We start from the raw sequence: 57,671 nt of genomic DNA on the forward strand, positions 1-57,671 counted from the left end.
TTTTGTAAAACTCGCTTAACTGATGGGAATCATTAGACGAGTTTATTTAGCGGTGGTCATTTGTTAGTTTCCAAGTTTGTAGCTGAGTCGATGCATACTGTTTTTCCGAAAGCGGAAAAGTTCAGTAGCGCAATGATATTCTTTTATCTGAAGGTCGCTTTCTCTCATGCAACCTTCAAAGGCTTAGTGTTGGGCATGATGTTGCTTAAACTTGTGACGGTAATTGCTATTCAATTGACATTAAAATTTTTTTCTTGAATTTACTGAAAAGTCCCGGTTTTTAGGGGCTTTTTTGTTTATTGCAGTATTTTGGCATGTGCTTTTAGCACATTAGCAAGGAACGTAAGCGGACCGAGTATGAATGAACAACTCAATGCCACACTGATGTCGTGGGTAAAATTTTTTAATGACCCTTTATGGGACTTTTTGGTTATTTTCTTGCTAGCTGTAGGTATTTTTTATACGGTCTTAACAGGAGCTGTGCAAATTCGCATGTTCTTGCAAAGTATCCGAGTGATGAAAAGTAGTCGTACAGAAGGGGAAGATGAGCATGGTCTTACACCTTTTCAGGCGTTTGTAACTGGCCTTGCGAGCCGTGTTGGGGTAGGTAATATTGCTGGTGTAGCAATTGCTATCGCAATTGGCGGTCCTGGTGCAGTTTTCTGGATGTGGGTAACAGCTGTTCTTGGTATGAGCTCTGCTTTTATTGAGTCTACGCTTGCTCAGCTATTTAAAGTTAGAGATAGTAAGAGTAAACAGTTCCGTGGTGGACCAGCCTACTATATTACTCAAGGTTTGCGCAGTAAAACCTTTGGTGTGGTCTTCGCACTTGCATTGATCTTTACCTACGGTTTCGTATTTAACTCAGTTCAAATCAACGCGATTGCTAATGCATCTTCACATGCTTGGGGTTGGGATAAAGCTAATCTTATTGCTCATTTAGGTGGCGTTGATCTAGAAATTTCATGGGTTGGTATTGCGCTTGTCGTTATGGTTGCATTGGCAATTTTTGGTGGTATTAAGCGTATCGCTAAATTCGCAGAGATGTTTGTACCTTTAAAAGCAGGTCTTTACCTATCTGTTGCTCTCTATATTGCAATCAGTAACTATGCGATTTTGCCTGATATTTTAAAGCTGATTGTGACTGAAGCTTTCAATTTTAATTCTGCAGCAGGTGGTTTCTTTGGTGCGGCAGTGTCAATGGCAATGATGCAAGGGATTAAGCGTGGCTTGTTCTCTAACGAAGCTGGTATGGGTTCTGCACCAAACGCAGCGGCTGCGTCTGATGTAAAACATCCTGTAAACCAAGGTTTGGTACAAATGCTCGGTGTATTTGTAGATACTTTCATTGTATGTACAAGTACTGCAATCATTATTTTGGTTTCTGGTGTTTACCAAGATGCAGGTTTTGTCGGTGTTGAATTAACTCAACGTGCTTTAGAAACTCAAGTTGGACATTGGGGATCTGATTTCCTTGCTGTTCTATTATTCTTATTCTGTTATTCAGCTGTACTAGGTAACTATGCCTATGCAGAAGGTAATGTACAGTTTATTAATAACAACCCGAAAGTCATGTTCATCTTCCGTATTTTTGTATTGGTGATGGTGTACTTCGGTGCAATTGGTAGTGTTCCACTCGTTTGGTCTATGGCTGACTTGTTTATGGGTATCATGGCAACCATTAACTTGATTGCAATTTTACTGTTAACACCGATGGCACGCACATTGTTGAAAGATTACCGTGAACAATTGAAAAAAGGCATTAAAGAGCCTGAGTTTAAAATTGATAAATATCCGGAATTGAAGAAAAAAGTTGATTCAGATATCTGGTAAGTTACAAAAGGCCTCTTATAAATAAGGGGCCTTTTTCATAAGAGGGATAAATAAAATACTTGAGTCTAAATTTTAAACATGACAAATTAAATAAATTCAATACAGCTTTTAACGAGACTAACAACTAAAATTGCAATCCGAACTTAAACCTCATAGTGCGAAGATAGGCCATGAAACAGCTTAAATTGTGGGTTCTCGGACTCTCTATGGTGTTGGCAGGATGCCAGACCACTACACACTTATCTGCTGCGCTAAAATCACCAACAGCAGAGGCTTATGCTCGCTCTGTTGATCAGCCATTTGCACGAATTAAAAAACAGCAAAAACGTCCTGTGGTTGCGCTCGTATTGGGTAGCGGTGGAGCACGAGGTTATGCTCATATAGGTGTCATTGAGGTTTTGGAACAACATGGTATCCGACCAGATTTTATTGTAGGTACCAGTGCGGGTAGTATTGTTGGAGCACTTTATGCCAGTGGTAAAAGTCCTGCTCAATTACGTGATACTGCTTTAAAAATGAAAGCTGGTGATGTGCGTGATATTAGTATCGGACTAAAAGGTTTTTTTGATGGTAAAAAAGTAGAAAACTACGTTAACCAGCAAGTAAACAATATTCCACTCGAAAAAATGAAAATCCCAATGTATGTGGTTGCAACTGAATTAAAGCATGGCACTAAAACCGTATTTAACTATGGTAATACTGGGCAGGCCGTAAGAGCTTCTGCTTCAATTCCAAGTATGTTTGTACCCACTAAAATTGGTAAATCAGAATATGTAGATGGCGGGTTAGTGAGCCCTGTACCAGTTGAAGTTGCACGAGATTTAGGCGCTGATGTCATTATTGCCGTTGATATTTTAGCTCAGCCGATTTACACAGAAACATCGAATGTCTGGGGACTGTTTAACCAGAATATTAATATTATGCAAGGTCGTTTGGCAGCAGAAGAATTACGATATGCGGATGTTGTTATTCAGCCAGATTTAAGAGAAAAAGCGCATATTTTTGATGTGAAAGGCCGTGAAGCTACCATGAAATCTGGTATCGATGCAGCCAATGCCAAACTTTCCGATATTCAGTTTGCTATTGATGAAAAAATAGCTGAACAGAATATGTCTACTGAAGGGTTAAGTGCGCAAACTCAATAATTTGATGTTAATTATTTGAAAATTAATTAAAAAGCCTGAATAGGGCTTTTTTTTATGGAAATTTAAATCCTTAATTTTTGGAATAAAAATTTTTGTATATTAGGTATATGTTGGATATGCTGAAAACTCTGATGATCAATATAAAATATTGATGTCATTTTTAAAAAATAATTGATTTGTAATGTATTGAGGCTGACTAGATAAATGATACAGCAACAGGTTAAAAATGGGTTTCCAACATTAGATGATGTTCATGCTGCCGCAGAGCGTTTAGAAGGTTTAGTCGTAAAAACTCCTTTTGTTTTCTCAGAAACCATTTCTAAAACCTTAGGGGCTGAGATGTGGCTGAAATTTGAAAACTTACAATTTACAGCTTCTTTTAAGGAACGGGGTGCACTGAATAAACTGTTGTGTTTATCTGACCAAGAAAAACAACATGGTGTTATTGCAGCTTCGGCAGGTAATCATGCGCAAGGTGTAGCGTATCATGCTCAGCGCACAGGCGTGACAGCAACTATTGTAATGCCGAAATCCACACCTAATGTAAAAGTACAACGAGTGCGAGAATATGGGGCGCGAGTCATTTTACATGGACAAGACTTTTCAGAAGCTGCTGCTGAAATGCACCGTGTTGCACAAGAAGAATCTTTAACAATTATTCATCCATTTGACGATGCAGAAATTATTGCAGGTCAGGGAACTATTGCGCTCGAAATGCTTGCAGCTGTTCCTGAACTAGACATTTTAGTTGTGCCAATTGGTGGTGGTGGTCTAATTTCTGGTATTGCGATTGCTGCTAAAGCTATCAATCCCAAAATTAAAGTGATTGGGGTGCAATCGGTTGTATATCCAAGTATGGCGAAACTTCTATGCAATTATCAGCATGCCGTTTCAATGGGCTCTACAGTTGCAGAAGGTATTGCGGTAAAAACTCCGGGTGAGCTTACAACTCAAGTTGCTAAACAATATGTTGATGACATTGTTGTTGTTACTGAAGACATGATTGAAGAGGCAATTGCGCTGTTACTCAATATTGAGAAAACAGTATGTGAAGGGGCCGGTGCGACAGGTATTGCTGCGATTATGTCTCGTCCTGATCTATTTTTAGGTCATAAGCTTGGTGTAGTGCTTTCTGGTGGCAATATTGATACACGCGTTATGGTCTCTGTATTGCAACGTCATTTAACGCGTACAGGGCGTATGGTTCGTATTCGTGTTGAATTACCAGATAACCCAGGTGCTTTAGCCCGTTTAACAGCAATCATTGCTGAGCAAGGCGGCAATATTTATGAATTGCGTCATGAACGCTTTGCAGCGACAAGCCGTGCCAAAGAAAGCGCCGTGAGTGTTGATGTTGAGCTTAAAAGCGCTTCAGATCTAGATTTGCTGATTCAGGCAATGCAGTTGGAAGGTTATATTGTTCGTAAAGAAGAGATTTAATCTCTGATATTGCTGTGTTATAAAAGCCGTATATGGCTCTATCAAGAGTCATATACAAGGTAATTTAAATGGATTAAATTGCCAAAAAGGGATTAATTTACAAAAAAACGATCAAATCCTTCAATGAAACGGGAAAAATTGACAATTCTCTAAACTTTGCCCTTCACAATTTTAAGGTTTAGGTTTTAGTATTCCTTTCATTGTAAATTTGAAGAAATATAAGGATATCCACGCTCAATGTTCAAATCATTCTTTCCATCACCACGGTATTTTTTTATATCTGTAGTTATTTGGCTCGCGCTAAATATGGTGCTCTGGTATACGGGGGGAGATCACTGGGGAGAGTATTTAGGCTTTCCTCATGGTTATGCAGATGCTGAATTGCCTATTGGGGTAAGCCGTTTTTGGTCACCTGCATTTTTATGGTTTTATCTCTGGTTTTTAGTCTCTACTGCTCTTTTTGCTGGCTTTTGGAAAGTTATTTCTAATAATCCATGGCAGCGTTGGTCTATATGGGGTTCGGCATTTATTTTATTTAATATCTGGTTTAGCGTTCAGGTCAGTGTTGCGATTAATGCATGGTATGTACCATTTTGGGATTTAATTCAAAAAATGCTTTCGAGTGGCGGGGGAAATGTTTCGGCACTATATAGTGAGACAATGGTCTTTCTTTATATTGCTATGGTTGCTGTGACTCTTGCTGTAATTAATGCTTTTTTCACAAGCCACTATGTATTCCGTTGGCGTACAGCAATGAATGAATACTACACAGAACATTGGGAACAACTGCGTCATGTTGAAGGTGCTTCGCAGCGTGTGCAAGAAGATACCATGCGCTTTGCAACAATTTTGGAAGATTTAGGGGTAGAGTTAGTAAAAGCAGTTATTACATTGATTGCGTTTTTACCTATTTTATTTCAGCTGTCTAAACATGTTTCCGTTTTACCTATTGTTGGTGAGCTAAATCACTCTTTAGTATGGGCCGCAATAGTGTGGTCAATTTTCGGTACTGTTCTATTAATGGTAGTAGGGATTAAGTTGCCAGGTTTGCAATTTAACAATCAGAAAGTAGAGGCGGCTTATCGTAAAGAGTTGGTCTATGGTGAAGACCATGCTGATCGCGCACAACCTGCTACCTTGCGTGAGTTATTTAGTAATGTACGTAAAAATTATTTCAGACTTTACTTCCATTATGCCTATTTTAATATGACAGCTATTTGGTATGGCCAACTTGATGTTTTATATAACTTGGTTGTCCTTTTCCCATCAATTGCTGCTGGTAAGCTCACATTAGGTTTGATTCAACAAATTGCAAATGTATTTGGGCGTGTACGTGAATCCTTCCAATATTTAATTAGTTCATGGAAAACAATTATTGAATTACTTTCGATTTATAAGCGTTTAAAAGCTTTTGAGTCGATACTACATAAATAAATGAAAACCCGCGAAAGCGGGTTTTTTTATAGGTGTAAAAATTTAATGAGTTGAGTTGTAAAAATTAAGAATAGGACCAACCAATGACTGTTGTGATTTATCTAAGGTGACTTGAATTTCTTTATAGTTAAAAGTGTCCTCATCATCATATTTAGCAATGCCATGCGTTTTATTATTCACTTGTGGAATTTGATAGCTAAAAAAAGCAACTTTTTTGGAAGGATGAACAATATTGATTAGTTTTTTAGGGTCTTTATAACCACCGAATTCATTTTCAAGACTTTCTTTTAACAGCTCAGGAAAATAAAGCGTTGCATTTGGTAGTCCACAGCCAACACAGAATGAAGAATCATAGAGTTCTATTGCTTGTTTTTGATCTGCACTCATTATTAGAGCAAAACCAGTCCCGTTAGCACCTGCATTTGCTTGCACATCTTGCCAGTTTTTTGGAACGAGTACTAAACCTGTTTCAGGTAATGCAAGAAGCTTGAGTTGTTTTGCATGTTGAGCATCGAGTTTAAAATTAAAATGACAGCTTTTAGGTGTACAGGTTTCAAAATCTTTGAGTAAACCATTCTCTGTTGGACTTTGTGCTGTAACACCATAAAATGGCACTGTAACGCCGTTTAAAAACTTTGCTTCTCCTAGAGCGTAGAACTGATTATCTGCTTTGCGGGTTGCAGCAGAGCTATAAAACTTTGGGAAATGAGGCGTAAAGCTTTTTACTTCTGCATAAGCAGTTGAAGTTAGACTGACCAATGCTGTGCATAATAAAAAATTTAATTTTTTCATTTTTAGAAAGTAATCAATTTAAATCTTATATAAATCTAACATATTCTTTTAAACTGTAAGGTAATTCAAAATTGAAAACTGTTTTTAACTTCATAATAAAACAGACCAGCAGAGACATGAAAAAATGAAAAAAATCCTTTCAATTTGCTGTTTATCAGTCATCAGTTCTTATGGTTTTGCTCAAATCATAAACGGTATTTCATTTTCACACCAAGAATGGGAAATCTCTTGTAGCAATACGGGTACATGTAAAGCCGCAGGCTATCAAAATGAAGACAATGGTGATAATCCAGCATCGCTTTTATTGGTGCGTAAAGCAGGGCCAAAACAACCTGTACAAGCTGAATTTGCTTTATCAGACTATGAGCAAAGTTTGCCAGCCAATCAGCTTAAAAATATTCATTTTTATGTAAATGGCAAAGATTTAGGCGCTGTGACTATAGATGGTACCGATTTGCCATTGATGGGGAAATTGAATAACTCACAAGTCAACGCTGTACTACAGCAGTCTAAACAGAAAACTGAAATTGTATTTAAAAATGCTCAACATCAATGGAAAATTTCCGATGCAGGAATGACCGCTGTGCTATTAAAAATGGATGATTTTCAGAAGCGTATTGGGACTGTTGGTGCTTTGGTAAAAAAGGGCAGTGCCAATGAAACTAAAGTACTTATGCCTGAGCCAAAACTGGTTGTTAAACATATTAAAACGACAGCTAAACCTTATTTAACGCTACAACCGAAAAGTAAGCAGTATCAAGCAATACACCGTAGCTTGATGGCAGCTAATCAGAATCCTAAAGAAGACTTTTGTGAAGGAATTTATGGCGGTAATAGTGATGGAGCTGAACCACAAGAAATCGAGCTATATAAACTAACCAATAAGAAAGTTTTGGCGACTACATTGTGTTGGAGAGGGGCTTATAACGAAGGGTATGGGGCATGGGTGCTCGATGAGTCTTTGACTGGTAAAGCAACGTTTGTGACAGAAACAGCTTCTGATTTCGATAGCAGTATTATTAGTAGTGCTCAAAAAGGAAGAGGCATCGGCGATTGTTGGGCAAGTGAAGAATGGGTCTGGGACGGCAAGAGTTTTGTACAGACTAAGGATATGTGGACAGGGATGTGCAAAGGCTTGGCAGCAGGTGGAGTGTGGGAGCTTGATCGCATTGAAGCTATTGTAAAATAATGCATTGAATATATAAGAATAGTCTAAGGAAATAAAATTTTGAATTATAAAATTAATTTAAAAATGGTTGCTTTAGTAGCTGTATTAAGTTGTTCGGCTATATCTGTTTTTGCTGCGCCATTACAAATTCTGGAATTTAAGAAATGGCAGCTGAGTTCAACAGAACAAAGTCAATTGTGTGAACAAATAAAAGATTTATGCCAGCAAGGCGCGCAATGGCGTAGTCTAAAAACTCCAGACCAAAATTTATGGATATTATCGAGCCGTAATGATATCGCACAGTTTAAAGCTACATCTACAGGTTTTAAATTAGTCAGCAAATGGAATATTGTGACAACAGGAAGCGAAGATGGCTTTCATAAACAATATATATTTCCTAAGCTTTTTCCACTTACTCAACAGCGTTATGCAATTGCAATAATTGATCAGTTTTCTGAAATGTACTCAGGAGGCGGTGCAAATATTGAGCGTGCTAGTTTTTATGAGTTACAAGAGTCAGGTAATGAACGTTCCTTTATTAAAAATTATCCATTTAGTTTTAATCGGATGATCAGAGCTTGTTTTTCTGAGCAAGATTACGAAAGTTCTAAAGGAAATTGTCATGATGAAGATAGTCTCAGTCTAGATATTCGTCCGATTAAACCTATGTTGTGGCAATTTCGCTATCGTTATAGTTTAAGCGTATCACCTGCCTCAGATTCAGATGAGAAATCTTATCAGGGCAGTAGAAACTTAAATATTGATTTAAATAAAGCACCAGAACAGCCAAATATTCCAGAAGCATGGAATTATGCGGGAATGGGCTAATTATTAAAGTAGTTGTTAAATTCGAAGAAATAGACGGTTTACAGAGTCATAACAGGTAACACCACTAGCTCTGTGATACAAAGAACAGATTGTTTATTGGAGCTAGACCTATGTCACGTCAAGTTTATGCGATTGCTCGCCGTAAGTTTTCACATTTGAGCCGTTCAGTTTGTATGGCAGTTGCTGTACTGGGTACAACACAAATTGCGATGGCAGGTCCAACAGTTGATCAGTTAAGTGACTGTTTAGTTAAGGCTACAACGGCTTCAGACAAGACCACGGTGCTTCAATGGACATTTACGGCTTTAGCTGCCCATCCTGATTTAAAAGCATTTAGTAATGTAACACCTGAGCAAAAGGATCAGTTAGATCAAAAACTGGCGCAGGTTTTACAACGTGTGATTGTGGAGCAATGTTCTACCCAAACTAAAGCTGTGATTCAGGCTGAAGGTGTGAAGGCAGTTGGGGAGGCTTTCCAGCAGTTAGGCCAAAGTGCTGGTGAAGATATTGTTAAAGATCCCGCAGTTAAACAGCAGTTGCAGGGCACATTGCGCTATATCGATTTAAATAAATTAGTGACGACGTTTTTAACGCCAGAGATTTGGAATAAGTTGGGAATCACAAGATAAAAAATCTTTTTTTCTATTTTAGTAATAAAGCCTGCTATTTAATCAGCAGGCTTTATTTTAATTGGTATGAAGAGATCTATTTAGATCGTAATCTTAGCGCCTAAAACTTTCACAAATTGTGCTAACCAAGCAGGATGTGCAGGCCAAGCTGGAGCCGTCACCAAATGTCCATCTGTAACTGCTTCAGTCACAGCAATATCTGCATATTGTCCACCTGCCAATTTTACTTCGGCAGCACATGCTGGATAAGCTGAGCAGAGGCGACCTTGTAATACATCTGCCGCTGCGAGTAACTGAGCGCCATGGCATACGGCTGCTATCGGTTTTTTCACTCGATCAAACTCACGCACAATTTCGTTAACACGTTCATTCATGCGTAAATACTCTGGTGCTCGGCCACCTGGAATAACTAGACCTACATAGTCTTCGGTATTAATGGCATCAAAATCATAGTTAATCGCAAAGTTGTGGCCACGTTTTTCGCTATAAGTTTGCTCGCCTTCAAAATCATGAATAGCCGTCGCAATATGATCGCCGTTCTTTTTATTTGGGCAAACAGCATGTACGGTATAACCTAAACCAGTTAAGAACTGAAAAGGAACCATAGTTTCATAGTCTTCTGCATAGTCACCGACCAACATTAAAATCTTTTTAGACATGATTTATCTCTCTTTTTAAAATATAAGTGATTTCTATTCTTAATTTAAATTAGCACAGTCACTGAGTAATTTTTTAGGAAAAAAGTGCATTCTTTAGTCGAAGGATGATTCTTAAGTGGTATAAAAAGCCCTTTGATCGTAGCTTTGTTATTTTGCTAATAGAATTAACTAATCAATTTTGATCAAAAGTATGATTTAGGCTGAAGGGGATAAGGCAGTTGGAGAGGCTTTCAGTAGTTAGGTTAAAGTCCAGAGTAATATATTGTTAAAAATCTATCACTTAAGTAATAGTTGCAGGACACATTGTGTTATATGGACTTAAATAAATTAATGATGATGTTTTAGTGCCTGATGTTTTTAGTAAGTTGGAATTGGAAAGTAAAATGATGGTTTGAGATTGTTATAGAATTTTATTATGGTGTAATATTCTTAATAGGCAATTTGTAAATTGTCTAAGTAGCTTTTTTGAAATTATTGAAAATAGGTGTGAAATTGTTAAATAATTTATTAAAACTTAAAGCCTTAAAAGTTTCATATAATGATAAAGATTTATATATTTCTAAAGCTTTCGCTAAAGATATTGCTAAAATTGCTAAGGTAACACGCGCTGATCAGGAAGGTGGTTATCAGCGACATTTAGAAAAAAACCGTCTGAAATCAATATCAACCTATATTAACGATGGGAATGTTATTCCGGGTTCAATTATTCTAAGTTATCAAAATTTAGAAACTTTGGAATATAATCCTCAAAGTCTAGAATTGAAATTGAATGGAGATTTATTTATATTGGATGGGCAACATCGATTATTCGGAGCAGCAGAATCTGATATTGATGTGGAATTGAATATTAATATAATATGCAATTTGACTTCAAAAGAGGAAATTCAATATTTTCTTGATATTAATTCTAATCAAAAGGGAGTTTCAAAGACTCTTCAAAAAGAGCTGGCTAAGTATTTGTTAGTAGATGAATATTCGATAGATGCAATTAGATATGAACTATTTGAAAAATTTTTTAATCAGGATGACTCTGCACTATTTGGACGTTTAACAAAAATCACATCTTCAACAGGGAAGTTAAGTCATGTTCCTTTTGAAAAAGCAATAAATCCTTTATTATCAAATCAAGTGGGATATCTAAGTAAATTTTCTACGATTGATGAAAAATATAGATTACTTAATACATATTTAAATATTTTCTCAGATATATTGAATAATAGTGTTGGAAGCGATCGATTATTATCTACGGCTGCCTTTTTTGAAGCAATTTTTAAAATTTTTGATGATGTCTGTGCATTAAGTATTATTTACTTTAGAAATTTAAAAAAAGAAAGTTTGAATTTGATTTTAGAATGTTTGAATAATTTTGATTTTAGTTCTTATACTGGTACTAACCAAGCTACAATTATAAAACTTTCTGCTGATATGATTGATATGATTAAGGCATATAGTAGTAGACTGCATATAGATGTGAATTTGTTGGACTAAAATATGCTTACAAGTGATGTTATTAGTTTGCATGTTCAGAGAGAAATGCGTAAAAATCTAATTAGTGATTTAATTGTTTCTTTTAATGAGAAAAAAGTTAAATTTAAAGACGCTATAATAGAAGAAAATGAAATTAGTATAAAGCATCAAAATTTAAGTAATTTAAATTTTGATGCTTATATTGATATTGAAGAATTTAATAAAATTGTTAGATCAGAAGTTTCTATTGAGTGGGTTCGTATAAAAGAGCAAATTAATAATATAGAGAATTTATTAAAAACTAAATCACAGCCAGCTTGGATAGTGGTTTCTGTATATTATTGCTGTTTTTTTATGGCTAATTTGATTTCTAAGGTATATGGGAAATCATTAGTTAATTTTTCAGGTGGAAATTTGAAAGAGTTATATAAGAGAAGTAATACTGAATCTATTATCTCTTCAGATCTAAGAAAGGCAATAAGTGAAATTTCTGATGGGAATAATAACGTATATAGTATGTCTTTTATACCAGATAAGGATAATGAGATTGTAAAAGTTCAATTTTTGAAATCTGGAGATCAACCTCATAAATTTACATGGACAAATCTTAAATCAATATTAAATCTAGTGGGACAGGGTAAATGTGGTGTAAAAGCTATTCCAAATATTGCTTTTATGAAGAAAATTTGTGACTCATCTGAGTACCGTTGGCCTCTACCAAGCCAAATAAGAAATGACTGGAATTATAGTTCAACAACATCGTTTACAACGAGTGGTACTCAACAAGCAGAAGATTTTATCCGTTTTTTGAAAAACCCATCAAATATTGAAATGTGGGAAACTCGCATGTGTCATAAGACTCAAGGTAATGAAAAGGATAAGATAGTTAGTATTGCTTATATGTATTTAGTATTAAAAGACGTAATTTTCCAATTAATTGTGCAAAATGATATGGAATTCGACATAAAAAAAAGATTAATAAATACATCAATTGAGGTTAAAAAGAATCGAAATAAAAAGAAAGCCCGCCGTTAAGCGGGTTTTCTTTTGAATTGAGATCAGTTTAACCAATCAATTTCTTCATTAATTCATTCACCTGAGCAGGGTTAGCTTTACCCTTAGAAGCTTTCATGACTTGACCAACAAGACCGTTAAAAGCTTTTTCTTTACCAGACTTGTACTCTTCAACCATTTTTTCATTGGCTGCAAGTACTTCTTTAATGATTGCTTCAATTGCACCTGTGTCGGTTTCTTGCTTTAAGCCTTTTTCCGCAATGATGTCATCGGCAGATTTACCTTCCGATTCCCACATAAAGCCAAAGACTTGTTTAGCAATCTTACCGCTAATGGTGTTGTCAACAATACGTGCAATCATGCCACCTAACTGTTCAGCTGAAACAGGAGAGTCCGCTAAGTCTAGGCCTGCTTTGTTTAATGCGCCTGAGAATTCGCCCATTACCCAGTTTGCTGATACTTTACCTTGCTTCGCACCGCCAGCAGCAGCCACAACAGCTTCATAGAAGTCTGCCATTTCGCGTGAGAGCGTAAGTACATGTGCATCGTACTCAGTTACACCAAAGTCTGCGATAAAGCGTGCACGGCGTGCAGCAGGAAGCTCTGGAAGCGCAGCACGAGCAGCTTCGATCTGTTCATCTGCAATAATTACAGGTAACAAGTCTGGATCTGGGAAGTAGCGGTAGTCATTCGCTTCTTCTTTAGAACGCATAGAGCGCGTTTCCATTTTGTTTGGATCGAACAAACGAGTTTCTTGGTCGATGCTTCCACCGTATTCCAAAATTTCCATTTGGCGTTCAATTTCAACATTGATCGCTTGTTCAATGAAACGGAATGAGTTGAGGTTTTTCAGCTCACAGCGCGTACCAAACGGTTGACCCGGACGACGTAAAGACACGTTACAGTCTGCACGGAATGAACCTTCAGCCATGTTACCGTCGGAAATACCTAACCAACGCACAAGGGTGTGAATTGATTTGATATAGGCCACAGCTTCTTCAACTGAACGCATGTCCGGCTCAGAAACGATTTCAAGTAAAGGTGTGCCAGCACGGTTTAAGTCAATGCCAGACATGCCTTCAAATTGGTCATGAATCGATTTACCAGCATCTTCTTCAAGGTGAGCACGAGTTACGCCAATACGTTTTGTTGTGCCATCTTCAAGTTGAATGTCGATATGACCCAAGCCCACAATTGGGTTATCCATTTGGCTAATTTGGTAGCCTTTTGGCGAGTCTGGGTAGAAGTAGTTTTTACGTGCAAACACAGATGCTTGGTCGATGTATGCATCGATACCCAAACCAAAGCGGATAGCAAGATCAACCACTTTTTCATTCAAAACAGGGAGTACACCCGGCATTGCCAAGTCTACAAGGCTCGCTTGCGTATTTGGGTCTTGACCAAATTCAGTCGATGAACCTGAGAAAATTTTAGAATTGGTTGCAAGCTGAGTGTGAATTTCGATACCAATAACGACTTCCCAACCGTCAATCAATTTCAACTTTTGAGCTTCAGCCATTATGCATTCTCCTCAGCAATTGCCGCACGTTGAGTATGGAAATCGGTGTTTTGTTGGTATTGATGAACAATCGACAACAATTGTGATTCTGACCAGTAGTTACCAATTAATTGTAAGCCGACAGGTAAGCTGTCTTTATCAAAACCAACAGGAGCATTAATTGCTGGTAAGCCTGCTAAGTTCACTGCAAGTGTATAAATATCACCTAAATACATTTCAGTTGGACTTAAGTTCGCACCAATTTTATAAGCAGTTGTTGGTGCAGAAGGAGCAGCAATCACGTCTACATTTTCAAATGCTTTTAAGAAGTCTTGTTGAATTAAACGACGTACTTTTTGAGCTTTCACATAGTAAGCATCGTAATAGCCCGCAGAGAGTGCATAGGTACCAATTAAGATACGGCGCTGAACTTCTGGACCAAAACCTTCTGAACGTGAGCGCTTATAAAGATCCATCAAGTCAGCTGGGTTTTCACAGCGATAGCCATAACGAACGCCATCGTAACGAGATAAGTTAGATGATGCTTCTGCTGGCGCGATGAGGTAATACGTTGGTACATAGGCTTCAGTCATGTTGAGGTCAATCTCAACAAGCGTTGCGCCCATTTCTTCAAGCTTTTTCAATGATTCTTCGACACGCGCTTTTACGTCTGCATCTAATCCTGCAACGTTAAAGTACTGTTTAGGAATACCAATACGTAAGCCTTTTACAGATGTGCCATTTAAGTTCGCAACGTAGTCATCAACTTCTTTTTTAACCGAAGTCGAGTCTTTTGCATCATGACCTGCAATTACATTCATTAGGTAAGCACAGTCTTCAGCAGAGCGTGCCATTGGACCTGCTTGGTCTAAAGATGATGCGTAAGCAATGATACCGAAGCGAGATACACGACCATAGGTTGGTTTTAAGCCTGTTAAGCCACAGAAAGAAGCAGGTTGACGAATTGAGCCACCTGTATCAGTACCTGTTGCAAATGGCGCTAAATCAGCCGCTACAGCCGCAGCAGAACCACCTGATGAACCACCAGGAACGTGGTCAAGCGCCCATGGGTTACTTGTTGCGCCAACATATGAGCTTTCTGAAGTTGAACCCATCGCAAACTCATCCATGTTCACTTTACCTAAAGTGACAAGACCAGCTGCTTTAGTTTTTTCAACAACAGTTGCATCGTAAGGAGAGATGAAGTTGTCTAGTATTTTTGAACCAGCAGTTGTTTTAATGCCTTTAGTACAAAAAATATCTTTGTGTGCCAGAGGAATACCCGTTAGAGCAGTTGCATTACCTGCTTTTAAAGCAGCATCGGCAGCGTCAGCTTCTAAAAGCGCTTGCTCAGGTGTAACCGTCACATAGCTTTTTACCAATGGGTCAATTTTAGCAATACGTTGCAAATAATGTTCAGTCAGTTCGCGAGATGAAAACTTCGCTTGGCTTAAGCCCTCAGCAAGTTCACGAATTGATAAGCGATGTAAATCAGTCATGAGTAAAATTTCTTTACATTCAAAATAGGGAAGATGGGTTAATTGAGTAAAAGTTATTCAATCACGCGAGGAACAAGATACAAACCATCTTGAGTTGCAGGTGCAACTGCTTGGTACTCATCTCGATGATTGCTTTCCGTTACCACATCAGCACGTAAAGGTTGAGGATTGTCAAAAGGACTTTTCAAAGGTTCTACGCCTTCCGTATCAATGCCTTTTAAGGTTTCCATCATGCCTAAAATTTTATTTAGACTTTGAGCATATTCAGCAGATTGCGTATCATTGAGCGACAATCGAGCAAGATTGGCGATTGCTGAAACTGTTTGTGCATTTAAATCTGCTGAATGCTGTGCATCCGATGTAGACATAACATCACCTAATCAGTATTAAAAATTTTCAAAATATCGTGCGTTATAATAAGCGATTGACTTGTTCAAATCATCACATTTAGTTTAAAGTTGCCACCTTGCATCCACATGAAAGTTTAACTGAGAACGAACCGTGATTCTAAAACGACTAATTGGCTTGTTTTCGCCGGATCTAGCCATTGATTTAGGTACAGCAAATACACTTATTTATGCACCAGGCCGCGGCATTATATTAAATGAACCAACAGTTGTGGCAATTCGTCACAGTGGTTCACAAAAAATTGTTGCTGCTGTAGGTCTAGATGCTAAGCAAATGCTGGGCCGTACGCCTGCGAATATTTCTGCAATTCGTCCAATGAAAGACGGTGTAATTGCGGATTTTGAAGTGACTGAAACCATGTTGAATCAGTTTATTGGTAAAGTTCACGAAAAACGTTTGTTCCCACCTGCACCTCGTGTAGTTGTATGTGTACCATGTAAATCAACTTTGGTCGAGCGTCGTGCGATTCGTGAAGCAGTATTTAATGCTGGTGCCCGTGATGTTCGTTTGATTGAAGAACCTATGGCTGCTGCAATTGGCGCAGGTATGCCAGTTGAACAAGCATGTGGTTCTATGGTTGTGGATGTTGGTGGTGGTACAACTGAAATTGCAATTATTTCATTGCAAGGTTGTGTCTATGCTGACTCTTTACGCATCGGTGGCGATGTTTTTGATGAGCAAATCATCAATTATGTTCGTAAAGCTCACGGTTGTGTAATTGGTGAAACTACTGCTGAAATTATTAAAAAAGAAGTAGGTATGGCTGTTTCTGATGGCACAACATTAGAAATTGAAGTACGTGGTCGTAACCTTGCAGAAGGTGTGCCTCGCGCAATTACTGTAACTTCTGACGAAATTACTCAAGCAATCTCTGATCCATTACAAAATATTGTAAGCGCAGTAAAATCTGCACTTGAGCAAACGCCTCCAGAACTTTCTTCTGATATTGCCGAGCGCGGTATTGTGTTGACAGGTGGTGGTGCATTACTTCGTAACCTCGATAAATTATTAGCTCAAGAAACTGGTTTACCAGTTGTGGTTGCTGAAGATCCTCTTACTTGCGTGACCCGTGGTGGTGGTAAGGTATTGGAATTCTTCGACAACCCGAACCATGACATGCTTTTTGTTGGTTAAGTTTAAGGATTAGGCGGTGCAACCGAATATTTTTTCAAGACAGCCGCCATCTTTCCGCTCGTTCATTATTGCGGTCATTACATGTTTGGTTGTGCTGTTTTTTGATTGGCGCATGCCGTATGTAATTCAGCCAGCAAGGGATGTCTTGTACGCTGCATATAACCCAATTTATGCATTGGCTAGTTATCCAGTACTGTCGAGAGAATGGCTGAATCAACAAACAAAATCTGAAGCACAACTGCGTCGTGAAAATACTGCGATGCAGGCTGAGCTTTTACAAGCTCAGGTTCGTTTACAGAAGCTTTCTGAACTGTCAGCTGAAAACACCCGTTTGCGAGGTCTTCTTGATACTCCATTAATTATTGATGGACGTATGGAGATCGCCGAAGTAATTGGGACAGATGCAGACCCATTACGTCATATCATCATTGTTAACCGTGGCTCTATGGACCATCTTAAGGTCGGTCAAACGGTTCTGGATGATAAAGGAATTATGGGACAGATCATTAATGTATATCCGCATAGCTCACGTGTAATGTTGTTATCAGATAAAGAACATTCACTTTCAGTACGTCTTGAGCGCACTGGAATGCGGGCGATTGTTTCTGGTACTGGTGATTTGGGTCGTTTGAAAATGGAATATGTCCCGACGAGTGCGAATATTCAAGTGGGTGATAAAGTGTTTAGCTCAGGTTTGGGTGAACATTTCCCAGCAGGGTACGCAGTGGGTACAGTTGCCAAAATAAGACGCCATAATTCGGGCGAATTTGCAGAAATTGATGTTACACCAGCCGCACAATTAGCAACAGGGCATCATGTAGTCGTACTTTTCTCTGATTCTTTAGCGAAGGAGCAACCATATGCCGATCGCTAAATTGAAACGAGAAAAACGAAACGATCCATTATGGGGAATTATCCTCTCTGTAATTGTCGGCTCCGTGCTCATGGTTTACCCGCTATCCTACGATATTTCAGGTTGGCGCCCATTATTCATGTTAATGATTATGCTATTTTGGGTGGTATGTCAGCCAACATGGTGTGGAGTCTGGTTTGCATTTGGAATGGGAATTTTTACAGACCTTTTGCTTGATGCGCCTTTGGGCCTTAATGCTTTAAGTTTTGTAATTGTGACTTTTCTTACCCGTTTTTTAATTCGCGAGCGCCGTATTTTAACCTTTGGTAATTTATGGACAATTGCAACTCTGGTCATTATTGCTCATTTAGCGTTTATGTGGGTAACGCAGACCATGGGTGGAATTCATTTTTCGATTGCTAGACATTGGCAACCATTGATGACAAGTATCATCACTTGGCCAATCGTCTATTATTGTTTGGCAAAATGGCGCATATAGTTTTAGCATCTAGCTCTCCTCGTCGGAAGGAGCTATTGCAACAACTGGGTTTGGATTTTGAAATCTATAGTCCAGATATTGACGAGTCCGTTCATGAAAATGAGCTGGTTCACCATTATGTTGAACGGTTAGCTAGAGAAAAAGCACAAACTGTATTGAAGCTTTTTCCAGACGCAATCGTTATTGCTGCCGATACAAGTCTTGGGCTTGATGGCCAAATTATTGGTAAGCCTGAATCGAAAAATCATGCTTTTGAAATCTGGAAAAAATTATCTGGACGTTGGCATGATGTGTTTTCTGGGTTATGTATTGCTACGCAACAAAAAATGTTAAGTCAGGTGGTGCAAACACAAGTTGAGTTTCAGCCTCTGACTACGCAAGATATGGAAGATTATTGGGCTACAGGTGAGCCTGTGGGGAAGGCCGGTGGATATGCAATTCAAGGGATTGCTTCTCAATATATTCCCCAAATTCAAGGAAGTTATAGTAATGTGGTAGGACTTCCTTTATACGAATTTGCACAGTTATTAAAAAGAGTAAAGACATAAGAGGTTGTTATCATTCTTAATTGAATAGCATTGTCGATGAACACTAGGCAAAGTTAACAGCTTCTCTGACTCTTTAATAAAAATTTTATAATGCTTTGAGTTTATGTATGTCAGAAGAATTACTTATTAATGTCACGCCTATGGAGTGTCGGGTGGCATTAATCGAAAATGGAACTGTTAATGAGCTGTATGTTGAACGTACAGTCAAACGTGGTCTAGTCGGCAATATTTACAAGGGTAAAGTCGTGCGGGTGCTTCCAGGCATGCAAGCTGCTTTTGTTGATATTGGTTTGTCTCGAACAGCCTTTTTACATATCAATGATATGGTTTGGCCTCGTTCACAGCCTACCCCAAATGTTTTTGAACTCTTACATCCCGGACAAACGCTTACTGTCCAAGTAATGAAAGATATGTTGGGAACAAAAGGCGCCCGTCTGAGTACTGACCTTTCAATCCCTTCACGTTATCTGGTTCTCATGCCATATGGTAATCATATTGGTGTATCTCAGCGTATTGAGTCTGAAGAAGAGCGAGAGCGACTACGTAATATTATCGAAGGTATTCAATCTGAACATAATTTGCCGGGTAGCGTGATTGTACGCACAGCTGCTGAAGGTGTCGATGAGGCAGAAATTGCACAGGATATGTGCTATCTGAGTAAATTATGGGAATACATTCAACGAAAACAAATTGATGTTGCTGTCCCTTCCTTAATTTTTGAAGAGCTTCCATTACCTCAACGTATTATTCGAGATTTGGCTAGCGACGAAACTGCAAAGATTTATGTCGATTCGCGAGAGATTCACGCGAAGCTTCTTGAGTTTGTTGAAGAATTTGTCCCGAATATGCAGAGTCGACTTATTCATTATCCGGGTGAGCGACCACTATTTGATCTTTATAATGTCGAAGAGGATATTCAAAAAGCCTTACAAACCCGCGTAGCTTTGAAGTCAGGCGGCTATTTGATGATCGATCAGACTGAAGCCATGACCACGATTGACGTTAATACGGGTTCATATGTCGGTGGTCGTAGTCTTGAGGACACCGTTTTTAAAACCAATATGGAAGCGACTCAAGTTATCGCGCGTCAACTTAGACTGCGTAATTTGGGTGGTATTCTCATTATTGATTTTATTGACATGCAAGAGGCAATTCACCGTGAAGAGGTGATGCGTCAGTTTGAAAAAATGCTTGAGCGTGATCACGCTAAGACCAAAATTACTCAAGTGTCAGAACTTGGGTTGGTTGAAATGACGCGTAAACGCACACGTGAATCGTTAGAACATTTGCTGTGTGAGTCATGTCCAACCTGTCAAGGACGTGGTTTTGTCAAAACAGCAGAGACAGTGTGTTACGAAATATTTCGTGAGATATTACGATATACCCGTGCATTTGAGTCAACGAGTGGCTTTACTGTTGTTGCTCATCCTTCTGTGATTGACCGATTATTAACAGCAGAAGCGCCAGCAGTGGCAGATTTAGAGCATTTCATCAACCGTGTCATTAAATTTCAGGTCGAAAATTTATATACGCAAGAGCAATACGATATCATTTTAAGTTAAAGTTGTAACAAGATATCGCTTAATCCTTGTTACAACTGAAATTTTACTTTCATTCATGAATTTTAAATACTACTTACATACAGTAGCCGTAGACGTTCTCCCTATTTAACGTCTTAGCAAACAATAAGAGGTATAACCCATGAATGTAAGTGAAAACTTAATTAGCAACGGTCTTAAACATGTTTTAGAAAGCACGCCAGTAAATAGCTGCTATATGTTGAATGACCAAGGTAAAGAAGTACCGATCACAACTGCAATGATTCGTTCAGTATGTCATCAGTTGCTTAACCAGTGCCGCACAATCAAAAAATAAGGGGCTAATTTAAAGCCCCTTAGTTTTCTAACTTGCTGAATGATGTTTCAGCTGCTTCTCTGCAATAATTTCTTCAAACCGTTGAATCTCATCTTCTAAGTGAGTCAAAAGGTTTTGCATTTTTGGCAAGGCATTTCGACAAGCTGTTAATCCAACTTCAAGCTTATCTAAATAACTCGTCATAGTAATGTTTAGAGCTTGTCCATCCATGACAATTGAAGCAGGGTAGAGAGCATCTAATTTCGCGCCATTCCAATAAAGAGGCTCACGTGGTCCTGGTACATTGGAAATGACTAAATTGAACGCCTGACGCTTAGGAAGCATTCCTGACATGATGTTTAAACCTGCCGGACCATAAACAACCGCACTATAGTTTAAAATTTCATTCGCAGTCATGCGGCTAAAGCGTTGCTTTGAATTTTGCATGCTGCGACGAATGATTTCTAGACGTTCTAACGGTTGGTCTTTATGAGTTCCTAAATTTGCCAGAATCATGGTAATTCGGTTACTCATATCAGAATCATCGGTGCGTAATGAAGCTGGCACCATGGCAATAAGCGGTTTTTTAGGTAAGCTATTTTGACTAATCAAATATTCACGTAAAGCACCAGAACATACTGCGAGTACAACATCATTAATTGTTACGCCTAACACTTTTGAAATCTTTCTAAGACGACTCAGTTCAAATGATTGGGCTGCAAAACGACGTGAAGCACTCACTCTTTGGTTCAAAATCGACACTGGTGCCTGAAAAGTAGAAACATAATCAGGATTTTTGCCCATTTCTTTAAATATAGTCTGAGATAGCTCTTGCATGACTTTAGGAGCGATATCGAGTTGAGACTTAATGCCGCCTAAAATACTCTTAATTTTACTTGTGCTTGGAGTTGGTACTTTTAGTCGTTTAGTTCTTTTGCTCTCAACACACCATAAAGGAACAACATGTTTTTCTTCTGGTGTCTTTGAAAGTGATTTCTCAATCAAACGCATCCCTGCAACACCGTCGACCATTGCATGATGGATTTTAAAATACATGGCAAAGCGATTGCCTTCGATTCCTTCAATAATGTCACAAGTCCAAAGAGGTTTTGCACGATCAATTAATGAACTATGTTGCTGTGAAATATAAACCAGAAGTTCACGAATACGGCCAGGATGAGGCAGAGCAATGTGGCGAAAGTGATGATCGATATCGAACTCTTCATCTTCATCCCAAAATAAGCCATTTAAACGGTTATTGAACGGAGGAATAGGAATACTTTTTGAGCGTTTAATATCTTCAACTAAATCATGTACAAAAGTTTCAGGTGCATTTTCAGGAATTTCAAATAAAAATAATCCACCGACATGCATGGGTTGCTGTCTTTTTTCAAGTGACAGAAAAATGAAATCAATTGGGTGTAATGGACGCATAAATCATTGTGCCTCATGCATTTTTCTAAGAAGCCCTTATCTGAGCTCTTATTAGAATTATAGAACCGTAAAATTAAGTATATAGCGTTTAGAGTAGATAAAATATGACTTTGTGTACGGAACATGACATAAAAAAAACCACTGATTTAGCAGTGGTTTTTTGATAACAAATTACTTTTTCATATTACCTGCGTGTAATCCACACTCTTTTTGAGTCGCTTCTTCCCACCACCAGCGTCCTTCACGCTCATGTTGGTTAGGTAATACAGCACGTGTACATGGTTCACAGCCAATAGAAACAAAACCACGTTCGTGAAGAGGGTTATATGGAATTTCCATCATACGGATGTAGCTCCATACTTCAGCACTTGTCCAGTTTGCTAAAGGATTATATTTAATGAGTTGCTTACCTGGACCAGAGAAACCTGCATCAGCTTGTACTACTGGAATTTCTGTACGTGTACCAGGGCTTTGATCTTTACGTTGGCCCGTAATCCAGCCATCTAAAGTCGCAAGTTTTTTACGCAAAGGCTGAACTTTTCGGATACCACAACATTCTTGGTGCCCATCTGTAAAAAAGCTGAATAAACCTTTTTCGTTTACCATGTTTTGAACAGCTTCAGATTCAGGGAAACAAATTTCGATATTGATATTGTAGTGTTTACGGACAGTTTCAATAAATTGATAAGTTTCGGCATGCAGTCGACCAGTGTCAAGACTAAAGACACGGAATGGCTTACCCAAACGTGAAGCAATATCAATTAAGACAACATCTTCTGCTCCCGAAAAAGAAATTGCGATTTCACCTTGCTGGCTTAAGGCAAGCTCTAAAATTTCTCGCGGGCTTTTGGTCGCATATTCGGCTGCAAGAGCATCTACGATATCAATAGTCGGAATAACGGTCATGTGTGTTCCTGGCAAAAGGCTTGGGCGCATTGAGTTATGAAAAATATTCTAATGGATAGTGAATAAAGTGCTTAGCACTTTAATTTCGATCCTTATGAATAAAATTGATTTGATCAATAACAACGCAAAACTGAAAATCTTAGTGGTATGATACAGCAATTTTTAACCAACGTTGGAAGCATTCATGGAAATCGTATGCCTAGATCTTGAAGGGGTTTTAGTTCCTGAAATCTGGATCAATTTCGCAAAAAAAACAGGGATCAAAGAACTCGAGGCAACAACTCGTGATATTCCGGATTATGATGTTTTAATGACTCAGCGTCTTAATATTTTAAAACAACACGGATTAGGCTTAAATGACATTCAAGAAGTTATTGCCGAGATGGGGCCATTACCAGGTGCAAAAGAATTTGTTGAATGGGTGAGCACACATTTCCAACTCGTGATCTTATCAGATACCTTCTATGAATTTGCGCATCCTTTAATGAAGCAATTAGGATGGCCAACAATTTTCTGTCATAAATTAGAGACAGATGAAGAAGGAATGATTACAGCTTATAAATTACGCCAACCTGATCAAAAACGTGAGTCGGTTAAAGCACTACATGGCTTAAATTTCCGTGTAATTGCAGCGGGTGATTCATATAACGATACAACCATGTTGGGTGAAGCTGACCATGGTTTCTTATTTGATGCACCTGCAAACGTGATTGCTGAGTTCCCGCAGTTTCCAGCTATCCACGGATATGATGCCTTGAAAGAAGCAATCCGTTCAGTTTCAAAGCGTAGCATTCCAGCATAATAGATAAATAATAAAAAAGGCGCTTTAAGCGCCTTTTTATATGAATGAGTTTTGAAACTTAGAATTTATAGCCAAGTTTTAAACCATAAGCGATTGCGTTGTTGTCAGAGAACTCCGCAACATATTCATCACCACCAGCTTGTGCGCCAGTTTGAGCCTTAGCATCGCCTAACCAGAAGTATTTTACGCCGCCAGCAATAAACGTTTGTGGGGTAGGACTATATTGAAGACCTAAACCTACGTTCCAGTAACCTTCTGTTGGACCTAGAGTTGTGATTGGGTCACCTGCACCAGAGTCCCAACCTACAGAAACGTTACCAGCCCATTTGTCATTAAGTTTGCGGCCAACACCTGTAGTCACTGTCCATTGGTCATCTGAATAGCTAACTAAATCAAAACCATTTGGACGGTTGACAATCGGGCCTACAACTTTTGATAGTTGTCCAAATTTGTATGGTTGAACAGAGAAATCTTTCCAGTTCACCCAACGTATGTTAGCAAAGGCAACAGTGTCAGCCATGATTCCCGTTTGGAAATCAAAGTTAACTGATTGAGGTGTAGTAATTGTGGTATCTGCTGAGCTATTTTTAATTGCTTCACCAGCTGCAGCTTGTCCTAATAATGAAAGAGCAGGAAGTGTAGGCAAGTTTTCACGAATATTGACATCGTGGTCAATTTCTGAGCGATACGTTAAAGATGCTTTCAATGCAATTTCAGGGATTTGATAAGCGAAACCTGCTAACCAACCTGCACCACCTGTTTCTTTAATATCTGCGTCATAGCCATTGTAGATACTGTAAGCTTGACCACGGAGGTTGATGTTTCCTTTAATTGTTTGATATACACCACCCGCATAGAAGTTCCAATTTTGATTTGGTTGAAAACCAAAAACCATTGCTAGGTTCTGTGTATCAACTTTAACCTTAGTGGCACCTTTACCAAGCAAACCATTCACTTGTGCTAAACCAGCGTCAACCTTTGCAGCAACACCTTGTTTAACACCCGCATCGATAACAGCTTTAGTAGTTGCATCATTATTATAAGCATTTAAAGTGGCAGCAAATTGTGCTTGTCCAGCAGGAGAGGATAAGTCAACACCTTGAGCTTGCAGCGCGGCACCTACACGTTGATTAGCAGTTAATCCATTAAATGTTGTATCAATAGTGCTTGTACGAATAGCATCTAATCTTTCAGGAGCTAAAATTGTATTGGTGCTATCTGATACAAATACATTTTTTCCAGAATATTCAGCATCTGCGCCAAATGGTTGATCGTATAGTATACCAAATGAGAATTTATCATTAAGTTGCAGTTTTAATGCAGCATTTGGGAAATAATAATCATTACCCATGTCGCCAATATCACGGCGCGTTGCACTTGTTCCAGCTTCTTTACCCGCTACATCTGGGTCTAAAACAGAAATACCAGCTTCAAAGTAATTATTAGGCTGCAAAAATGCAGACATTGATTGTCCAGAGCGATCCAATGCTGCTGCAAAAACCCCAGTTGCAGGCAGCGTTGCTAAAATCATTGCAGTGCTCAGATGTTTTAATTTCATTTTAATCTTTCCTTGAACTTCAAGACATTTTTTTAAAAGTAACAGAGTTAAACCGTTTAAACTGTGTTGCCTTCAAAGCTTCTAATTACAACTTATAAAAGCTTTGATAACTCCATGTAACAAAAATAGCATAATTACAATAAGAGTAAATCTGTTATATGAACTGAGGAGTACTCACTTTTTATACAAATAGTGCCAATAATAAATGAAATATGAAGGAATATTTTCGTTGATAAATTATTTTAATTGATTGATATTTATATTTTTAATCTATTAGTAAAGAGGTTTGTTTTAGTGACATTTTTGTCACAAATCCAAGAAAAATGGTCAAAGATTTTTTTGTAAAAATATGAATTAATCGATTATGAAATGAGTAGTAGTTGTCATTTTTAGTTGATAAGTCTAGTTTCTCTACATCTGTATATTATTGATTAACTTTTATATTCTTAATTTTATAAAAAAGTTTACCTTGATTTTTTTACCGTTTGATCTATTTTTTGAACGAATTTAGATTTCTATTTGAAAGTTATGAGCAAGAAAATAACCGAAAATAATAAGCTAAATTCGGCTATTTAATTTTTAGAGCTCAAACACAGCATTAGAGTGGATATAGTTTTTCATCAAATTGCTCAAGCTTAGGAAATTTTAATGGTTCAAGCTGGTCCAAGTGAGAGAGATAAATCTCATAGTCTTTGAGAAGGGTTTCTCGTGCTTCTTGGCTAATATAAGGTACGTGATAAGCAATGAATGGTGGTAAAACTTCAAAACCGGCATATGCCAAAGTACCACGTTGAATCGGTGATAGATAATGCTCTATTGGTCCGTGAATAGAGTTCTCGCCAAACATATGTGTTCTACCACCGAGTGTTAAGCACAACATTGCTTTTTTACCTGCCATGCCGCCGTGGTTATAAAACCGCTTACCCCCATAAAACAAGCCAGAGACGAACACACGATCAATCCAGCCCTTTAAAATTGCTGGAACGGATGTCCAATAAAGTGGGAAATTAAAAATAACTAAATCAGCTTTTTTTACTTTTTCAATTTCTACTTGAATATCTGGAGCTAGAAGTTGATTTTTGCTGGCATTTCTTTGTTCGAGGGCATAGTTAAAATAATCAGGTTGGTTGAGCTCTAGAAAATCCTCTTTGGACGCAACAGGGTTAAATTGCATCGCATATAAATCTGAAACCTCTACTGTGTGCCCCAATTTTTCTAAGGTTTGCTTGGCTGTACTTTTTAGAGCAGCAGTAAAAGACTGTGGTTCTGGATGAGCATGGACAATCAGAATGTTCATAAGGCGACCTGTATTCTTTTCAGAAATTGTGCTGTCTCGTGCAATTCAGCGGATTTTGTTTTGAATAACTATGCATCAATTTAAAAGCATGGCATAGTTCATGAACTGACAGTTTTTACCATTTCGCGCCATTTTATTTTGATCAATGGGTTGCTCATGAATCCAGAATTACCCGGAACTTATATTAATTTAATCGTCGAGACTGTTAAGCGATGGGGTGTCTCTGGCGAGCAACTTTTAGGTGGAAGTGGAATAACCTTAGACCAATTAAAAAAGCCCTACTGGTATGTTGAGTTCAACATCTTAAATGAGCTTATTGAACGTGCCATCGAGTTATGCAAAGAGCCAGCATTAGCTGGGCATTTAGCTTTAAGTATGACGGCTTCATGTTATGGTTCAGTCGGAATGGCCGCCATAGTTTCTCCAAATTTAGGGGAAGCGCTGAAAATTCTTGAACAGTTCATTGGCTCACGTTGTAAGGTTTTTAAACCAGAATTAAAACAAGAAAATAATGATGCATGTTGGTCAATTCATCAGCCTGTCAATGCATTTCAGTTGAGTCCAAATGCCAACATTTTTTTGTTAGTTGGTTTTGTTCAAATTGCAAAAAAATTAACAGGACTTTCTCATTTAGGAAAAGTTGAATTACAAATGCAAGAACCGATAGGTTTTTCCCAAATAAGTCATCAACTGGCTGTCACTTGTTTATTTAATCAAAAGTGTAATCGTTGGATATTTCCAAAAGACTATTTAGCACAGCCTGTATTAACGGCGGACCCAATGCTAGCACCGTTGTTAAATGCACAATGCAAGCGGGATATAGATAAATTAAAATTAAAAAGTGGCTGGAAAGGGCGAGTCAAACAAGTTGCTGAAAAATTGCTTTTGAATGGGGAGATTGAGGCATTGAAAGTTGGGCAAGTGGCTCAAATCATGAATATGTCAGAGCGAACTCTGCAACGCTATTTAGCTCTTGATCAAACTAGTTTTACAGTGTTGGTGGAGTCACTGAAAAAAGAGCATGCCCAGAAACTTTTAACTCAAAATAACATGTCGATTGAAAAAGTGGCTTTAATGCTGGGTTATGCCGAGACTTCTCACTTTACCCGTGCATTTAAGCGGTGGATGGGTGTTACGCCTAAATATTTCCAAACCCAGCATAAAATGGCGGATTCAAATTAAAGGGCCACAAATTTAAATTTATGGCCTTTGATTTATCATTTGAGTTAATTAAGTAGATTGTTCTGGCTTAGATGAGAGTGATTCAATTACTTCAAAATAGCTAGGTGGTGCTGGAACATGGCCTCGGTCTCTCAATAGACGATGCATGTGCGGCAATTTGAAGTAGGGCACCGAAGCCATTAAATGGTGTTCCATGTGGTAATTGACATGAATAGGGGCCACAAAGCTTCTAGCAATCCAACCTGCACGTGTTGTTCGTGTATTGGTTAAAGCGGTACTGCTCGTTTGCATCCCTGCATGTTCGGCCATGGAGCGAATTCTTAAAAATAATGGGAAGGGTGTTAAATAAGCTAGAGGCCATAACCAATAAAACCGTTGTTGACCAAAAGCTTTTAAAACCCCATAGAGTGCTACATTGGTTGCAATGGCTCCACTACTGTTTTTTATAAGACTTTTAGCATAGTCAACGAAGTCTTTATTACTTCGGTCTAGCCAGACTTGATCATTGGCAACCGTCCATTTCATTAAATCAAGATCCATTAACACTCGACCAAAGCTAAACTTTAATCCGGTCATACCTGTTAAGTCGCGTAAGAATTTACGAGTAAGAGATTTTTTGCTTACAGGAAAGCCAGAAACTAAAGAAAGGTCTGGGTCATCTGGAGTAGAGGTTTTTGCATGATGACGAACATGGTGTACGCGATATTTTTGTAGATCATTCCAGATGGGACGGGCGCATAGCCATTCACCGACAAAGTCATTTATTTTTTTATTTTTGAACAAGCTTTTATGCGATGCATCATGCATCAAAATTGCTAGGCATAACTGGCGACCAGCTAATATTGCTAAGGCAAGCATACAAGCAAGTAATTTACCCCAGCTCGGTAAGTAATTCCACATCATAATTAAACTGGCAAATGTTCCGCCAATAACAGCCCATGTACTTGCAACAGCCCAAGCACCATACGCATCTGAGGGTTGTGTGAGTTCCTGTATTTCTTCTCTGCTAAAGAGATCGGTCACACTGACTTGTGCGTTCATTTTTATTCTCCCAAATCAGATTTTAGTATCTATATTTTATATTACTAATATAATCATAAAACTTTAAAAAGTGTAATATTTGTTTGTAAAAAAATAAATCGCCCTTTAATGGGCTAATTCTTTTTCATAAAGTTTCTGCCAAAGTTTTTGTCCAATCGAATCGAGCTGCTGTACATTCTGAGCAAACTGATTACGGGCATGTTCGTTAACAAATGGAGGTGGCAGCAGAGGATCATTCATGAGTAAGGTAATCGTTTCACGTCCTAATAACAAAGCTTGAGTGGCGGCCTCGTTTAAGGATAAATTTTTATAATTCAAAAGCCATTCTTGGATATCTTGACTATACATCTCATAATTTTCTTCAAGTTGCTTTGTATCCCATAAAGAAGGAATAAACGAAACTGTTTTTGAGTCAAATCTTTGAATAATAGAAATTTTGGCTTCATTTTCAAGCCCTGCTAAAACGAGTTCTTCACATGTTTTTTCAAAACTATAAGCTAAATTGTCTGGACGTATATAAATTCCAGTTTCGAGCTCTCTAAAGCCAAATTGATGTAAAGCGTGTTCTCTCTTTTTTAAAGCGGTCCGATCTATACGCCCTAATGTCCCCGTAAATACTGCCAGATAATTCTGTTGCCATTCTTTGGTCTGTTTAATGCCATTTTTACGATTCAAAATGACTTTTGCCCAGTCTTTGGTAGATGGCGAAAGTTGATAGATACCGCGCTCGACACTTTCTATCATACCTTCATTTAATAGCCGAGTCGTAGCAACACGAATACCGTTGTCACTCATATTAAAGAGTTTAGCGGCAATCAATATTTGTTTAATGGTGAGCTGAGGATAAGCTGAGGAAAGAAATAAATCGATAATAAGATGACGTGCATTAATTTTGGTATTTTTCATTCAGATAGAATTTTTGATATGAGTTGCATGTAATAAAAATAATATCATGTTTTTGTAATGTCTTTTTAAGATCATTCCTCGGGTAAATAAGCGTAAAAATCTTTAGCTATAGAATGAGAAATTTTGTAGTTCTTAACCAAGTTCATCTTTTTACGATAGTTAACCTAAGATTGTCATGATGATGTGATACATTATTCCCCTTTAAATAAACCGCCTTTTGCTAAGGGCAATAACCACAAATGCTAGAAATGATCTGATATTGGGCATGAACTAGGCCAAAATTATGGTTTGTACATGATATAAAACAAATTTTTAGACTTTTCTGGTGATTAACTTTTTGAGCAAGTGATGGAAAATTTTGAAGTTATAAAAGCACTGTTTTTAGGCTTTGTCGAAGGCTTAACTGAATTTTTACCAATCTCGAGTACAGGCCATTTAATTTTATTTGGTCATATTATCGATTTCCATTCAGACGGCGGTCGTGTATTTGAGGTCGTAATCCAGTTAGGTGCTATTTTGGCAGTGTGCTGGTTATACCGACAAAAAATTGTTAACTTGATTAAGGGCTTCTTTAGTGGTGATGTGGAATCACGTCATTTTGCTATCAGTGTGCTTATCGCATTCTTCCCAGCAGTTATTATTGGGGTTTTGGCAGTAGACTTTATTAAAAGTGTTTTATTCAGCCCAATTGTGGTGGCGATTGCCTTAATTGTCGGGGCGCTTATTATTTTCTGGGTTGAATCTAGACAATTTGAACATAAGACACTCGATGCAACCAAAATTACTTTTAAACAAGCACTTTTAGTCGGACTTGCTCAATGTGTTGCCATGATTCCAGGAACTTCACGTTCAGGTGCAACAATTGTGGGCGGAATGTTTGCAGGCTTGTCACGTAAAGCAGCTACAGAATTCTCTTTCTTCCTTGCTATGCCAACCATGTTGGGTGCCGCAACTTTTGACTTGGTTAAAAATGCTGATGTACTGACCGCCGATAATATGATTAATATTGGGGTAGGTTTCGTTGCTGCTTTTATTGCCGCATTGTTTGTTGTAAAAGCATTGGTTCTATTTGTAGAGCGTCATACGTTACGTGTATTTGCTTGGTATCGAATTGCACTCGGTGTAATCATTTTGATTGCAGCAATGTTCTTTAATTTATCGGCTTAAATAATCTGATGAAGCGAAAAACCTAGAATGTTCTAGGTTTTTTTATGCCTAAAAATTGATTTGAATTGCCTATTTATACAAAGTAAACGTAAGACTGATGTTTTCATTTTAGGTTCATTGTTATATTGATTATTAGATTACTTCTCACAATAAAACTATGCCGCAAAATCATCTTACAGAACATTTGGTCGATGCATTTTTGCACTTGGCTCCAGCAGAAGGTCTCTATCCTACTTTTATCTCTAACATCACTTTGATGCGTGTAGATCATTCCACACCACCTGTTGCTGTGCTGCAAGAACCCTCAATTGTTTTAGTGATACAGGGATTAAAGCGAGGGTATATTGGTAAAGAAATCTTTCAATTTCAACAAGGGCAGTGCTTATTCATCTCAATTGCAATACCTTTTGATTGCGATACTGTTGTTGAAAATAATGAACCCATGTTGGCGATTGCAATAAAATTTGAACCACAAATGATGGCTGATCTCATTACTAAAATGGATAAACAACAAGTGGTTACTAAAGATGCTCATTCAGAAGATTTAAAATTAAGCTGCGGGCTTAGAGTGATTGACATGAATGCCACCATTTCAGAGGTTGCTCTCAGATTGCTCAATTTACTTCGCTCTAAACAAGATACTTTTATATTAGGTGAGCAAGTTAAAAGAGAATTGGTTTATCGTGTGGTGCAGGCTTCAGGTGGTAATCTAGTCGAGAGTTTATCGGCTATAGCAAGTCGAAATGGCGTGATTTACACCATTTGTGAAATTATTCAGCGTGATTATTATCATAATTTAACGGTTCAAGAGCTAGCGAAACAAGCAGGCATGAGCATCTCGCTTTTTCATCAAACTTTTAAAAAGGTGACGAATTATTCGCCCTTACAGTACATCAAAATTACTCGGCTACATAAGGCTCGTGAGTTGATCATGAACAATAAAATGGGTGTAGCAGAAGCAGCCTATGAAGTGGGGTATGTCAGTGCTTCACAATTTAGCCGAGAATTTAAGCGACTGTTTGGCGTTCCACCCAAGTCCTCAATTATTTAACGTAGATTAGTATTTTGAAATATAAATCAAACATGGAGCATTTTATGACCCTTCCAACAACCATGAAAATTATTGAAATTACGGCTCCTGGTGGACCTGAGGTTCTAAAAGTTCAAGATGCTAGTCTTCCAGTACCTCAAGCAGATGAAGTCTTAATTGAGGTAAAGGCTGCTGGAATTAACCGTCCTGACGTTTTACAGCGTATGGGATTATATCCAATGCCTAACGGTGTTACTCAAATACCAGGACTTGAAGTCGCTGGTGTCGTGGTTGCTGTGGGTGAACAAGTAGATCAATTCAAGGTTGGTGATAAAGTTTGTGCTCTAACAAATGGCGGTGGTTATGCAGAATATTGTGCAGTAACTGCAACTCAAGTATTGCCAATACCTGAAAATTTATCTTTTACACAAGCTGCTGCAATTCCAGAAACATTTTTTACGGTTTGGGCAAACCTATTTGATATTGGCCGTTTAAAGAAAGATGAAACTGCACTGATTCATGGTGGGGCAAGTGGTATTGGAACTACAGCTTTAGCGATTTGCCAAGCTTTAGGAATTAGAACTTTTGCGACCGTTGGTAGTGAAGATAAAGTTGAAGCACTCTCTAGTTTCACCACAGCAATTAACTATAAAACCCAAGATTTTGAGCAAGAAGTTTTGAAACATACTCAAGATCAAGGTGTTGATGTCATTTTGGACATTGTGGGTGGTTCTTATTTCACGAAAAATTTAAATCTATTAAAACGTGATGGCCGATTGGTCATTATTGGTTTTATGGGTGGACGAATCGCAAAAGAATTTGATTTACAAAAACTGATTTTAAAACGTGCCACAATTACGGGTTCAACGATGCGAGCACGTAATAGCCAAGAAAAAGCAGAGATTGCACAATCTTTGCATGAGCATGTATGGCCATTATTGGCTCAAGGTAAATGTTTACCTCAAATCTATAAAACGTATGCTTTTTCAGATGTACAAAGTGCTCACGCATGTATGGAACAAGGTGATCATATTGGAAAGATCGTTTTAGAAATGAATGCGTAACGCTGTAATCATTGAAGTTTGGGCGAACGACAGGTTTGCCTAAACTGAATTTTATAATTCTAGATTCTGCCTATTTCTCTATAAAAATTGCCAAATTCTATTGGCAGATTGCACCAGTTCTATAACTTCACCTATAAATTGAGTAAGAAATAAAAATTGGTTCTTACCTTATTATTTCTTTCCATACTGATGAAAAAGGATAGTAACAATGAATACCGCAAATATTGATGATAAAAATCCTACTCCAGATTTGGCTGAAGATAATGCCTTTTTCCCATCACCTTATTCACTAAGTCAATATACTGCTCCTAAAACCGATTACGATGGCACCACTTATTCAACGCCGTATGCGGGCAATAAAAAAGTTTTAATGATTGCAACTGATGAACGCTATATCCAGATGCAAAACGGTAAGTTCTTTTCAACAGGAAACCATCCTGTAGAAATGCTTTTACCGATGTTTCATTTAGATAATGCAGGCTTTGAAATTGATGTTGCGACACTTTCTGGGAATCCTGCTAAACTTGAAATGTGGGCGATGCCAAAGCAAGAACAAGTTGTATTAGACACCTTCCAGAAATATGCAGATAAATTAAAAAATCCATTAAAGCTAACTGATATTTTAGAAAACGCAGTGGGGGAAAACTCACCATATGCGGCTGTATTCATTCCAGGGGGACATGGCGTATTAGCTAAAATTCCACATAGCCTTGAGGTGAAAAAAGTTCTTAAATGGGCAGTTGAACAAGATAAATTTATTATTACGTTATGCCATGGTCCAGCTTCATTACTTGCTGCGGCAGTAGATGAACAGCCAGAAAACTATATTTTTAAAGGCTATCAAATTTGTGTATTCCCTGATTCATTAGATAAAGGAGCAAATATTGATATTGGTTATATGCCTGGAGCTTTACCTTGGTTAGTGGGTGAAAATCTTGAAAAACTCGGTGTAGAAATTTTAAATAAGGGCATTACAGGTCAATGTCATAGAGACCGTAAATTGCTAACTGGTGATAGTCCGCTTGCTTCTAATAATTTAGGAAAACTTGCAGCTGAAACATTGTTGGCTGAAGTGAAGGATTAAGTAAACAGTTTTTATAGAAATAGGACTTATATTTATTAAGTCCTATTTTTTTATAATAAATAATGTGTTAGGTGTAAATTTGAAAATGATAAGTGATGTAAAATCAGCATAATAAGTAAGAATAGGAGAATATTAAAATGATAAAAATAGAAGATATAAATCTACTTGAGCAAGGGTATAAGTTGGTATTTGATTTAAGGTCATCTTCTTCAATATTAATGGATGAAAATTACATCAAAAATATACAGCAAACTACGTTGGATAAGGGAACAACTATGGGGCTTAAGGGCGACAATGGTTTATATGCAACAGCTGAATGGTGGGAAAATATCAAAAATGGCAATATAGAAACTTATTGTGTGGAAGGAGTAATAGTTGGAATTAATGAGGAAAATCCTTTTATAGAGGGGAATACAATGATTACAATTAAAGTAAATGGAACGAATAAAGAAATTTTTCAAGATATAGTTTTTACAAGTGAAAGAGAAAAAACTATTAGTGAAGAGCTTTACAAAGCTGGAAATGAGATAGTATCCATTTATATTCTTGATAAATTAAAAGAGGAAGATACTTGGAATTGGGTAGTAGAAGAGAAATTGGGTGTTTCTCCATTACTTAATAGAGTTTACATTAAGGATAGAGGTTGAAATTATTTTATATTAATGGGTTTTAGGGGTTTAATATGGATGAGGATGGAATTAATATTGTAGCCTATAATTACGTCGGTTATATTAAATTAAATAAAGATATTATTTTTCCTGCTGATGGTAATGAAAATGATATTATTTATAACCAAAGTGGAGTTAATAGGAGAGTTTTTTCGGGATACGTTAGCTTTCCCGAAGTTGAAAAGAACACTTTATTTTATATGAAAGCTTTTTTACTTACTCTTACTGTAGATATACCTTGTAAGGAAGAAATTCATTCTTTAATTAAAATATTTTCATATTGTGAAAACCACTCTTTATTAATTGAAAAATTATCATTAGGGTTGAAATCTAATTCAAAAGGTTTTGTTTTTAATGGGCTTAAAGAAATAATAGGTGATTTTTACTTGTTAGAAAAAATTGATGACTTGTTTTTCTATGATGGAAGAGAGGAGTCGTACAATATTTTTTTAAAAAATGATAAATAATTTAGATAGTTACAAATTATAAAATAGATAAGGATTAAATAAAATGATAGGGGATTGTGCATTGATTAATCAAGGATATAAATTGATTTTTGATTTAAAAATATGGTTGGAAAAAAATGGGGAAGATGAGATGAGATCTACACATGCTTTAACTCTAGATAGCACTACTAATAGTGGTTTAAGTGGAGTGTATGGTTTATATGGAACAAGTGAGTGGTGGGATAATATTGAAAAAGGTAATGTTGAAACATATATTGTAAGCGGGGTAATAGTTGATTTTAGTAAAGGGAATGTTTTTGTTGATGATAATACAATGATAACTATTGAGTCAGATAATACTGAAGAAGAGATATATGAAGGAGTATTATTTACGAATGAAAATTTGAAGAAAGAGTATAGTCATCTTTATTCTATAGGAAATAAAATAGTTGTTTTTTATATATTAGATGAGTTGAAGGATAAAGATACTTGGAATCCTTTAATTAGAGATAAAATAGGTATTTTACCTATAACAAGTAAGATTTATATCAAAGAGGGAAATTAAATTTTTATTATTGACTCTGTAAATAATTTGGAAAATTATAGTAAATATATAGGCTACAACTAAATTTTTAAGAGAAACTCTAATCAAGAAGATTCAATAAATATAAATAGATGTTTGAATATGGTAGTAAGTATCACTGAATATAAATTTTAAGATTAAGAGCTTCTCATATGAAATTAAAGAAAATTTACTTTTATCTGCTTGAAAGGCATAAGAAAAAGATAGTTTTTTTAATTTTATTTTTTACTTTAGTGAGTGTTTCCATTCAAGTTAAAGTGGGCTTGATTGACTATGGATACTTTTTTGTCATTTTCCTGAGTTGCTATGCTTGTATATATATGTGGGGCAATGGAATATTTGCAGAAACTTTACCAATCACTGAATCGAGTAATAATGGAGAAGTCATAGCGAGGTGGATGATGATTTTTTTAAGTACATTTCTTCATGTTTATTTATTAATTAATCCATTGTTAAATAAATAGTTTTTGTAAATAATGAAGTGTTAATATGAATAAACTAGATTTAAGTGTTAAGGTAGTTCAGGGAGAGAAATTCATTAAAGATAAATCATATCGCCTTTGAAAATTCAGCCTTTATATAGCCTACGGATAATTCCGATTTTTAGTATGCTTATAATAAGCTATTTCTTTATATAATACTGAAAAATAAGGTGATTTTTTTTTGAATATTTGGAGGTAGATTGCCTAACATTATAAAAAACCGTTGTGCTGGAGGCAGCTGGTAATGGGGGATTTGTATAGCTTACTATTTATACCAGTGTTAGTAGCATGCTCTGGTACAGTTGATTTACTTGTTTCGGGTAATACTAATAATGGCATTATATTTCAGCTATCTAAAAGTAATGCCAAAAAGCTTGATAGTGGTTTTCGATTTTATGTGATGGATAATAGCACTGTTCCTGCTGGTACGTTGAAAGAAACAGTATGGGAGATTACGATAAGCAAGGAAATAAGTTGGTTTAATTTTAAAAATGATTATAAATGGACTTATGGAGTTAAACCAAGTGGATTTAAAGAGATTGTAAAACCCAAGCAGCTAAAGTTAAATACTCAATATTATTATTCGATTAATGGTGGGGCAGGCTATCATGGTTCAGGTTGTTTTTATTTAAATGAGAACAAAATGGTTGTAAATATTAAGAGCTGTTGAATCGGGTATTATTCAGAACTCTGGTCTTATAATTTATCATCTATAGGCATCACTGCGCTATGCTTGTGCTTATGGGTTAATATAATGTGGGAACTAACCAGTTCTAAATTTTTATATAAAAAGATGTGAAATGAAAGCATTTTAAAATAAAATTATGAGGTTTTATTGGGATAAAGGAAATAATATGAGGCCTTTTTTAGTATGTTTGATTGTTTTTCTTAGTGGTTGTAGAGCTGTAGAAATTAATAAGAAGTATTATTTTCAGCAAGGTTTTAATGCATCAACTGTTGTAAATCTAACTAATTATGTCTATATAATTAAAGAGTTACAAAAATATGAAAATGTGGATATATATATTCCTTTATTGCTTGTTGCGCAAGATATGAGGAGGATATCAGAAAAAGATTTAACTCTTTATGATAAAAAGAATTTATGTCAAGTTAAATATTTTATAGATAATAGATATTTAAATGATCAAAGAAAGATTCAAAAAGATCTTTTGGAAACTAAAAAATGGCTTTTAAATCTAAATTACTGTGATTAAATTTATATATGAAAGTTTAAAATTGGAACAGTGTCTTAAGAGTATTTTAATATTAAAGGAGCTGTATGAAAAATTATATTATAAATTTATCTGATGACTTTTGTGAATATGCTTGGGAAATTGAGTTGAAGGGATGTCTTAAGGTGGATATACAGATATTTGATAAACTATATACATTTAATTTTTATGATCCTATTAGATTGAAACAAACTATTGAAGATGATTTGAGATCAAATCAATATTTTTTTTATGAAAATATGGTTGTATTGCCAAAAGTAAATTTAAGGAATATTGAAAAATTTATAGAAGGTATAATTAATACTCCTTATCTATTATCTTTTTCTACAAAAATAATTTAATAAAAGGATAAGAGGTAGGAAGTGAAAGATACTTATCTTTTAATATATACAAGATATAAATTCCTAATATTTTCGGTATATACATTAATTTCTGCTTTTGGAATATTTGTACAATATATTAAGGAAGTTTTGTCTATATCTTCTGTTTTAGTTATATTTTCATCAACTTTTTTTTGCTTATATGCTTGGTTTAATGGAACTTTTACTTTCGTGTTCGCTATAGATGTTAATAGTAGTACAGGTGAGGTTTATAGAAGATGGTGTGTAATTCTTTTTAGCTCTTTGTTCTATGTGTATACTTTAATTGATCCTTTTCTATAATCATTACTAGCATATCTATTTGGTAGATTATATGTGCGCCCTGCGGGACTCGAACCCACGTCGGTCGCTTAGGAGGCAACTGCTCTATCCAGTTAAGCTAAGGGCGCATAATTTTATGATTATAAACAAAAAAGCTATTGCGAAGGCAATGGCTTTTTTACGTTTTAGTTATTAAAACTTTTGCCATAGTGGGCAATAAAGATAAAGTTGAATCATTCAACGGTTTCGAACACTTATGACTTGTAGACAAACAGTTTAGAAAGCTAAAAAATCACAAAAAATTCATGTTGATCTTTCTATGATCTGAAGCAAAACACGAAAAGGTTTGAGGCAAGCAATTGGGTAGGTGAAGTTATTCCTAGAAGGTTGTTTGTTAAAAATCAGATTTGGCTATCGTATAATTCAAAAGGGCATAACATGAAAAAAATTGATGAACAGGACTTATCTAGAATTATTGAAATGGCATGGGAAGATCGCACTCCATTTGAAGCAATTGAGCGAGAATATGGCTTAAGTGAAAGCGAAGTGATTCGTTTAATGAGATACAACCTGAAAACCAATAGTTTTAAGCTATGGCGCAAACGTATGGCAGGGCGTAAAACTAAGCATCAGCAATTACGTTCGCCAGAAATTGAACGAGCTTACTGTTCGCGTCAGTATAAATATGCATAACGTCTAGTTTTATTGTCGAAGAGATTTTAATACTTACAACGCGTAATTTTCTAATGATGAATAAAAAAGCCATTGTCGAGACAATGGCTTTTTAAATTTATTTATTCTTCCGGATTCTCAATGGAATCTAGTTTTTTAGGATTTAAATAGTCAAAAAGTACGAGCATTGCCGTAATCCAAATAGGAATCATCATTACTGACTCTTTGAAGCCTTGAGTCCACATAATATAGAGAACCACAGCAATAAACGCTAAAACTAAGTAATTACTAAAAGGTGACCATAACGCTGGAAAAGATGTCTTAATATTCGCGTGCTTAACAAAGCGTCTGTACTTCAAATGTGTAATTGATATCATTGCCCAGTTTAGAACAAGTGCACCAACCACAACGTACATAAGATGTCCAAGAGCATCTTCAGGTACAAAGTAATTCAAAAGAACACAACCAAAGATTAATAAAGCAGAAAGCAGAACAGCGGGAATAGGAACCCCTTGTTTATTGGTTTTTGCAAAAACTTTTGGTGCATTCCCTTGTTGAGCGAGACTGTAGAGCATACGGCTATTTGCAAACATCCCACTGTTATAAACAGATAGAGCAGCAGTTAAAATAATAAAGTTCAGTAAGTGTGCAGCCCAACCAATTCCCATTTGGCTAAAAATCATAACAAATGGGCTTTTGTCGAGACCGCCAAGATCTAATTGGTTCCATGGCACTAATGAAAGTAAGATTGCCAATGAACCGATATAGAAAATCAAGATACGGAAAACGACTTGGTTAATTGCTTTTGGAATGGTTTTTTTCGGATCTTTTGCTTCTGCTGCGGCCATACCAATCAGTTCAATACCACCAAAGGCGAACATCAAGAAAGCCAACATATAGAACAGGCCGCTAAAGCCATTTGGAAAAAATCCACCATGAGACCAAAGGTTACTAAATGAAATGCTTGAACCTACATCTGCTGTAAAGAGCAAATAAAGTCCAAACACAATCATAGAGATAACCGCAGCAACTTTAATAATAGCGAGCCAGAATTCGGACTCACCATAAAATTTGACGTTGGTTAAGTTAATTGCCGTAATCACGACAAAGAAAAATAAGACAGAAGTCCACGCTGGAATATGAGGCCACCAATAATTAATATATTTGGCTACCGCGGTGAGCTCACTCATCGCAACCAGAACATAGAGTATCCAATAGTTCCATCCGGTTAAAAATCCGGGAAATTTCCCCCAATATTTATACGCAAAATGGCTGAACGATCCTGCAACAGGTTCTTCAACAATCATTTCTCCCAAGTGACGCATAATCAAAAACGCGATTAAGCCGCCAATGGCATATCCTAAAATAATGGATGGTCCCGCAGATTGAATCACTTGCGCCGAGCCTAAAAATAATCCGGTACCAATTGCTCCACCCATAGCAATTAATTGGATATGTCGATTTTTTAGTCCTCGTTGCAGTGTAGAAGATTCGTTGGTCAAAGGTCTTCACTCACAATGAATAAGTAAATTATTCTAATAGATGGAGTTATTTTAGCCTAGACTACAAATTAATAAGCTGTGACTGAAAAGTAATATTAAAATATATTTAAAATCATTGGTTTACTTTTAATATTTCAATATGGAGTGAAAAGTGCTCTAAAAAATATAATTTCATATAGACTTTTTTTCTTAGATTTTGCTTAGATTAAGTCATTGCAAGCATATTGCTAAATTCTCAAAATATGCTCGCGTCAATACGATTGATGTATAAAGCAGATCGCTATCTCTTGGCCTTAAAACAATTTAAGATGCAGAGAAGGGTAAACAAGAATGCTTGTTTTGATATAGAAGAACATAATAGTAAGGATAACAGTTGATATGAGCTCAGTACCGCAAATTAAAATTCCAGCAACTTATATGCGTGGTGGAACCAGTAAAGGTGTCTTTTTTAAGCTTGATGATTTGCCAGAAAAAGCCCAAGTTGCAGGACAAGCAAGAGATCAGCTCTTACTACGTGTCATAGGTAGCCCAGACCCCTATGGAAAACAAATTGATGGGATGGGCGGAGCCACTTCAAGTACCAGTAAAACTGTTATTTTGGCTAAAAGCACACAGCCAGATCATGATGTCGACTATTTATTTGGTCAGGTTTCAATTGATCAGGCTTTTGTAGACTGGAGTGGTAACTGCGGTAATTTGACTGCTGCTGTTGGTTCTTTTGCGATTTCAAATGGTTTGGTTGATGCAGACCGTATTCCTGAAAATGGCCTATGCACGGTTCGAATCTGGCAAAAAAATATTCAAAAAACGATTATTGCGCATGTACCTATCACCAATGGTCAAGTTCAAGAAACTGGTGATTTTGAACTTGATGGGGTGACGTTTCCTGCCGCTGAGGTTCAAATTGAGTTTTTAGACCCAGCCGATGATGGCGAAGAAGGCGGCGATATGTTCCCGACAGGAAATATCGTTAATGAATTAGATGTACCTGATATTGGCCGTTTTCAAGCGACTTTTATTAATGCCGGAATTCCAACTATTTTCTTAAATGCAGAAGATTTAGGTTATCAAGGTACTGAATTACAAGATCATATTAATAGTGATGCAACTGTGCTGGCACGTTTTGAAAAAATTCGTGCGTATGGTGCGGTACAGATGGGTTTAATTAAAGATATTTCAGAAGCGGCTGCACGTCAGCACACACCAAAAATTGCTTTTGTTTCTAAACCTAAAAACTACACCGCTTCAAGCGGTAAGAGTGTTTCAGAGAGTGATGTCGATTTACTGGTTCGCGCTTTGTCGATGGGTAAATTACACCATGCGATGATGGGAACAGCAGCGGTTGCGATTGGTACTGCGGCTGCCATTCCGGGAACGTTAGTAAACCTTGCTGCTGGTGGTGGCGAACGTGAAGCGGTACGTTTTGGTCATCCATCTGGAACATTACGTGTTGGTGCTCAAGCGGAACTTATTAACGATCAATGGGTCGTGAAAAAAGCCATTATGAGCCGTAGTGCACGTGTGTTAATGGAAGGCTGGGTACGCGTCCCAGGTGACAGCTTCTAAAAGTCGTTAAGTAAGAAAAAGCCTCTCAATCATGTAGAGGCTTTTTTACAGTTGCCTTCAAAAACTCATCACGCACTTTTCACAGTGAATCGTGTATGATGTAGCGCATGAATGCTTCATTACATTCAATAAAATTTCTCTACTGATTTTATCGAGGCGACTGTGTCATCACTCTCTCAAGTTAATGCGGATGTTTTAAAACAAGCTCAACAACGTATTCAACAAGATTTATTGACGACACTGGCCGCGTTCTCAATTCCAGAGCCTTTAAAAAGTGCAGTACACCATGCAGTCATGCTTGGTGGAAAACGTGTGCGTCCGGCTTTGTGTTATGCCACCGCTTCTTTACAACCAAATCCAAATTTTGCTGCTGCTCGTCGTGCGGCGGTTGCTGTAGAGTTAATTCATTGTTATTCGCTAGCGCACGATGACTTGCCTTGTATGGATAATGATTTACTGCGCCGTGGTCAGCCGACATGTCATGTTGCATTTGGTGAAGATACTGCTTTACTCGCAGGCGATATTTTACAATCAATGGCTTTTGAAGTTTTAGGAAGCCGTTTGTTCGATGAACAAGGGCAGGGTACTGATGCTGCAATTGTATTAAAACAAATTCAAATTTTAGCAACAGCCACCTCTAAAATGGTTTGTGGGCAAGTATTAGACCTACAAGCTGAAGCTAAGCAAATTGCTCAAGACGAACTTGAAAATATTCATCGTAATAAAACTGGTGCGCTTATTCAGGCCGCTATTATGATGGGTGCAGTCACTATCTTTTCTGGAACAGATCAAGCAATTCCCAAATTGCGCCAATATGGGCAGACCATTGGACTGGCTTTTCAAGTATTAGACGATATTCTCGATATTACTTCGAGTACCGAAGCTTTGGGCAAAACTGCTGGTAAAGATGAGCAAGTTCAAAAATCGACATATCCAGCTTTAATGGGACTCGAACAAGCACAGATTTATGCCAAAGAATTGCATGATCAAGCTTTTGAAGCCCTAGCTCATTTTGGTGACAATGCAAAAGAATTAGTTGAGATTTCACAATTCCTTTTAGCACGTACGAATTAATAATATTAAATCAATATTGATGCTTCTATTCATGTGAAATGCATAAAGGAGAAGAGAATGAATGGTGAACAACTCCATCAAAAAGCAATTGAAATTGCAAGTAATCTTCCTTTTAGCCAACACGCTCATCCATTTGGCCCAGAGTATGAAGTTTTTAAGATTTTAGAAAAAATATTCATGCTGACAGCGGAAGTAGCTGGCGTCAAAATGATTAATCTCAAATGTGATCCCTATAAAAGTCAGGAATACCAGGAACTTTATTCATTTATTATTCCGGGTTACCACATGAATAAAAAGCACTGGATTTCCATTACTCCGCATAAAAACTTAACTCGTGATTTACTTCAAGACTTGATTCGCGACTCTTATGACTTGGTCGTAAAAAAGCTACCTTTGAAAGATCAAAAAAGATTAAATAACCAATAATACTCAATATAAAACGGCGACATGATTGTCGCCGTTTTTATTTCAATGACTTATTTCAAGCAATTAAATTAATTATGCTTTCCCATAATGCCACGAATTGTATTTAAAACATCGGCAGGTAAAACTACGGTTTTAGCATTACTTGATTTCGCTAACTCTTGCATCGATTTAATGTATTGTTCACCTAACAGGTAAGCCACAGGTGTTTCTTTGTCACCCACTGCACTTGTCACCATCTCAATCGCTTTTTGCGAAGCTTCAGCCAAAACAACTTGTGCTTCTGCATCACGGCGAGATGCTTCTAAGCGACCGTCAGCCTCCAAAATGGCTGCTTGTTTTTCACCATCTGCTCTCGTTACCGTGGCACGACGTTGACGTTCTGCCGCAGCTTGAGCTTCCATGGCAGCTTGCATTGTTGTAGATGGCTGAATATCTTGAATCTCAACCGTTTTTAAGGTGATGCCCCAATCTGAAATATCATCAGAAATAGCAGCTTTTAACTTAGCTTTAATATGATCGCGTGAAGACAATGCATCATCTAGATCCATTTCACCGACAATAGAACGCAGTGAGGTTTGTACAAGGTTTTGAATTGCCCATGTATAGTTTTCAATACCGTAAACTGCTTTTTCTGGTGTGGTTAAATTAATATATGCCACAGCATTCATGAGTAATACGGCATTGTCACGTGTAATGACTTCTTGCGATGGGATATCTAACACAATGTCTTTCGTGGTAATTTTATAAGCCACATCATCGATGTAGGGGATCACAAAATTAAGTCCCGGATTAAGGGTGGTGTGATATTTACCTAAACGTTGGACAATCCATTTGTAGCCCTGAGGAACAATACGAACCCCTTTAAAAATGGTAATAGCCACAAAAGCCAAAAAGGCTAAAACAATAATAGTACCGACTGGCATGAAAATACCCTCTCTTTATCTTTAATGTTTATGAAGTACCATGGGTTTGAACAATTAAGTCATTACCCGAAATATCAATAACTCTAACACGATCACCTACTTTAACAGGAGTAGTGCTCCGACAATTCCACTCATCGGCTCCTAAAATAGGCATTGGAAAGCGAACAATAATTTGATCATGGTCTAGACCGGTTTGAATCACCATTCCAATTTGACCAATGGTTGCTTCACGGGGTAATCCCGCTTTCGTTTTATCAATTGATAAGGGTTTAATAAATTTGAACCAAAGAATGGTGCATAGCACGGATAGTATTATCCACAATACAATTTGTGTTGTGAGGCTAATATCTGGAAATAACCAATAGAGAATGCACACCATAATGGCGGCAATACCAAACCAGAGTGCGGCAAAGGCAGGTAGAATCAGTTCAGAAAGAATAAGTAAGATACCCAATACAAACCAGTGCCAAGGTTGTACAACAAACTCCATAAATCTGCTCTTTTATATATCTTTATGATGGGTAAAAGTGACTAATATCACTTTTACCACTGTAGCAGATGATAGGAAATGTGGATAGAAAAAAACCACTTCAATTAGAATTTAGAACGTGGCGCGGGCTTAAATGCTGCTGGAGATTTTTTGAAGGTTGCAATCGCACTTTCAATTTGGCGAATTTGAGCTTGAGCAGCTTTTTCACCTTCCAAAATTGCCTGATTACTTGATTTGAGATCAAGTGTACCTAAATGACCTACTTTAGGCTGAATCACAACATTGGCTTGCTTGAGTTCTTCATTAATACTTTGTTGACCCATAATATTAATGGTTTGATCTAGTAATCCCCACATATTGGCTGGGCGATTACCTGCTGGACGCGCTGAAATATCAACGGCAATCACAATATCTGCACCCATATCACGAGCTGTTTTAACAGGAATTGGGCTAACTAATCCGCCATCAATATATTTTTGATTGCCAATTGTGGCTGGCACGAACACATTTGGAATACTGCAAGAGGCGCGTACTGCTTGGCCTGCATTACCTTTAATAAAGTCTGCCTTTTGACCATTATCAAGACGAGTTGCCACAGCCGCAAAACGGATTGGGAATTTCTCAATCGGTTTATTGCCAACATTACGGTTAACGTAGTCTTGTAACTTTTGTCCAAGAATAATGCCTTGACGGTTAAGCGTTAAATCACGGATATCAGACTCTTGTAATTTCAGAGCCAGACTTTGCAATTGATAAGGTGTTTGTCCACTCGCGTAGATACTTCCAACAAAGCTACCAGCGCTGGTACCCGTTACAATTTTAGGCTTAATTCCATGAGACTCTAAAACCTTGATCACACCAATATGTGAAAATCCTTTTGCTCCACCGCCACCTAAAGCAAGCGCAATTACAGGTTCACGGGCTTTAATTGAGGTAGTCGGCGTTGGTGTTTTGCTAAATTTATCACAGCCAAAGAGTGCTAGAGAGATAAATCCAATACTGGCAAATTGAGCAATTTTCATCTTTAAAAATAATCTATGTCGAGATAAATTAAGAAGGGCCATAAGACCAGATTCGCTCAATTTTTGCTAGGTTTTTTTCACTAGATTTTGTAAAGGTTCGGCAAGCCAATTACGATTTTTGGGTGAGATTTTTCCTTCATAACGCTCAAAAATCTTGGTGAGATCTTCATCGTAGTTGCCACTCGGGTCTAAGTGACCTAAGCAGTGAATCGTCTTACGGTCATAATCAAAAGAAAACATCACAATGGGAATATTGGCTTTTGCGGCAATATGGTAAAAACCACTTTTCATTTTTTTTGCTTTTTTACGTGTGCCTTCGGGCGCCATCCCAATCCAGATCTTGTCATATTTTTGAATGGTTGCAACCACTTGTTCAGTAAGTCCATTGGCTGTATCACGTTTAACAGGAATGACTCCAGCCCAGTCTAATGCCCGCTTAAACGGTGGTTTAAAAAGGGCATCTTTACCCAATACTGTAATTTGGATACCTAATCCGAAAATCGCAAGAAAGCCATACCATCCATCAATATTGGAAGTATGAGGGGAAATAATCGCTACTGCTTTTGGAAAATTAGGAACTTCGCCTTCAATTGTCCAACCTTGCGCTAAAAAAAGTTTCTTAAATAGTGCTCGGCTTAAAGCAGTACCACGTTGGGGTACCAAATCAGGTAAATTAGGGAAATGTTGATCCATATTTTTTTAAATTTTAACTTGTCCTCGTTTTATCTTAATCTTTTGAAATATATGCTTCATTGGCAAAATGTAAGAACAACATGACATTTGATGTTATTCCTCATTAAAGAAATAAAAAGTAGGTATATATGTTTCGGCAGCAAAATCTTTATCTTCTGCTATTTTCCTTATATTGGGCACAAGGGCTACCTGTCGGTTTTATGACTCATGCTTTACCTGTTATTTTAAGGGCACAAGGTGTGTCACTCGCTCATATTGGTGGTTTTGGTCTATTAATGTTGCCTTGGTCAATTAAGATCTTTTGGGCGCCGTGGGTTGACCGACATGCACTTTCCCGTTTGGGGCACTATCGTAGTTGGATTTTACCTACGCAGTTTTTGACGGTAGCTGTGCTGTGTATTTTGTCTTTTTTCCCCATTCAAGCTTTAGACCAGCCTCTTTATTTATTTGCCTTTTTTATTTCGCTTCTTTTAATGAACTTAACAGGAGCAACACAAGATATTGCGACCGATGCTTTGGCCGTCAATTTGTTAAAGCATGACCAGCAACATTGGGGAAATACATTTCAGGTGATTGGTTCCCGACTCGGTTTTATTGTAGGTGGAGGTGCCGTACTCTGGTGTTTAGACTGGTTAACATGGCAACCCACTTTCCTGTTATTAGCAGCCTTGGTGTTTTTAAATACTTTACCCGTTTTATCATTTAAAGAACCTAAACATGCAGTTTATTCAGGTCATCAACTTAAACCTAGCCAGCAAAATTTAGTCATAAAGATTAAAGCTTACTTGAGTTATTTCTCCCAAAATAAAGAGCTTCGTTCTTGGTTGGTTGTACTTATTACTTTTAAAGTAGCAGATGGTTTAGCTGGACCATTACTTAAACCTTTAATGGTCGATATGGGGCTAAGTTTTACTCAAATTGGTGTTTATATCACCATGCTTGGTGCAGTAGCAGCACTGGCAGGGGCAGCAATAGCTGGTGGAGTGCTTAAATACTTTTCTAGACCCACTACTTTAATTATTTTTTCAATATTTAAAATCATGAGTTTAGCGGCCTATGCCTATTTAGCTTATGCTTACGAACAGAAAATTCAACTCAATGTCTGGGCGATTTATACAGTCAATGCTTTAGAGGATGCATTCTCGGCAATGTTGTTGGTGGTTATGTTGACCTTAGTCATGCACTACACTCGAAAAGAATATGCAGGTACAGATTTCACCTTTCAGGTTTCAGTCATGGCGACTGTGAGTGGGGGGCTTTATAGCTTGAGTGGTGTGTTTGGAGATGCTTTCGGTTATTTCCATTATTTGATAGCTATTGTCATTATTGGCACTGTTACTTTGCTACCTATTTCTGTCTGGAAACATGCAAAACTACAAGAAAAATAATGTTAACTAAATGAAATAAAGAAATTTAATATCGATTAAGGAGTGATCTAGTCATTATCTACTACCTTTGTCTATGTTTTTAAAAATGTATGTTTTTAGCTATTTAAATGCTCTATTAATTGTGCCATCTTGTTTGGGTAGCAAATGGAAGCTAACTGGAGTAAAAATGGATTTCGTTAACAAGAAAAATCATGTGAATCAATTAAAATGGGTAGAAAAATATTCAAGTAGATTGGATATTAGCCTAAAGTCTAAAAAAGAATAATGAAATAACGATTTAATCATTCTATAAGATAAGAGAGTTGTGTAGGATTCGTTACAACATGAAGTTAAGGTAAAAATCTGTAAGTCAAAGTATGTTTTTTATGTCTTTGGTTATTGGTTTTGGTCTTGCATAACGTTGAAATTGGTTTTGGTTGCGGTAATAAAATTAATGTAACCAAAGTGGAGGAGAGTTGATTTTTTAGCCCCTTAATTTAATGGCGTAAATCAACTTGGCATGGATAGGCAACATAAAATATATTTTTTGGAGTTTTTGATGGATCTATTCCTTAATCGTAAATCTTTCGTTGTTAAAAGTTTAGCTCTTACAGTTACAGCTTTAATGATGAGTGGGGCACATGCTGCAACTTCCGACAAAGCGGAAATTCAACAGCTTCGTAAAGAAGTTGAGGCTTTAAAAGCTTTAATTCAACAACAAAGCCAAGTACAGCAACAACAACAGCAAGTACAGCAACAACAGCAAGTTCAACTCGCTGAAGTGAAAGCACAACCAGTTGCTGCACCAGTTTCACCGTTAGCAGGATTTAAATCTAAAGCTGGCGCTGATGTGAACCTATATGGTTTTGTTCGTGGTGACGCTAACTATATTATTGAAGGTGCGGATAACGACTTCGGTGATGTAAGTAAGTCAGACGGCAAAACGCATGATAAATTACGTGCGACTGCTAAAACGACACGCCTTGGTTTAGATTTTAATACGCCTGTAGGAGACGATAAAGTAGGTGGTAAAATCGAAGTCGATTTTGCTGGCTCAACATCAGACTCAAATGGCTCATTGCGTATTCGTCATGCTTATTTAACATATAACAACTGGTTGTTTGGTCAAACAACTTCAAACTTCCTGTCTAACCATGCACCAGAAATGATCGACTTCTCGACAAACATTGGTGGTGGTACTAAACGTGTTCCGCAAGTACGTTATAACTACAAGTTAGGTCCGACTACGCAACTATTTGTTTCTGCTGAAAAAGGTGATAGCACTACTTCGGTGACAGGCGATAGTATTAAATATAGCCTACCTGCATTAACTGCTAAAATCACTCAAGGCTATGCAGACGGCAGAGGTTCTGCTTCAGCTCGTGCATTAGTTGAAAATTATAAATCACAGCTTGCTGATGATGATAAAATTGGATGGGGTGTTGCTGTAGGTACTGACTTTAAAGTGTCTGATCCTTTAAAACTCTTTGCTGATGCATCATATGTTGTTGGTGATAATAGTTACTTATATGGTAGTAACACTCCTTATGCAGTAGAAGGTAATTCTATTGAGCAGAATAAATTTGTAGCGGTACAAGTGGGTGGAACTTATAAGATTTTACCTAACTTACGTTCTACTCTAGCATATGGTGCTCAATTCGCTGATGACGGTACTGATTTTGCAAGATTAAATGCTTCTGCAAATGAAAAAGTTCAACAAGCATGGCTTAACGTGATTTATACACCAGTTAAACCAATTGATTTGGGTCTAGAGTATGTAAATGGTAAGCGTGATACCTTTGAAGGTAAGTCTTACAAAGATAACCGTGTTGGTTTAATGGCTAAATATAGTTTCTAAGAACAATATTTAGTTAAAAATCAAAAAAGACGAGGTTAAATTTAACCTCGTCTTTTTATTAGAAAAAATTTGAAATAAGTATTTTTTAAGATTTATGTATTAGATCATTTTTTATTTAAGTCATTTTTAAGTTTCAATTTCTACAGTAAAGCATCATAAAAAGATTGTAGTTCCCCCAAGATGCTGAATTTTTTTTCTACCTTAAAAAATAAACAGATTTCACTGTTTATGTTTAATTTCATTATAGCCATTTGGTTAGGTGCAGTTTTAAATATTGGTTTTTATAACAAAGTACATCTTTTAACTCCATATTTTGGAGTAAAAGCTATTCTATTTTTAGCTGCTACAGTGCTTATTGTTGTTGCTGCGTATTATGCACTTTTACAAATTTTAAACTGGAAATGGACAGCCAAACTTTTTGCAATTTTGCTGGTTTTCATTGGTGGTTTTAGCTCTTATTTTGTAAATACGTTAGGTGTAATCATCTCGCCTGATCAGATTCAAAATATGATACAAACAGATGTATCTGAAGTTTCTGATTTAGTTTCATTACGCTTTGGACTTTGGACAGTTTTCTTCGTTGTTTTACCTATTATTTTAATTACTCAAGTAAAGCTTAAAAAAGAAAAAGTATCCCATTTGTTGTTGAAAAAAGTCGGTTCAATTATCGCTTCTTTTGCAATTGTTGGTATTCTGCTTTTTACATATTATGTGGATTTTGCAGCTATTTTTCGTGAACATCGTGATTTAAAAGGCATGATTTCTCCTCAAAACACTATTTCTTCTTTGATGTCTTATTATCATAAAAAGGCACCTAAGAAGAACTTACCGTTAATACATTATGGTCAAGATGCTCATCAGGTTCAGTCAGTACAAAAGAACCTGCCTAAATTAATGGTGCTGGTTGTCGGTGAGACAGCGCGTGCGGAAAGTTTTTCACTCAATGGTTATGCTAAAAATACGAATCCGGAGCTTTCTAAACAAGATATTTTGAATTTTTCTCAAGTAAGTTCATGTGGTACAGCAACAGCTGTTTCAGTTCCATGCATGTTCTCTGGCATGCCACGTGTTGACTATGATGAGCAATTAGCAAGTCATCGTGAAGGATTACTTGATATTGCAAAGCGTGCGGGCTATCAGGTGACTTGGATTGATAACAATTCTGGTTGTAAAGGCGCATGTGATCGTGTTGAGCAATATCAAATTCCAGAAAAGTTAAAGCAAAAATGGTGTAAAGATGGCGAATGTCTTGATGGTATTTTAATTGATAGCTTAAATGAATATTTAGCTACTATTCCTAAAGAAGACACGCGTCCACGTTTAATTGTTTTACATCAAGTCGGCAGTCATGGCCCAGCCTATTACAAGCGTGCACGTGTGGAATATCAAAAGTTTAAACCGACTTGCGATACTAATGCGATACAGGGTTGTTCTCCAACCGAATTAATAAATAGCTATGATAATTCAATCGTATATACAGACCATGTATTAAGTCAGATGATTAATAATTTAAAAGAAGTATCGAAATATCAAACAGGTTTATGGTATTTATCTGATCATGGCGAATCAACTGGCGAACATGGTTTATATTTACATGGTTCACCTTATGCAATTGCACCGACTCAACAAACACATGTACCAATGATTATGTGGTTCTCTGATAACTGGAAACAGCACAATCTTGCGCAAGTGAGTTGTTTAGGCCAACAAACGAAACAAAAGTTAAGTCAGGATAATTTATTCCCAAGTTTGTTAAGTATGCTGGATGTGAAAACTCAGGTCATTAACCCTCAACTGGACATGTTGCACTCATGTGCCCATGTGAATTAAAGCGAGCCTAGAACATGACAAAAATCTTAATGATTGAAGATGATTTTATGATTGCTGAGTCAACAATAACGTTGCTGCAATATCATCAATTTGAGGTGGAGTGGGTCAATAATGGCTTGGATGGTCTGGCTCAATTAGCTAAAAATAAGTTTGATATCATTTTATTAGACTTAGGTTTGCCGATGATGGATGGCATGCAGGTTTTAAAGCAAATCCGTCAAAGAGCTGTCACTCCAGTTTTAATCATTTCGGCACGAGACCAGTTGCAAAACCGCGTGGATGGATTAAACCACGGTGCAGATGATTACTTAATTAAACCATACGAGTTCGATGAGTTACTTGCCCGTATTCATGCGCTATTGCGCCGTACTGGAGTAGAGGCTCAGCTTGCGAATCATGAGCAACTTTTACAAAATGGCGATCTGGTTTTAAATGTTGAACAACATATTGCAACCTTTAAAGGCCAGCGGATTGATTTGTCGAACCGTGAATGGGCGATTCTTATTCCTTTAATGAGCCATCCAAATAAAATCTTTTCTAAGGCAAATCTTGAAGATAAGTTATATGATTTCGATAGTGAAGTGACCAGTAATACGATTGAAGTATATGTGCATCACTTGAGAGCTAAACTTGGAAAAGACTTTATTCGAACTATTCGAGGGTTGGGTTACCGTTTAGGGTAATCCTCGCTTCAATTTTGGAACTTTATAAAAGTGCATTATTCATTAAAGAAACGACTGATTTGGGGCACCTCAATTTTCAGTGTCATCTTAGGTTGTATATTAATTTTTAGTGCCTATAAGGTTGCACTTCAAGAAGTTGATGAAATTTTAGATACTCAAATGCAGTATTTAGCAGAACGAACAGCTGAGTATCCTTTAAGAACAGTAAGTAGTAAGTTTGATTTACATAAAACTTATCATGAAGAAGATTTGTTTTTAGATATTTGGGCTTATAAGGATCAGGCTCATTTATCTCACAGTTTACATCTGTTGGTTGCACCTGTTACACAAGCTGGTTTTTACTCTCATAAAACTAGCCAAGGCGTAGTGCGAACTTATGTTTTGCCTTTAAAAGATTACCAGATTCAGGTCAGTCAACAAGAACGAGTTCGCGAAGCTTTTGCTTGGGAACTTGCGGGAAGTATGTTTATTCCGTATTTAATTATTTTGCCATTTGCGATTTTTGCTTTGGCTGCAATTATTGGTCGAGGCCTAAAGCCGATAGATGACTTTAAAAATGAGCTGAAAGAACGTGATTCGGAAGAGTTAACTCCCATTGAAGTTTCGGACTATCCTCAAGAGTTATTGCCAACTATTGATGAAATGAACCGTTTGTTTGAGCGTATTTCTAAAGCTCAAAATGAGCAAAAACAGTTTATTGCAGATGCTGCTCATGAATTACGAACTCCTGTTACAGCTCTAAATTTACAAACCAAGATTTTAATCAGTCAGTTTCCTGAGCATGAAGCGCTGCAAAACTTGAGTAAAGGATTAGCGCGTATTCAGCATTTGGTTACCCAGCTTTTGGCTTTGGCTAAGCAAGATGTCTCTTTAAGTGTGATTGAACCGACCAGAACTTTTCAACTCAATGATGTTGCTTTAAATTGTGTTGAACAATTGGTTAATTTAGCTATGCAAAAAGATATTGACCTAGGGTTTGTCCGTAACGAACCTATTGAAATGCATAGTGTTGAGCCAACAGTACACTCAATTATTTTTAACTTAATTGATAATGCAATTAAATACACGCCTCATGAAGGAATGATTAACATTTCAGTCTTTACTGCTAAAGATGGCGATGCGTGTATACAAATTGAAGATAGCGGTGCAGGGATTGACCCTGAACATTATGATAAAGTTTTAAAACGTTTTTATCGTGTACACCACCACCTTGAAGTGGGTAGTGGTTTAGGTTTATCAATTGTTGACCGAGCGACTCAGCGTTTAGGTGGAACTTTGACACTAGATCGAAGCTTAGAGCTTGGTGGACTCTCTGTTTTAGTTAAATTGCCTAAAGCTCTACATATTCATGAAGTAAGAACTTGATTTAAACAAGTTCTTGCTTGATTCGTTTTTCAAATTCAAAGCGGTGAATACATACTTTATAAAATAAGATATTCACTGCCCAAACCACCCAGCCTGTCCATAAATTGTGGCTAAGGAAATGGGCGCCACGCATCATTTGTCCCCAGCCCATTAGAAAGCCTAAGATAATGCCAGCGATCAGATAAAAATAGGCACGCTTAGGTTGCTCAAGGCGATAAACAAAAAAGCCTGTCATTAAAATAAAGCCTGCACTTGCGTGGCCGCCTGGAAAACAATGGCCATGCGTAGCGGTAAAGTCCCATACATAACTTAAAGCAGTCGGATGAACCATGTTCCAAGGGCAAGCGTGAGCAGATTGCGATTTTAATAGGCCAACTACACCGCTACCAATCATGCTCACAAAAAACATATAGCCATATTGCCAGCGATAAAGCTTCAATTTTTCTACTTTAAATGACGCAATCCACAGAAATAAAAAGATCACATAAACGGTGGTAATGATTTGTTTTACGATTTCATGGTTAACTCTGACAAGGTACCAATTGTCCCGATTAAAGAAATGACCCGTTGAATCCATCCAAGGCTGGATGAAATACATATCAATTTTCCCACCCACTGGAAATATAAATAAAAGTATAAAAAAACTAAGGGCAAGAAAAATAAGCTGAAGTTGAAAAAATTGTTTTTGTTGGTTCATTGCCATGCAACATCAATTTGAGTGTGAGTTGAAGGCATTACATAAAATAAAACTTAAATTGTTCTTAAACTAAACAAAATTTAATGTTGAAATAAAGTTAAGACTTAAAAAATAATATTGATGATTCATATATATATTATTTATTTGGAATTTTTTTAATTGATTTGGGTAGGCAAGGACTTTAAAACTTAATGATAAGCAGGATATTTTGACCCTGCTTATCAATTGTTGAGTTAGAACATACCTTCTTCAGAGTTTGCAGAAATTTTATGAATAGATAAATCTGCCCCTCTAAACTCATCTTCTTGAGATAAACGAATACCAATAGTTGCTTTAAGTATACCGTAGACAATAAAACCACCAGCGAGCGCAATCGCAATCGCAAGCACTGTACCAATGAGCTGTGAAATAAAAGATACACCGCCTAAACCACCAAGCCATTTTTGACCGAATAGACCTACTGCAATACCACCAAATGCGCCGCATACGCCGTGTAAAGGCCATACACCCAACACATCATCTACTTTGAGCTTGTTTTGGGTGTAGGTGAATAGATACACGAACATTGCACCAGCTGCACCACCAATAACCAGCGCACTGACTGGATGAACAATGTCAGAACCAGCACAGATTGCAACTAAGCCCGCAAGTGGTCCGTTATGTAAGAAACCAGGGTCATTTTTCCCAATCGCATTTGCTGTAATTGTTCCGCCGACCATAGCCATGAGTGAGTTAATGGCAACCAGACCTGAAATTGCATCAACACGTTGCGCACTCATCACGTTAAAGCCAAACCAACCTACAATTAAAATCCATGAACCGAGCGCTAAAAATGGAATAGAAGATGGCGGATGAGCACTTACACGACCATCCTTCTTATAACGACCAGAACGGGCACCTAATAAAATCACGGCAGCAAGTGCAATCCAACCACCCATAGCATGTACCACGACCGAACCTGCAAAGTCGTGAAAGGCTGCACCAAAAGTTACTTCTAACCATTTTTGCAGACCGTAGTTACCATTCCAGACCATACCTTCGAAAAATGGATAAACCAGTGCAACTAAAGCGAGTGTCGCAATTGCTTGTGAACGCATTTTTGCACGTTCAGCAATACCACCCGAAATAATGGCAGGAATAGCCGCAGCAAAAGTGAGTAAAAAGAAGCAACGCATGAGATTGTAGCCATGATCACTTGCGAGGCTTGTGCCATCATGGAAGAAGTGCTGACCATAAGAAATGTAGTAGCCAACAAAGAAATATGCGATTGCAGAGAGGGCAAAGTCAGTCAGAATTTTACTAAGTGCGTTCACCTGATTTTTATGGCGAACCGTACCAAGTTCCAAGAATGCAAAACCTGCGTGCATGGCAAGAACCAAAACAGCACCAAGTAATAAGAAAAATAGATCTACATTTTGCATAGCATGCTCGAAAAAAGTGCTAAATTCCATTTTGGAACAAATCTGGGTCTGTAAATTGCACCAAAATAGATTTAAGGAATCTAAAAACTTAAGTTTGTCGAAACAAACTCAATTGCATAAAAATGAATATGCAATAAGCGCACCAATTTAGATTGGATAATGGGGTTTTGACGACAAATGGTGCGTTGATTTGGTCAAGATAGGGCAGTAATGGCGCTTTTTATGTTAAAAATCATCTAATACGTTTATAAATTGACCTAAAAAAGTTCGTTATCAAATTCCTAAAAATTATTCGTAATCATTTAATGATTTGACCAAACCTCTTGGGCAACTTCAATAAATGCTTTCACAGCGGGACTCATGTGCTTTTTATTTTTGACTGCGAGTCCAATAGAACGTTTAAGGTTCGGTTTAAAAGGGCGTTTAACTACATTTGGATAGAGTGAGAGTAACTCTTTAGTAATTACCATATCAGACACAATGGAAACACCTAACTGGTTGTGGACCATGCTGACGATACTCAGAATTTGTGATACATAAAATTTGATGTCTGGTTTCACATTAAAGTTTTTTAAAATTAATTCGACCTGATGTCTACTGCCTGCCATTGTCATGATAAAAGGGCAGTTTTCTAGCTGTGCTGGATCAATATAGAGTTGTTGCGCCAGTGGGTAACCATTCGGAATTAGGGCAACAAAACGGTCTTCGATTAAAGGGAAAGTATCGAACCGCTCATCTGGCATAATCAAAAAACCGACTTCTATACGCCGTTCCAATAACCATTGAGCTACTTCTTTATCCTCACCTTCATCAATATAAATTTCGATTTTAGGATAGCGCTGCCGAAAGCTTTCTAAAATTTCAGGCAATAGATAAATGGATGATGAAGCCCCAAAAGATCCGATATGTAATGTGCCTTCATTTAAACCATGTATCGCAGCCACTTCTTTTTCTAATGTATTGGAAATACTCAATAGCTCTTTTACATGAGTGAGTAACTGCTGACCTGTTGTAGTCAGCTCAATATCACTTTGAGTTCTTGAAATGAGGTTAATACCCCATTGTTGTTCTAATGACTTAAGCGCATGAGAAACTGCCGACTGTGAAATTCCCAGCTTTTCTGCTGTAGCAGTAAAGCTTTTTAGTTCAGCAATAAGTGCGAAAATTTCAAGCTGGGTAAATGTCATGTTGTATTTGTTATGAGTAAAAACTCATTTTATCATGAGTTTTCATTATCTTTAATATATGAGTAAGCCAAAGGAATTGCCAAAAAATAGCAAGCCCTTCAACCAAACTCGAGTAAAGAAATGAATAGCATTGTTTTATCTCTTTTTCCCTTAGTTGCATTAATTGCATCGGGATACCTGTTTAAAAAATATCGTTTTTTTAGCGATGAGTTTTGGGCTGGGGCAGAGAAGCTCAATTACTATATTTTATTTCCCGCTTTGCTTTTTAGTACGCTATCGACTGCGAAAATTGACTTACAAAGTTTGACTACAGCCATTATTGCCATGTTGATTGTGGTTTTGGCAGTCACCATTTTCTTGTACCTACTTCGCGTGTTTTGGCACATACCACCTGCACGTTTTGGAGTGCATGTACAAAGTATGGTTCGCTTTAATACTTATATTGGTTTGGCGTTAGTGACTTCGCTTTTTAAAAGTGAAGGAATGGCAATACTGGCAATTTTATTGGCGCTTTGCATTCCGCTTGTGAACGTTATTTCGGTGCTTGCTCTAACCTCTAAAGAACACATGGCAATTAAACCTGTTTTGATTGCACTCCTTAAAAACCCGTTAATTGCATCGTGTGTGGTGGGAGCGGCAGTCAATGCACTTCACATCCCGATTTGGGAAG

At 37.2% G+C, this 57,671-nt stretch carries 57 protein-coding genes, 1 tRNA gene and 1 pseudogene (1 of these 59 running past the window's edge); 39 read left to right on the forward strand and 20 right to left on the reverse strand.

The annotated features are described in order from the left end of the window. The first annotated feature begins 90 nt into the window (after positions 1–90). From K6I41_RS03385 to sbmA, 5 genes are all read left to right on the forward strand, one after another. A complete protein-coding gene (locus K6I41_RS03385; protein WP_250375747.1) occupies positions 91–258 on the forward strand; it encodes a hypothetical protein in 168 nt (55 codons plus the stop codon). A 99-nt stretch (positions 259–357) separates the two neighbouring features. Then, positions 358–1,833 carry an alanine/glycine:cation symporter family protein gene (locus tag K6I41_RS03390; protein ID WP_111856211.1) on the forward strand — a complete coding sequence of 492 codons (1,476 nt, stop codon included), beginning with the start codon at positions 358–360 and terminating at the stop codon, positions 1,831–1,833. 170 nt (positions 1,834–2,003) lie between these two features. Next, positions 2,004–2,978, forward strand: coding sequence for a patatin-like phospholipase family protein (locus tag K6I41_RS03395; RefSeq protein ID WP_250375198.1), 975 nt, complete (start codon positions 2,004–2,006; stop codon positions 2,976–2,978). A 204-nt stretch (positions 2,979–3,182) separates the two neighbouring features. Next, complete coding sequence (locus K6I41_RS03400; RefSeq protein WP_013196924.1) at positions 3,183–4,418, forward strand: threonine ammonia-lyase; 1,236 nt, start codon at positions 3,183–3,185, stop codon at positions 4,416–4,418. A 237-nt stretch (positions 4,419–4,655) separates the two neighbouring features. Continuing rightward, entirely contained in the window at positions 4,656–5,852 is a 1,197-nt protein-coding gene (gene sbmA / locus K6I41_RS03405; protein ID WP_111856212.1) for a peptide antibiotic transporter SbmA, read from the forward strand. Between the two features lie 42 nt (positions 5,853–5,894). On the opposite strand, the gene K6I41_RS03410 is transcribed toward sbmA, so the two are convergent. Beyond that, positions 5,895–6,644: a DUF4850 domain-containing protein gene (locus K6I41_RS03410; protein ID WP_151989007.1), complete on the reverse strand. Its 750-nt coding sequence runs from the start codon at positions 6,642–6,644 to the stop codon at positions 5,895–5,897. Positions 6,645–6,768: 124 nt separating this feature from the next. On the opposite strand from K6I41_RS03410, the gene K6I41_RS03415 reads away from it, so the two are divergent. From K6I41_RS03415 to K6I41_RS03425, 3 genes are all read left to right on the forward strand, one after another. Continuing rightward, a complete protein-coding gene (locus tag K6I41_RS03415; protein WP_250375199.1) occupies positions 6,769–7,833 on the forward strand; it encodes a DUF1176 domain-containing protein in 1,065 nt (354 codons plus the stop codon). Between the two features lie 63 nt (positions 7,834–7,896). Next, entirely contained in the window at positions 7,897–8,640 is a 744-nt protein-coding gene (locus tag K6I41_RS03420) for a hypothetical protein (protein ID WP_250375748.1), read from the forward strand. Positions 8,641–8,750: 110 nt separating this feature from the next. Further along, positions 8,751–9,269, forward strand: a complete 519-nt coding sequence (locus tag K6I41_RS03425; RefSeq protein ID WP_004789310.1) for a hypothetical protein — start codon at positions 8,751–8,753, stop codon at positions 9,267–9,269. Between the two features lie 80 nt (positions 9,270–9,349). On the opposite strand, the gene K6I41_RS03430 is transcribed toward K6I41_RS03425, so the two are convergent. Further along, entirely contained in the window at positions 9,350–9,928 is a 579-nt protein-coding gene (locus K6I41_RS03430; RefSeq protein ID WP_250375200.1) for a DJ-1/PfpI family protein, read from the reverse strand. Positions 9,929–10,414: 486 nt separating this feature from the next. Between K6I41_RS03430 and K6I41_RS03435 the strand changes: the two genes are divergently transcribed. Together K6I41_RS03435 and K6I41_RS03440 are read left to right on the forward strand one after the other, a co-directional pair. Then, complete coding sequence (locus K6I41_RS03435) at positions 10,415–11,416, forward strand: DGQHR domain-containing protein (protein WP_250375201.1); 1,002 nt, start codon at positions 10,415–10,417, stop codon at positions 11,414–11,416. A gap of 3 nt (positions 11,417–11,419) precedes the next feature. Continuing rightward, positions 11,420–12,430: a hypothetical protein gene (locus K6I41_RS03440; protein WP_250375202.1), complete on the forward strand. Its 1,011-nt coding sequence runs from the start codon at positions 11,420–11,422 to the stop codon at positions 12,428–12,430. A 28-nt stretch (positions 12,431–12,458) separates the two neighbouring features. On the opposite strand, the gene gatB is transcribed toward K6I41_RS03440, so the two are convergent. The 3 genes from gatB to gatC are packed head-to-tail and all read right to left on the reverse strand — an operon-like array spanning position 12,459 to position 15,774. Continuing rightward, the gene (gene gatB / locus K6I41_RS03445; protein WP_250375203.1) at positions 12,459–13,928 is read right to left on the reverse strand and encodes an Asp-tRNA(Asn)/Glu-tRNA(Gln) amidotransferase subunit GatB; all 1,470 of its coding nucleotides are present in this window, start codon (positions 13,926–13,928) and stop codon (positions 12,459–12,461) included. Continuing rightward, positions 13,928–15,406, reverse strand: a complete 1,479-nt coding sequence (gene gatA, locus K6I41_RS03450) for an Asp-tRNA(Asn)/Glu-tRNA(Gln) amidotransferase subunit GatA (RefSeq protein ID WP_224972432.1) — start codon at positions 15,404–15,406, stop codon at positions 13,928–13,930. The genes gatB and gatA overlap by 1 nt, the downstream gene beginning before the upstream one ends. 53 nt (positions 15,407–15,459) lie before the next feature. Next, a complete protein-coding gene (gene gatC, locus K6I41_RS03455) occupies positions 15,460–15,774 on the reverse strand; it encodes an Asp-tRNA(Asn)/Glu-tRNA(Gln) amidotransferase subunit GatC (protein ID WP_000107699.1) in 315 nt (104 codons plus the stop codon). 133 nt (positions 15,775–15,907) lie between these two features. Between gatC and K6I41_RS03460 the strand changes: the two genes are divergently transcribed. The 6 genes from K6I41_RS03460 (at position 15,908) to K6I41_RS03485 (ending at position 20,723) form a co-directional block, all read left to right on the forward strand. Continuing rightward, positions 15,908–16,948 carry a rod shape-determining protein gene (locus tag K6I41_RS03460; protein ID WP_004789315.1) on the forward strand — a complete coding sequence of 347 codons (1,041 nt, stop codon included), beginning with the start codon at positions 15,908–15,910 and terminating at the stop codon, positions 16,946–16,948. Positions 16,949–16,964: 16 nt separating this feature from the next. Continuing rightward, the gene (gene mreC, locus K6I41_RS03465; protein ID WP_004789316.1) at positions 16,965–17,822 is read left to right on the forward strand and encodes a rod shape-determining protein MreC; all 858 of its coding nucleotides are present in this window, start codon (positions 16,965–16,967) and stop codon (positions 17,820–17,822) included. Further along, the gene (gene mreD / locus K6I41_RS03470) at positions 17,809–18,300 is read left to right on the forward strand and encodes a rod shape-determining protein MreD (protein ID WP_004789317.1); all 492 of its coding nucleotides are present in this window, start codon (positions 17,809–17,811) and stop codon (positions 18,298–18,300) included. Before mreC ends, mreD begins: the two co-directional genes overlap by 14 nt. After that, positions 18,288–18,848, forward strand: a complete 561-nt coding sequence (locus K6I41_RS03475) for a Maf-like protein (protein ID WP_250375204.1) — start codon at positions 18,288–18,290, stop codon at positions 18,846–18,848. Before mreD ends, K6I41_RS03475 begins: the two co-directional genes overlap by 13 nt. Before the next feature lie 107 nt (positions 18,849–18,955). Next, positions 18,956–20,410 carry a ribonuclease G gene (gene rng, locus K6I41_RS03480; RefSeq protein ID WP_004789319.1) on the forward strand — a complete coding sequence of 485 codons (1,455 nt, stop codon included), beginning with the start codon at positions 18,956–18,958 and terminating at the stop codon, positions 20,408–20,410. 139 nt (positions 20,411–20,549) lie between these two features. Further along, the gene (locus tag K6I41_RS03485; protein WP_002116397.1) at positions 20,550–20,723 is read left to right on the forward strand and encodes a PA1571 family protein; all 174 of its coding nucleotides are present in this window, start codon (positions 20,550–20,552) and stop codon (positions 20,721–20,723) included. A 27-nt stretch (positions 20,724–20,750) separates the two neighbouring features. On the opposite strand, the gene K6I41_RS03490 is transcribed toward K6I41_RS03485, so the two are convergent. Both K6I41_RS03490 and K6I41_RS03495 read right to left on the reverse strand, forming a co-directional pair. Further along, entirely contained in the window at positions 20,751–22,136 is a 1,386-nt protein-coding gene (locus K6I41_RS03490; protein ID WP_005309889.1) for a WS/DGAT/MGAT family O-acyltransferase, read from the reverse strand. Between the two features lie 171 nt (positions 22,137–22,307). Next, a complete protein-coding gene (locus K6I41_RS03495) occupies positions 22,308–23,042 on the reverse strand; it encodes a phosphoadenylyl-sulfate reductase (RefSeq protein ID WP_004789321.1) in 735 nt (244 codons plus the stop codon). 184 nt (positions 23,043–23,226) lie between these two features. On the opposite strand from K6I41_RS03495, the gene thrH reads away from it, so the two are divergent. Further along, complete coding sequence (thrH, locus tag K6I41_RS03500) at positions 23,227–23,844, forward strand: bifunctional phosphoserine phosphatase/homoserine phosphotransferase ThrH (protein WP_003655338.1); 618 nt, start codon at positions 23,227–23,229, stop codon at positions 23,842–23,844. A gap of 58 nt (positions 23,845–23,902) precedes the next feature. On the opposite strand, the gene K6I41_RS03505 is transcribed toward thrH, so the two are convergent. Continuing rightward, positions 23,903–25,402: an outer membrane protein transport protein gene (locus tag K6I41_RS03505; protein WP_111856219.1), complete on the reverse strand. Its 1,500-nt coding sequence runs from the start codon at positions 25,400–25,402 to the stop codon at positions 23,903–23,905. A 598-nt stretch (positions 25,403–26,000) separates the two neighbouring features. Further along, positions 26,001–26,699 (reverse strand): NAD(P)H-dependent oxidoreductase, encoded by a 699-nt coding sequence (locus tag K6I41_RS03510; protein WP_250375205.1) that lies wholly within the window; start codon positions 26,697–26,699, stop codon positions 26,001–26,003. Positions 26,700–26,855: 156 nt separating this feature from the next. Here K6I41_RS03510 and K6I41_RS03515 point away from each other — a divergent pair, with 156 nt between their 5' ends. Further along, positions 26,856–27,881 (forward strand): AraC family transcriptional regulator, encoded by a 1,026-nt coding sequence (locus K6I41_RS03515; RefSeq protein WP_250375206.1) that lies wholly within the window; start codon positions 26,856–26,858, stop codon positions 27,879–27,881. Positions 27,882–27,929: 48 nt separating this feature from the next. Here the strand turns inward: K6I41_RS03515 and K6I41_RS03520 are convergent, their stop codons facing one another. Both K6I41_RS03520 and K6I41_RS03525 read right to left on the reverse strand, forming a co-directional pair. Beyond that, positions 27,930–28,922, reverse strand: coding sequence for a fatty acid desaturase family protein (locus K6I41_RS03520; RefSeq protein WP_250375207.1), 993 nt, complete (start codon positions 28,920–28,922; stop codon positions 27,930–27,932). Positions 28,923–29,027: 105 nt separating this feature from the next. Next, on the reverse strand, positions 29,028–29,828 hold the full coding sequence (locus tag K6I41_RS03525; protein WP_250375208.1) for a PaaX family transcriptional regulator C-terminal domain-containing protein: 801 nt from the start codon (positions 29,826–29,828) through the stop codon (positions 29,028–29,030). A gap of 348 nt (positions 29,829–30,176) precedes the next feature. On the opposite strand from K6I41_RS03525, the gene K6I41_RS03530 reads away from it, so the two are divergent. The 10 genes from K6I41_RS03530 (at position 30,177) to K6I41_RS03575 (ending at position 37,925) form a co-directional block, all read left to right on the forward strand. Next, positions 30,177–30,995 carry an undecaprenyl-diphosphate phosphatase gene (locus tag K6I41_RS03530; RefSeq protein ID WP_016137097.1) on the forward strand — a complete coding sequence of 273 codons (819 nt, stop codon included), beginning with the start codon at positions 30,177–30,179 and terminating at the stop codon, positions 30,993–30,995. Positions 30,996–31,152: 157 nt separating this feature from the next. Continuing rightward, positions 31,153–32,046, forward strand: coding sequence for an AraC family transcriptional regulator (locus K6I41_RS03535; RefSeq protein ID WP_250375209.1), 894 nt, complete (start codon positions 31,153–31,155; stop codon positions 32,044–32,046). Positions 32,047–32,078: 32 nt separating this feature from the next. After that, a complete protein-coding gene (locus K6I41_RS03540) occupies positions 32,079–33,089 on the forward strand; it encodes an NAD(P)H-quinone oxidoreductase (RefSeq protein WP_250375210.1) in 1,011 nt (336 codons plus the stop codon). Positions 33,090–33,297: 208 nt separating this feature from the next. Beyond that, positions 33,298–34,173 (forward strand): glyoxalase III HchA, encoded by an 876-nt coding sequence (gene hchA / locus K6I41_RS03545; protein WP_013196940.1) that lies wholly within the window; start codon positions 33,298–33,300, stop codon positions 34,171–34,173. Positions 34,174–34,310: 137 nt separating this feature from the next. After that, positions 34,311–34,820, forward strand: a complete 510-nt coding sequence (locus K6I41_RS03550) for an immunity protein RhsI2 family protein (protein WP_250375211.1) — start codon at positions 34,311–34,313, stop codon at positions 34,818–34,820. 35 nt (positions 34,821–34,855) lie between these two features. Next, positions 34,856–35,308: a hypothetical protein gene (locus K6I41_RS03555; protein WP_151768650.1), complete on the forward strand. Its 453-nt coding sequence runs from the start codon at positions 34,856–34,858 to the stop codon at positions 35,306–35,308. A 43-nt stretch (positions 35,309–35,351) separates the two neighbouring features. Then, positions 35,352–35,852 carry an immunity protein RhsI2 family protein gene (locus K6I41_RS03560; RefSeq protein ID WP_250375212.1) on the forward strand — a complete coding sequence of 167 codons (501 nt, stop codon included), beginning with the start codon at positions 35,352–35,354 and terminating at the stop codon, positions 35,850–35,852. 744 nt (positions 35,853–36,596) lie between these two features. Further along, the gene (locus tag K6I41_RS03565; RefSeq protein WP_250375213.1) at positions 36,597–37,022 is read left to right on the forward strand and encodes a hypothetical protein; all 426 of its coding nucleotides are present in this window, start codon (positions 36,597–36,599) and stop codon (positions 37,020–37,022) included. A gap of 184 nt (positions 37,023–37,206) precedes the next feature. Beyond that, positions 37,207–37,566 (forward strand): hypothetical protein, encoded by a 360-nt coding sequence (locus K6I41_RS03570; RefSeq protein ID WP_250375214.1) that lies wholly within the window; start codon positions 37,207–37,209, stop codon positions 37,564–37,566. Positions 37,567–37,631: 65 nt separating this feature from the next. Next, positions 37,632–37,925, forward strand: a complete 294-nt coding sequence (locus K6I41_RS03575) for a hypothetical protein (RefSeq protein WP_250375215.1) — start codon at positions 37,632–37,634, stop codon at positions 37,923–37,925. Between the two features lie 355 nt (positions 37,926–38,280). On the opposite strand, the gene K6I41_RS03580 is transcribed toward K6I41_RS03575, so the two are convergent. Then, a tRNA-Arg gene (locus K6I41_RS03580) sits at positions 38,281–38,353 on the reverse strand. 310 nt (positions 38,354–38,663) lie between these two features. On the opposite strand from K6I41_RS03580, the gene K6I41_RS03585 reads away from it, so the two are divergent. Then, positions 38,664–38,918 carry a TIGR03643 family protein gene (locus K6I41_RS03585; protein ID WP_003655360.1) on the forward strand — a complete coding sequence of 85 codons (255 nt, stop codon included), beginning with the start codon at positions 38,664–38,666 and terminating at the stop codon, positions 38,916–38,918. Between the two features lie 101 nt (positions 38,919–39,019). Here the strand turns inward: K6I41_RS03585 and K6I41_RS03590 are convergent, their stop codons facing one another. Beyond that, complete coding sequence (locus tag K6I41_RS03590) at positions 39,020–40,399, reverse strand: amino acid permease (protein WP_004789335.1); 1,380 nt, start codon at positions 40,397–40,399, stop codon at positions 39,020–39,022. Between the two features lie 378 nt (positions 40,400–40,777). On the opposite strand from K6I41_RS03590, the gene prpF reads away from it, so the two are divergent. The 3 genes from prpF (at position 40,778) to K6I41_RS03605 (ending at position 43,465) form a co-directional block, all read left to right on the forward strand. Further along, positions 40,778–41,965 (forward strand): 2-methylaconitate cis-trans isomerase PrpF, encoded by a 1,188-nt coding sequence (prpF, locus tag K6I41_RS03595; RefSeq protein WP_250375216.1) that lies wholly within the window; start codon positions 40,778–40,780, stop codon positions 41,963–41,965. A gap of 162 nt (positions 41,966–42,127) precedes the next feature. Then, complete coding sequence (locus K6I41_RS03600; protein WP_151823276.1) at positions 42,128–43,039, forward strand: polyprenyl synthetase family protein; 912 nt, start codon at positions 42,128–42,130, stop codon at positions 43,037–43,039. 57 nt (positions 43,040–43,096) lie between these two features. Further along, complete coding sequence (locus K6I41_RS03605) at positions 43,097–43,465, forward strand: MmcQ/YjbR family DNA-binding protein (RefSeq protein ID WP_049838042.1); 369 nt, start codon at positions 43,097–43,099, stop codon at positions 43,463–43,465. Between the two features lie 68 nt (positions 43,466–43,533). On the opposite strand, the gene K6I41_RS03610 is transcribed toward K6I41_RS03605, so the two are convergent. The 4 genes from K6I41_RS03610 to K6I41_RS03625 all read right to left on the reverse strand — a co-directional run bounded on the left by K6I41_RS03610 (position 43,534) and on the right by K6I41_RS03625 (position 46,593). Beyond that, positions 43,534–44,388 (reverse strand): SPFH domain-containing protein, encoded by an 855-nt coding sequence (locus tag K6I41_RS03610; protein WP_049838041.1) that lies wholly within the window; start codon positions 44,386–44,388, stop codon positions 43,534–43,536. 28 nt (positions 44,389–44,416) lie between these two features. Beyond that, positions 44,417–44,878, reverse strand: a complete 462-nt coding sequence (locus K6I41_RS03615) for an NfeD family protein (RefSeq protein WP_004789340.1) — start codon at positions 44,876–44,878, stop codon at positions 44,417–44,419. Between the two features lie 104 nt (positions 44,879–44,982). Next, positions 44,983–45,900 (reverse strand): patatin-like phospholipase family protein, encoded by a 918-nt coding sequence (locus tag K6I41_RS03620; protein WP_034591625.1) that lies wholly within the window; start codon positions 45,898–45,900, stop codon positions 44,983–44,985. 66 nt (positions 45,901–45,966) lie between these two features. After that, positions 45,967–46,593 (reverse strand): lysophospholipid acyltransferase family protein, encoded by a 627-nt coding sequence (locus tag K6I41_RS03625; protein ID WP_199943710.1) that lies wholly within the window; start codon positions 46,591–46,593, stop codon positions 45,967–45,969. A 128-nt stretch (positions 46,594–46,721) separates the two neighbouring features. Here K6I41_RS03625 and K6I41_RS03630 point away from each other — a divergent pair, with 128 nt between their 5' ends. The 6 genes from K6I41_RS03630 (at position 46,722) to K6I41_RS03655 (ending at position 53,696) form a co-directional block, all read left to right on the forward strand. Next, complete coding sequence (locus K6I41_RS03630) at positions 46,722–47,981, forward strand: MFS transporter (RefSeq protein WP_250375217.1); 1,260 nt, start codon at positions 46,722–46,724, stop codon at positions 47,979–47,981. Positions 47,982–48,054: 73 nt separating this feature from the next. Continuing rightward, positions 48,055–48,246, forward strand: coding sequence for a hypothetical protein (locus K6I41_RS03635; protein ID WP_250375749.1), 192 nt, complete (start codon positions 48,055–48,057; stop codon positions 48,244–48,246). Between the two features lie 273 nt (positions 48,247–48,519). Further along, a complete protein-coding gene (locus K6I41_RS03640; RefSeq protein ID WP_013196950.1) occupies positions 48,520–49,818 on the forward strand; it encodes a DcaP family trimeric outer membrane transporter in 1,299 nt (432 codons plus the stop codon). Positions 49,819–49,998: 180 nt separating this feature from the next. Further along, a complete protein-coding gene (locus K6I41_RS03645) occupies positions 49,999–51,648 on the forward strand; it encodes a phosphoethanolamine transferase (protein ID WP_250375218.1) in 1,650 nt (549 codons plus the stop codon). A gap of 14 nt (positions 51,649–51,662) precedes the next feature. After that, positions 51,663–52,331: a DNA-binding response regulator PmrA gene (locus tag K6I41_RS03650; protein ID WP_005309947.1), complete on the forward strand. Its 669-nt coding sequence runs from the start codon at positions 51,663–51,665 to the stop codon at positions 52,329–52,331. A gap of 30 nt (positions 52,332–52,361) precedes the next feature. Beyond that, entirely contained in the window at positions 52,362–53,696 is a 1,335-nt protein-coding gene (locus K6I41_RS03655; protein WP_199987520.1) for an ATP-binding protein, read from the forward strand. Position 53,697: 1 nt separating this feature from the next. Here K6I41_RS03655 and K6I41_RS03660 read toward each other — a convergent pair. The 3 genes and pseudogenes from K6I41_RS03660 to K6I41_RS03670 all read right to left on the reverse strand — a co-directional run bounded on the left by K6I41_RS03660 (position 53,698) and on the right by K6I41_RS03670 (position 57,001). After that, positions 53,698–54,406, reverse strand: a pseudogene (locus tag K6I41_RS03660) (phosphatase PAP2 family protein). A gap of 220 nt (positions 54,407–54,626) precedes the next feature. Further along, positions 54,627–55,814: an ammonium transporter gene (locus K6I41_RS03665; RefSeq protein WP_250375219.1), complete on the reverse strand. Its 1,188-nt coding sequence runs from the start codon at positions 55,812–55,814 to the stop codon at positions 54,627–54,629. 302 nt (positions 55,815–56,116) lie between these two features. Continuing rightward, the gene (locus K6I41_RS03670) at positions 56,117–57,001 is read right to left on the reverse strand and encodes a LysR family transcriptional regulator (protein WP_250375220.1); all 885 of its coding nucleotides are present in this window, start codon (positions 56,999–57,001) and stop codon (positions 56,117–56,119) included. Between the two features lie 120 nt (positions 57,002–57,121). On the opposite strand from K6I41_RS03670, the gene K6I41_RS03675 reads away from it, so the two are divergent. After that, positions 57,122–57,671: the 5' portion of an AEC family transporter gene (locus K6I41_RS03675; protein ID WP_250375221.1), read on the forward strand. 356 nt of this gene lie beyond the right edge of the window; the window shows 550 of its 906 coding nt (coding positions 1–550); the start codon lies at positions 57,122–57,124; its stop codon lies beyond the right edge, outside the window.

Origin of the sequence: Acinetobacter sp. AS23 (assembly GCF_023612055.1) — a bacterium.
Taxonomy (GTDB): domain Bacteria; phylum Pseudomonadota; class Gammaproteobacteria; order Pseudomonadales; family Moraxellaceae; genus Acinetobacter; species Acinetobacter oleivorans.

What these genes read in the sequence shown, in the direction of transcription:
- K6I41_RS03390 (WP_111856211.1), top strand. Translation starts at nt 358, where the DNA reads ATGAATGAACAACTCAATGCCACACTGATGTCGTGGGTAAAATTTTTT.
- K6I41_RS03650 (WP_005309947.1), top strand. Translation starts at nt 51,663, where the DNA reads ATGACAAAAATCTTAATGATTGAAGATGATTTTATGATTGCTGAGTCA.
- K6I41_RS03670 (WP_250375220.1), bottom strand. Translation starts at nt 57,001, where the DNA reads ATGACATTTACCCAGCTTGAAATTTTCGCACTTATTGCTGAACTAAAA.
- K6I41_RS03475 (WP_250375204.1), top strand. Translation starts at nt 18,288, where the DNA reads ATGGCGCATATAGTTTTAGCATCTAGCTCTCCTCGTCGGAAGGAGCTA.
- rng (WP_004789319.1), top strand. Translation starts at nt 18,956, where the DNA reads ATGTCAGAAGAATTACTTATTAATGTCACGCCTATGGAGTGTCGGGTG.
- K6I41_RS03485 (WP_002116397.1), top strand. Translation starts at nt 20,550, where the DNA reads ATGAATGTAAGTGAAAACTTAATTAGCAACGGTCTTAAACATGTTTTA.
- K6I41_RS03615 (WP_004789340.1), bottom strand. Translation starts at nt 44,878, where the DNA reads ATGGAGTTTGTTGTACAACCTTGGCACTGGTTTGTATTGGGTATCTTA.
- K6I41_RS03505 (WP_111856219.1), bottom strand. Translation starts at nt 25,402, where the DNA reads ATGAAATTAAAACATCTGAGCACTGCAATGATTTTAGCAACGCTGCCT.
- K6I41_RS03560 (WP_250375212.1), top strand. Translation starts at nt 35,352, where the DNA reads ATGATAGGGGATTGTGCATTGATTAATCAAGGATATAAATTGATTTTT.
- sbmA (WP_111856212.1), top strand. Translation starts at nt 4,656, where the DNA reads ATGTTCAAATCATTCTTTCCATCACCACGGTATTTTTTTATATCTGTA.
- gatB (WP_250375203.1), bottom strand. Translation starts at nt 13,928, where the DNA reads ATGGCTGAAGCTCAAAAGTTGAAATTGATTGACGGTTGGGAAGTCGTT.
- K6I41_RS03575 (WP_250375215.1), top strand. Translation starts at nt 37,632, where the DNA reads ATGAAAAATTATATTATAAATTTATCTGATGACTTTTGTGAATATGCT.
- K6I41_RS03530 (WP_016137097.1), top strand. Translation starts at nt 30,177, where the DNA reads ATGGAAAATTTTGAAGTTATAAAAGCACTGTTTTTAGGCTTTGTCGAA.
- K6I41_RS03555 (WP_151768650.1), top strand. Translation starts at nt 34,856, where the DNA reads ATGGATGAGGATGGAATTAATATTGTAGCCTATAATTACGTCGGTTAT.
- K6I41_RS03415 (WP_250375199.1), top strand. Translation starts at nt 6,769, where the DNA reads ATGAAAAAAATCCTTTCAATTTGCTGTTTATCAGTCATCAGTTCTTAT.
- K6I41_RS03630 (WP_250375217.1), top strand. Translation starts at nt 46,722, where the DNA reads ATGTTTCGGCAGCAAAATCTTTATCTTCTGCTATTTTCCTTATATTGG.
- K6I41_RS03420 (WP_250375748.1), top strand. Translation starts at nt 7,897, where the DNA reads ATGGTTGCTTTAGTAGCTGTATTAAGTTGTTCGGCTATATCTGTTTTT.
- K6I41_RS03610 (WP_049838041.1), bottom strand. Translation starts at nt 44,388, where the DNA reads ATGCCAGTCGGTACTATTATTGTTTTAGCCTTTTTGGCTTTTGTGGCT.
- prpF (WP_250375216.1), top strand. Translation starts at nt 40,778, where the DNA reads ATGAGCTCAGTACCGCAAATTAAAATTCCAGCAACTTATATGCGTGGT.
- K6I41_RS03570 (WP_250375214.1), top strand. Translation starts at nt 37,207, where the DNA reads ATGAGGCCTTTTTTAGTATGTTTGATTGTTTTTCTTAGTGGTTGTAGA.
- gatC (WP_000107699.1), bottom strand. Translation starts at nt 15,774, where the DNA reads ATGTCTACATCGGATGCACAGCATTCAGCAGATTTAAATGCACAAACA.
- K6I41_RS03620 (WP_034591625.1), bottom strand. Translation starts at nt 45,900, where the DNA reads ATGAAAATTGCTCAATTTGCCAGTATTGGATTTATCTCTCTAGCACTC.
- K6I41_RS03395 (WP_250375198.1), top strand. Translation starts at nt 2,004, where the DNA reads ATGAAACAGCTTAAATTGTGGGTTCTCGGACTCTCTATGGTGTTGGCA.
- K6I41_RS03400 (WP_013196924.1), top strand. Translation starts at nt 3,183, where the DNA reads ATGATACAGCAACAGGTTAAAAATGGGTTTCCAACATTAGATGATGTT.
- K6I41_RS03605 (WP_049838042.1), top strand. Translation starts at nt 43,097, where the DNA reads ATGAATGGTGAACAACTCCATCAAAAAGCAATTGAAATTGCAAGTAAT.
- K6I41_RS03525 (WP_250375208.1), bottom strand. Translation starts at nt 29,828, where the DNA reads ATGAAAAATACCAAAATTAATGCACGTCATCTTATTATCGATTTATTT.
- K6I41_RS03635 (WP_250375749.1), top strand. Translation starts at nt 48,055, where the DNA reads ATGTTTTTAAAAATGTATGTTTTTAGCTATTTAAATGCTCTATTAATT.
- K6I41_RS03490 (WP_005309889.1), bottom strand. Translation starts at nt 22,136, where the DNA reads ATGCGTCCATTACACCCAATTGATTTCATTTTTCTGTCACTTGAAAAA.
- mreD (WP_004789317.1), top strand. Translation starts at nt 17,809, where the DNA reads ATGCCGATCGCTAAATTGAAACGAGAAAAACGAAACGATCCATTATGG.
- K6I41_RS03645 (WP_250375218.1), top strand. Translation starts at nt 49,999, where the DNA reads ATGCTGAATTTTTTTTCTACCTTAAAAAATAAACAGATTTCACTGTTT.
- K6I41_RS03495 (WP_004789321.1), bottom strand. Translation starts at nt 23,042, where the DNA reads ATGACCGTTATTCCGACTATTGATATCGTAGATGCTCTTGCAGCCGAA.
- K6I41_RS03640 (WP_013196950.1), top strand. Translation starts at nt 48,520, where the DNA reads ATGGATCTATTCCTTAATCGTAAATCTTTCGTTGTTAAAAGTTTAGCT.
- K6I41_RS03585 (WP_003655360.1), top strand. Translation starts at nt 38,664, where the DNA reads ATGAAAAAAATTGATGAACAGGACTTATCTAGAATTATTGAAATGGCA.
- K6I41_RS03550 (WP_250375211.1), top strand. Translation starts at nt 34,311, where the DNA reads ATGATAAAAATAGAAGATATAAATCTACTTGAGCAAGGGTATAAGTTG.
- gatA (WP_224972432.1), bottom strand. Translation starts at nt 15,406, where the DNA reads ATGACTGATTTACATCGCTTATCAATTCGTGAACTTGCTGAGGGCTTA.
- K6I41_RS03430 (WP_250375200.1), bottom strand. Translation starts at nt 9,928, where the DNA reads ATGTCTAAAAAGATTTTAATGTTGGTCGGTGACTATGCAGAAGACTAT.
- K6I41_RS03510 (WP_250375205.1), bottom strand. Translation starts at nt 26,699, where the DNA reads ATGAACATTCTGATTGTCCATGCTCATCCAGAACCACAGTCTTTTACT.
- K6I41_RS03565 (WP_250375213.1), top strand. Translation starts at nt 36,597, where the DNA reads ATGGGGGATTTGTATAGCTTACTATTTATACCAGTGTTAGTAGCATGC.
- K6I41_RS03540 (WP_250375210.1), top strand. Translation starts at nt 32,079, where the DNA reads ATGGAGCATTTTATGACCCTTCCAACAACCATGAAAATTATTGAAATT.
- K6I41_RS03520 (WP_250375207.1), bottom strand. Translation starts at nt 28,922, where the DNA reads ATGAACGCACAAGTCAGTGTGACCGATCTCTTTAGCAGAGAAGAAATA.
- K6I41_RS03535 (WP_250375209.1), top strand. Translation starts at nt 31,153, where the DNA reads ATGCCGCAAAATCATCTTACAGAACATTTGGTCGATGCATTTTTGCAC.
- K6I41_RS03625 (WP_199943710.1), bottom strand. Translation starts at nt 46,593, where the DNA reads ATGGATCAACATTTCCCTAATTTACCTGATTTGGTACCCCAACGTGGT.
- K6I41_RS03410 (WP_151989007.1), bottom strand. Translation starts at nt 6,644, where the DNA reads ATGAAAAAATTAAATTTTTTATTATGCACAGCATTGGTCAGTCTAACT.
- hchA (WP_013196940.1), top strand. Translation starts at nt 33,298, where the DNA reads ATGAATACCGCAAATATTGATGATAAAAATCCTACTCCAGATTTGGCT.
- K6I41_RS03385 (WP_250375747.1), top strand. Translation starts at nt 91, where the DNA reads ATGCATACTGTTTTTCCGAAAGCGGAAAAGTTCAGTAGCGCAATGATA.
- K6I41_RS03515 (WP_250375206.1), top strand. Translation starts at nt 26,856, where the DNA reads ATGAATCCAGAATTACCCGGAACTTATATTAATTTAATCGTCGAGACT.
- K6I41_RS03665 (WP_250375219.1), bottom strand. Translation starts at nt 55,814, where the DNA reads ATGCAAAATGTAGATCTATTTTTCTTATTACTTGGTGCTGTTTTGGTT.
- thrH (WP_003655338.1), top strand. Translation starts at nt 23,227, where the DNA reads ATGGAAATCGTATGCCTAGATCTTGAAGGGGTTTTAGTTCCTGAAATC.
- K6I41_RS03425 (WP_004789310.1), top strand. Translation starts at nt 8,751, where the DNA reads ATGTCACGTCAAGTTTATGCGATTGCTCGCCGTAAGTTTTCACATTTG.
- K6I41_RS03440 (WP_250375202.1), top strand. Translation starts at nt 11,420, where the DNA reads ATGCTTACAAGTGATGTTATTAGTTTGCATGTTCAGAGAGAAATGCGT.